The sequence below is a fragment of the Pseudotabrizicola sediminis genome (assembly GCF_004745575.1).
Lineage (GTDB): Bacteria > Pseudomonadota > Alphaproteobacteria > Rhodobacterales > Rhodobacteraceae > Pseudotabrizicola > Pseudotabrizicola sediminis.
Map to the genome: position 1 here is coordinate 338,034 of NZ_RPEM01000002.1, position 53,930 is coordinate 391,963.

Genomic DNA, 53,930 nt, shown 5'->3' on the forward strand with positions numbered 1-53,930 from the left:
GCTCTTCGGCGAGCGTCTTGCGCAGGGTCAGCATGTTCAGCCGAACCTCTTCCAGCTCGGCCTTCCAGTCGGCGCGCAGCGCATCATCTTCCAGAATCATCGTCACCAGCCGCGCGCCATGATCGGGCGGAAAGCTGTAGTTCTGCCGGTTCAGGAACGCGAGGTTCCCCTGCACCACCGCCCGGCGGGCAGGGTCTGTCAGCGCAATCAGCACCCCCGTCCGCTCGCGGTAGATGCCGAAGTTCTTGGAACAGGACGCCGCGATCAGCACTTCCGGGAACCGCGTCGCGATCATCCGGGTCGCCGCCGCATCTTCCTCCAGCCCGTCGCCAAAGCCCTGATAGGCCAGATCGATGAACGGAATGGCCCCGCGCGCCTCCAGCACCCCCGCCACCTGCGCCCACTGGTCAGCGGTAAAGTTCGCCCCGGTCGGGTTGTGGCAGCAACCGTGCAACAACACGATGTCGCCCTTGGCAACCTTCCCCAGATCCTCCAGCACCCCCGCAAAATCCACGCCACGGGTTTCCGCGTCGAAATAGCGGTACTCAGCCATCTTCATGCCAAGATACTTGATGATCGACGGATGGTTCGGCCATGTCGGGTTCGACAGCCACACCGTGGCCCCCGGCGACGCCATCTTTATCAGCTCCAGCGCCTGACGGATCGCCCCGGTGCCGCCCGGTGTGGCCACCGATGCCGCACGCTCGGCAAAACCCGCGCCCAAGATCATCCCGACCATGGCCGCGTTATACGCAGGCTCACCGGCCAGCCCGGTGTAGGATTTGGTCACCTCCACCTCCCACAGCCGCTTCTCCGCCGCCTTCACCGCCCGCATCACCGGGGTCAGGCCGGTCGCGTCCTTGTAGACGCCGACGCCAAGGTCGATCTTGGTGTCGCGCGGGTCATCGCGGTACATCGCGATCAGTTGCAGGATCTTGTCCTGCGGTTGCGGGTTCAGGGTTTCCAGCATTGGCCTATCCTTTGGCGACGGCAAGATCTTCGTACATGCCCCATTCGGACCATGATCCGTCATAGAGCGCATGGCTGCGGTGCCCGATCCGTTCCAGCGCAAGGCTCAGAATCGCGGCTGTCACCCCCGACCCGCAAGAGGTGATCGCAGGCTGTGTCAGATCCACCCCCGCAGCCTCGAACACCGCTTGCAGCTCGGCAGGGGGCTTCATCGTGCCATCCGCGTTCAGCAGCGTGGCAAAGGGCACATTCTTCGACCCCGGAATATGGCCCGACCGCAACCCCGCCCGTGGCTCCGCCACCTCGCCCCGGAACCGGGGGGCGGCGCGGGCGTCAATGATCTCGGCCTGTGCCAGCTTGGCGGCATGGGCCACCTGCGTCACATCCTTGACCAGCTGGTTCTGGCGGCTGACGGTCATGTGCCGGTCGCGCACCACGGGGGCCAAGTCTTCCACCTCGCGCCCTTCGGCCAGCCACTTCGGCAGCCCGCCATCCAGCACCGCCACATCCGTCTTGCCCATCAGCCGGAATGTCCACCAGACCCGCGCGGCCGAAAACAGCCCCGCCCCGTCATAGACCACCACCTGATGCCCGTCGCCCACACCCATGGCGCGCATCCGGCTCATGAACTTCTCCACCGGCGGGGCCATGTGGGGCAAGGATGACCGCTGGTCGCTGATCTCGTCAATGTCGAAAAACCGCGCGCCGGGAATGTGGGCGGCACCATATTCCGCCCGCGCATCGCGGCCAGAGTCGGGCATGAACCACGACGCATCCAGCACCCGCAGATCCGGGTCTTTCAGATGCGCCGCCAGCCAACCGGTCGACACCAGCGTTCTGGGGTCGTCACTGGGGGAAGGGGTCACGAGGGTTGCCATGCCGATGCTCCACACGGGTCAGCCCCGGCTTATATCGGCAGGGGCAGGCAGGGCAAGGGCGCAGGCAGCGGGGGCGTGGTTTTGGCCGATGCGCGCGTCTAGTTTGGCGGCAGATGAGAGCTGCGGCCATTGAAATGACGTGGGTTCAGACCTTCACCGTGCATCGCACGAATGTCCGCTGTGCGGACGGAGCGGACACTCAAGCCCGGACTCTCCGGGGAACGTCCTTCATTTCCCCTACGCACACACGTCATGACGTTTGCCATACGCAAGCCATACGCAGATCATACGCTCGCCATACCCGGAAACACCCGCGTTCAGCCCGGCCAAAGCCCCGCCGAACGGCGCACCTCAATCGCGGTGGTTCTGCTTCATGATGCGGGCTTTCTGGCGGTCCCAGTCGCGCTTGGCGCTGGTCTCGCGCTTGTCGGCCAGCTTCTTGCCCTTGGCCACGCCCAGCTTGATCTTCACGATGCCGCGCTCGTTGAAATACATCTTGATCGGCACGATGGTCATGCCCTCGCGCGCGGTCGAATTCCACAGTCGCGCCAATTCACGCTTTGAAACCAACAGCTTGCGGCGGCGGCGTTCATCGTGGCTGTCCCAGTGGTTCGACTGGGTATAGGGCGCGATATAGCCGTTGATCAGCCACAGCTCGCCGCCCTCAACGCTCGCATAGCTGTCGCCGATGTTCGACCCGCCCTTGCGCAGCGACTTCACCTCGGACCCTTGCAGCATGATCCCGGCTTCCAGATCGGATTCAATATGATAGTCGAACCGCGCGCGGCGATTCTCGGCAATCAGCTTGGAATTGGGATCGGATATCTTGACCATTCGTGTCACATAAGCGCGGTGCAGCCCCAAGTCCAGATGGCCGCACGCGAAGACAGATCAGGGCAGGGGCGAAGGCGGCACCGCGCCCCGCCGATTGCCCAGGATAAGCGTGTAAATTCCAGAACTTACGATCAGAGCTGAGCCGATCAGCGTTGCCAGATCGGGCCGTTCGCCAAACACCGCCATTGCCAGCACCATCGCAAACACCAGCCGCGCATAGCGGAACGGCGTGACAAAACCGATCTCGCCGGTCCGCATCGCCGAGGTCAGGGCATGATACCCCAGCACCGCAAACAGCGCCGTGCCCGCAAGCAGGCCCCAACCCTGCGCATCCGGCCATACTGCCCCTCCGGTCCAGCCCAGAATGATCACCCCTGCCAAGGCCAGCATGGCAAAGCCCGCCACTCCTAACTGCCTGTTAGACATCACTTTCGGGGCTGCCCGCGTCGCCAGATCGCGCCCGGCAAACCCCAGCATGCCGCCCACCGCCAGCAGTGACAGTGCAGAAAACCCGTCCATTCCGGGCCGGATGATGATCAGCACGCCGACAAAGCCTACCGCCACCGCCGTCCAGCGCCGCCACCCCACCCGCTCACCAAAAAAGATCGCGGCCCCGCCGACCACCACCAAAGGCGAGGCCTGCAGGATGGCCGAAGTGGTGGACAGCGGCGTCAATGCAATCGCCAGCGCATAGAACAGCCGCCCCGACACCTCGAACCCCGACCGGATCGCCAGCCCGCGCGTGCGCAGCGCCGGGTGAAACGCAGGCTCCCCCATCCGCCGCGCCATCAGCGCAAACACGCCCATCCCCACCAGCCCGACGATCAGCACCGCCTGACCCATCGGCATCACCCGGGCGCTGGCTTTCAGCAACATATCCTCGACGGCAAACCCCGCCATCGACAGGATCATGAACGCCGCGCCACGTAGATTATCGTTCTGGAACATCGTCGGTCCGCCCCGGGCTACCATTCATCTGTTCACAAATATCTTCGGGGGGAATTTGGCACCCGCGCGAAGGGGGGGGGGGCAGACAGCCCCCCTGAACCGACCAGCCCGAGGCGCAGCAGGTCAGTTCAACAGCCCCGCATGGCGCATAGCCGCCTTGATCTTGTCTTTGGTGCCATCGGTCAGTGCCACCAGCGGCAGCCGCACCTCTTCGGTGCAGCGGCCCAGCAGGGACAGGCCGTATTTGGCCCCGGCCAACCCCGGCTCGATGAAGATCGCCTCGTGCAGCGGCATCAGCCGGTCCTGGATCTGTAGGGCGGTGCGGTAATCGCCGGCCAGTGTTGCGTTCTGGAATTCGGCGCAAAGGCGCGGAGCCACGTTGGCCGTAACCGAGATGCACCCGGTGCCGCCATGGGCGTTGAAGCCCAATGCGGTGGCATCCTCGCCCGACAGCTGGATGAACTGCTTGCCACAGGTCTCGCGCTGCATCGACACCCGCTCGATCTTGCCGGTGGCGTCCTTGACCCCGATCAGGCGTGGCAGCTGGGCCAGCATACCCATGGTTTCGGGCGACATATCCACCACCGACCGGCCCGGAATGTTGTAGATGATGATCGGCAGAGTGCAGCAGTCATGCAGCGCGGTGTAATGCGCGACCAGCCCGGCCTGTGTCGGCTTGTTGTAATAGGGCGTCACCACCAGCGCGGCATCAGCACCCACGCGTTCGGCATGGCGGATCAGGCGGATGCCTTCGACCGTGTTGTTCGACCCGGCCCCGGCAATCACCGGCACGCGACCGGCGGCAAACTTGACCACCGCCTCGATCACCGCCTCATGCTCTTCATGGCTCAGTGTCGGGCTTTCGCCGGTGGTGCCCACCGGCACCAGCCCGTGCGAGCCTTCGGCGATCTGCCAGTCGACCAGCTTTTTAAGCGTATCCAGATCCAGTTCGCCGTTCTTGAACGGCGTAACCAAGGCGGGGATGGACCCTTTGATCATGGCACGCAGACTCCTGTTGCAGCGACGCGAGGCGGTCGAGTCGCTTGGGCTGAAAATCCCGCCTTGATTATCCGGGGCGCGACGGATTGCCAAGCGCAGCGTTTCGCGCGCCGGTCTGGCCCAGCGGTGACAGGATCGTGGGTTGTCGGCTCCGGCCCGATGGGGCAGAATCTGCACCATGAGCAGAAGATCAAAAAACACCATTTCAGTCTTGCTGGCCCCCATTGCGCTTGCCCTGGCGCTGACAGCGCCGGTACGCGCGGATGAAACGCAGGCGATGCAACAGGTACTGGCCCGCATTGCCGCCAAGGACTGGTCGGGGGCCACCGCCATCGCCCCGCATGCGGTTGCGCGCGATCTGGTGACGTGGAGCCAGCTGCGCGCGGGTGATGGTCTTCTGGGCGATTACGAGGCGTTTTTGCAGCGCCGCCCCGACTGGCCCGGTTTGCCCTTCCTGCACCAAAAGGGCGAAACCGCCGTGGCGCGCTCTGCCTCGCCCGAACGGGTGGTCGCCTATTTTGCCGGAAGCACGCCGAAAACCGGCGAGGGGGCCATCGCGCTGATCCGCGCGCTGCAAGCGCTTGGGCGCACCGATCTGGCCGAGGACCGCGCGATGGAGGCGTGGTCAGAGCTTGTGCTTGCGCCTGCAGAGGAGGCGGCGTTGCTCGCGCTGTCTCCGGCATCGGTCGCATTGGTGCATGAGCTGCGGATGGACCGCCTGCTGTGGCAAGAGCGCCGGGCCGAGGCACAGCGTCTGTCACCGCGACTGCCCGCCGACTGGCAGGCGCTGGCCAAGGCGCGGATGGCTCTGCAAACTGCGGAACCGGGGGTTAATGCGCTGATCAATGCGGTGCCGGCATCGCGCGCGGGCGATCCGGGGTTAGCCTTTGACCGCTTCATCTGGCGCATGAAGCGCGACCTGTATGACGAAGCGCTGCCACTCATCCTGGAACGCAGCGCCTCTGCCGCCACGCTTGGCGACCCGCAGGCTTGGGCGGCGCGACGCGCCGTCCTGACCCGCTGGCTTTTGCGCCAGAACCGGCCTTCCGAGGCGTACCGCGTCGCATCTGCCCATCACCTGACCTCTGGCAGTGGCTATGCCGATCTGGAGTTTCTGTCCGGCTTCATCGCTTTGCGCCGCCTGAACGACCCCACCCGCGCGCTTGAGCATTTCCGCAAGCTGGAAGCCGGGGTTGCGACGCCGATCTCGCTGTCGCGCGCGCTGTACTGGCAGGGCCGCTCACATGAGGCGGCGGGTTCAGGCGACGCGGCGCAGCGCGCCTACAACGGCGCCGCCCGCCACCAGACCGCCTATTATGGCCTTCTGGCCGCTGAAAGGCTTGGTCAGCCGCTGGATGCAAACCTGATCAACCCGCCGCGCCCCGCCGACTGGCGGCAGGCCGCATGGACACGGTCGTCGGTGCATCAGGCCGCCCTGCTGGCGCTGCGGGCAGGTGACCGCAATCTGGCCAAGCGCTTCTGGCTGCATCTGGCCGAAAGCCTCGATTCCACAGGGCTGGACCAGCTAGGCGACATGGCCCTTGCCCTGAACGAGCCGCATATCGCCGTGCTGGTCGGCAAACACGCGGCGGAACGCAGCGTGATCCTGCCGCGCGCCTATTATCCGATCACCGATCTGGTGCCCGATGGCCTTGCCGTCAGCCGCGCCTTTGCCCTGTCCATTGCCCGGCGTGAAAGCGAATTCGAACCCGCTGCCCGCTCGACCGCCGATGCGCGCGGACTGATGCAGCTGTTGCCCGGCACCGCAAAGATGATGGCTGCCAAGGTATCAGTGCCCTTTGATGCGGGCCGTCTGACGCGCGACCCCGGCTATAACGCCATTCTGGGCAGCGCTTACCTCAAGCAGTTGATTGACGAGTTCGGCCCCTCGATCGCGCTGGTCGCGTCCGGCTACAACGCCGGCCCCGGCCGCCCGCGCCGCTGGATCACCGAATATGGCGATCCGCGCAGCCCGGATGTTGATGTGGTGGACTGGGTGGAATCGATCCCCTTTACCGAGACGCGGACCTATGTGATGCGCGTTGTCGAAGGCGTTATCCTCTACCGTGCCAAACTGCGCGGCACGCCCGGCCCTGTCCGCGTCACCGCAGAACTCAAGGGCTGAGCCTTCCGGATTGCTGCTTGCCAAATACTCCCGCCGGAGGCGCCTTCTGCAAGTCCCACACGTCAGGCCCGCTGCCGCGACTTCACATACTGCCGCCACAGGGTGAACAGCCCCGCCGCCACCACGATGCTGGCCCCGGCCACCACATTGCTGCGCAGGTCCTCGCCAAACACGAACAGCCCGATCAGCGAGGCAAACGGCAGTTGCAGATAGGCCAGCGGCTGGATGGCCGAGGCTTCGGCCACCTCATAGGCCTTGATCAGGCACCAGTGGGATGAGGCCGCGCTCAGGCACAGCAGCGCCATCCAGCCCATGTCCGCGCCGGTCATCGGTTCCCAGTGCCAGATGCCGATGGCGGTCATAACAACCGCGCCTGTCGTCCCGGTCCAGAAAAACGAGACAAGCGCCGCATCTGTCCGCGCAACATAGCGGGTCAGCAGACCGTACAGCGCAAACATTGTGGCGGCCGCCAGCGGGATCAGCGCCTCAACCCGGAACACACCGAACCCCGGCTGCAGGATCACGACCACGCCGACAAAGCCGACGCCGATGGCCAGCCAGCGGCGCCAGCCCACCGTCTCGCCCAGAATGGGGCCGGACAATGCGGCGATCAGCAGCGGGTAGGTCGCAAACACCGCATGGCTTTCCACCAGCCCCAGCGCGACAAACCCCAGCACCATGACGCAAATCTCCAGCGCCAGCAGCACACCGCGCAGCATCTGCACCTTTGGCATCCGCGACCGCACCGCGGCCCTTATGCCCCCCGGCGCGCGCGAGACCAAGGCTATGACAAAGGCCGCAAAGAACCAGTAGCGCAGCATCACCACCATCCAGACGTTGTATGTCCCGCCCAGATGGCGCGACAGCCCGTCCTGCACCGCAAAGATTATCGTGGTCACGATCATCAACCAGATGCCCAGCCTGGTGTTCTGTGCCACGCTCATGTCTTCGCCACCCGTTCCAGCGACAGGGCATAAATCCCCGCCGCAATGATGATGCCCGCCCCCAACGCCACCAGAGGGCTGAGGGTTTCGGCGTAAACCGTCAGCCCGATCAGGGTGACAAAGACGATCTGCAGATAGGCATAGGGCTGCACCCGCGCGGCCTCGATCTGCTCATAGCATTTCAGCAGCAGCCAATGCGACAAGATCGACAGCGCGGTGTAGATCGCCAGAAGCGGCATATCGGCAGGGGACACCGGCTGCCAGTTCGGCAGGCCCGCCACGGTCATCACCCCGGCCCCGATCACACCGGGCCAGAAGAACGACGCGAATGTCGGCTCGTCCCGTGTCGTCAGCCGGGTCAGGATCGAATAGAGCGCGAACATCACCGCCGAGGCCAGCGGCAGCAGGGCCGCCGGAGTGAATACACCCAAGCCGGGTCGCAGGATCACGATCACCCCCACCATGCCTGCACCAATCGCCAGCCAGCGTTGCCAGATAATCCGCTCGCCCAAAATCAGGCCGGAAAACGCGGCGATCAGCAGTGGGCAGATCGCGAATACCGCATGGCTTTCGATCAGCCCGATCAGGGTATAGCCCCAGACGATCACACAGATCTCGCCCACCAGCAGCAGCGCGCGCGCCACATGCGCTGTCATGTGGCGTGAGGCGACAGCGGTGCGCATCCCTTCCGGCCGACGCAGCGCCAGCAGCAGGACAAAGCCCGCGAACACCCAGTAGCGGACCATCACCACCATCAGCGTGTTATATTCGGTGGCCAGATAGCGTGAGAATCCGTCCTGCGCGGCAAAGGTGGCTACAGCGGCAATCATCAGCCAGATGCCCAGGCGGGGGTTGCGGCTCATCGCACACCGGTAGTCATGTGCCGCTTGCGCCCGTGTCCGGCTTGGCGCGTTACGGTGAACCCGGCGTCGGTCAGGCTGCGGCGCACATGGCCCGCAGCGGTATAGGTGGCAAAGGTGCCACTCGTCGCAGTATGCCGCCCGACCTCTGCCATGATCTCGGATGACCACAGTTCGGGGTTTTTTGCCGGCGAAAACCCATCGAGAAACCATGCATCCGCGCAGCCCTGCCACGCGGGCAGGGTGGCACGGGCATCGCCGATGATCACCTCAACCTCCACCCCCGGCAGGGAAAACCGCCGCGCCCCACTGGCCCAATGTGCCAGAAACGGTGCCGCCACCGCCTGTGCTTCCGGGAAATGCGCCAGAGCGCGGGCGACGTCATCGGTGAACATCGGATAGGCCTCGAAACTGGTAAAGCGCAACGTACCCGCCCGCCCGGTGCCTGCCCAGGCGATCAGCACCGCCAACAGGTTCAGCCCGGTTCCAAAGCCTAGTTCGGCAATGCGGAACCCGTCGCACAGCCGGTCTGCCAGGCCATTGCCCGCCAGAAACACATGCCGGGTTTCGGCCAGCCCGTCATGCAGCGAAAAATACGGGTCATCAAAGCGGCGCGACACCGGAATCACCCCGTCGCGCCAGTCCAGACCTGCACCCTGTTCGAGTTCCGACATTTGCCCTATGCCTCAGCTTGGGCGATCCATGGTCAGAAGGCGCAGCAAATGACAAGACCCGATCTGATGGTTATGGGTGGCGGCATCTTTGGCCTGTCCATCGCGTGGGAGGCGGCACGACGCGGCGCACGGGTGCGGCTGATAGAGGTGACGCGCGTTGGCGCCGGGTCATCGGGTGGCGTGGTCGGCGCACTGGCCCCGCACGTGCCGGAAAACTGGAATGAAAAGAAAGCGTTCCAACTGGACAGCCTGCTGATGGCTGAAGACTTCTGGTCCGGCGTGACCGCAGCTTCCGGCCTGCCCGCCGGCTATGCCCGGCTGGGCCGGTTGCAACCGTTGGACAGTGCCGAGGCCTTGGACCGCGCGACCGAGCGGGGGGCCGAGGCGCAGGCCCTGTGGCAGGGCCGGGCGCAGTGGCAGGTGGTGCCCGCGACGGGGGCGGAATGGGAACCACACAGCCCGACAGGCATGCTGATCCACGATACCCTGTCCGCCCGCCTGCACCCGCGCATGGCCAGCACTGCATTGGTTGCCGCGATCCGCGCCAAGGGAGGAGAAGTCATGATTGGCGACGCCGAGACATCTGGCCCGGTGATCTGGGCCACCGGCCATGCGGGTCTGCTGGCGCTGAACGAGGATCTGGGGCGCAAGGTCGGGGCGGGGGTCAAGGGGCAGGCGCTGCTGCTGGCCCATGCTGCAAGCGATCTGCCGCAGATGCAGGTCGACGGGCTGCACATCGTGCCGCATGCGGATGGCACGGTGGCCATCGGCTCTACGTCCGAAAACCAGTGGGACGATCCGGTGTCGGTCGACGCGCACTGCGATACGCTGCTGGCCCGCGCGATTGCCGCTGTGCCCGCCTTGCGCGGCGCGCCGGTGTTGGAACGCTGGGCCGGTATCCGCCCCCGCGCCCGCAGCCGCGCGCCCATGCTGGGCGCATGGCCGGGACGGGTGGGGGAGTATGTGGCCAACGGTGGCTTCAAGATCGGCTTTGGCATGGCCCCCAAGGTCGCGCAGGTGATGGTAGATCTGGTGCTGGACGGGGTGGACAGGGTGCCGGAGGGATTTCGGGTGGAGGCTTCGCTGTAGGCGTTGGTCTTGCGGAAAGCGCCGGGGGCTCTGCCCCTGGACCCCCGGGATAATTAAAGACTGAAAATATCAGCGGGCCATCTCGTTGCGCAGAAGCTGCATCAGTTCGGTCAACCCTTTCCGGGCACGTTCGTCCTTGAGATGGCCTTTCTCATCAAAGGCCTCGCCCGAGTTAGCGATGAACACCTCGGGCCCCGGCAGCAAGCGCGGGCGAAACGGTACAAGACAATGGCGCAGGGAAAATTGCGACCGCTCGCCCCCTGCGCGGCCTGCAGCGGCCGAGAGGATGGCCACTGGCTTGTCGCGCCACGGTGCACCTTTGGTGCGGCTGACCCAGTCGAGCGCGTTTTTCAGCACGCCGGACAGGTTCTTGTTGTATTCCGGCGTGGCGATGATGACCGCATCGGCGCTGGCGATCTGATCGGCGAGGGTCAGCACCTCGGGCGGCATGCCCGCAGCCTCCAGATCGCCGTCGTAGAGCGGCAGGCGCAGGATACCTTCGGTAAAGCTGCACTCGCCAAAGGCGCGCACGGCCTCAAGCATCAATAGGCGGTTGGTGGAGGCGGCGCGAAGTGAGCCGCAGAGGCCCAGAAGGGTCGGGGTCATGGCAATCCTTGAGAAAAGACGGATAGGGCAAGAGGCGCGACGAGCGCCGTCGCGATGGCATTTAGCGCCATGCCAAGCGCCGCAAAGGCCCCGGCGGTGGGATGCACCTGCAAGGCGCGGGCGGTGCCGATGCCATGGCTGGTCAGCCCCACGGCAAAGCCGCGCGCCCTCCAGTCGCGCAACCGCAGCAGGTTCAGAAGTGGCGTGGCCACCACCGCGCCGGTGATGCCGGTCAGGATCACCAGAACGGCCGTCAGCGTCGGCGACCCGCCGATCCGCTCGGCGATGCCGATGGCCACCGGTGCGGTCGCGGATTTTGGCGCAAGCGACGCCAGCACCGTCGCGTCCACCCCCAGCGCCGCCCCGATGGCCAGTGCCGACAGCGCCGCGGTCAGCGAGCCTGCGACCAGCGCCGCCAGCACCGGCCACAGCGCGCGTCGCAGCCGGGGCAGGCTGTCATAAAGCGGTAGGGCAAGCGCCACGGTCGCCGGACCCAGCAGGAAGTGGACAAACTGCGCGCCCTCAAAATAAGTCGCATAGGGCGTGGCGGTCAGATGCAGCACAAGCGCCAATACCGCCACCGCGATCAGCACCGGGTTGACCAGCGGCGTGCGCCCCGCCAGCCGGAAACAGGCATCCCCCAGTGTGTAAGCCGCCAGTGTCGCGGTCAGCCACAACAGCGGGCCTTGTGACAGATAGCTCCAGATATCGGCGAAATCAGTCATCGTGCGATCCGGTCAGGCGGGCAACGCCTGCAAATGTCAGCGCAGCCACGGCAATGGCAAGAATGGTGGACACCACCACCGCCAGCCCGATGGCAGCCGTCTGGCCGCCCAAAGTGGCAAAATGGCCGACCACTCCGACACCGGCGGGCACGAACAGCAGTGACAGATGTGACAGGATGCCCTGCGCCGTGGGGCGCACGAGCGCGGCAAAGCGGGGCGACACCACCAGCGCCGCCAGCATCAGCACCATGCCAAGCACCGGGCCGGGCAGCGGCATAGGCAAGGCGCGGGCGAGTGTTTCGCCGACAAGCTGAAAGGTCAGGATTGCGATCAGGGCGTGAAGCATCGGCGCGGCCTTTGTCTGTTTTGGTCGAGCGTAAGACCTTTGGCGCAAAAGGAAAGGGCGGCTTTGGCCTTGGCCGTCCCCCTCGGATCAGACTGCGCGCTGGAAGGTCAGCGTGGTCACCCGGTCATGTCCGGGATGGCTGCTGCGTCCGACCTCGGCAAATCCCATGGCACGAAAGGCGGCATGGTTCTCGACCAGTTCTACCCGTGTTTGCAGTTCCAGCACCGGCAGACCCAACGCGCGTGCCCGTGCCGCCGCCGTCTCCATCAATACGCGCGCCAGACCCTTTCTCCGATGCGTGCCCGCCACCGCCAGCTTGCCCAGATACAGCGCCTGCGGCCTTATCGTAAGGACCATGCAGGCCACCGGCGGCGCGCCGATCACCCAGACCTCGCCCGTTCGGGCCTGCGCGGCAATCACCTCGGCGGTCAGCGTCAGCATGGACGAGGGCGGATCAATCCGCCCCTCCATCGCGGCGAATTCCTGCCGGATCAGGTGAAGAATGCCGGTCCAGTCATACGGATCAATCGCTCGGGTGGGGGTCATCTGGACGGGCATCTGCCTTGCGCTTCAACTGCCAGACCACAGAACGACAAACCGACCCGCCCTGCAAGGGGCCAACATCTTGGGGATAACCAGCTTCTGACCGCCAGATGCGGGGGCAGCCCTGTTGACTCTGCCCCCATGGATACCCAACCATTGCCATCTTGCGACTCAACGAGGCACAGGTGCGTTTTTCCCGGCTCCGGCTCAACGGCTTCAAAAGCTTTGTCGACCCCACGGATCTGGTGATCCATGAGGGGCTGACCGGCGTGGTCGGGCCAAACGGCTGCGGCAAGTCGAACCTGCTGGAGGCGCTGCGTTGGGTCATGGGCGAAAACCGCCCCACCGCGATGCGCGGCGGCGGGATGGAGGATGTGATCTTTGCCGGGGCTGCCACCCGTGGCGCACGGCATTTTGCCGAAGTGTCGATCGTGATCGACAATCAGGACCGGCTGGCCCCTTCGGGGTTCAACGACGCCGACACGATCGAGATCGTGCGCCGGATCACCCGCGATGCGGGCTCCGCCTACAAGGCTAATGCCAAGGATGTGCGCGCCCGCGATGTGCAGATGCTGTTCGCCGATGCCTCTACCGGATCACATTCCCCGGCGCTGGTGCGGCAAGGGCAGATATCGGAGCTGATCAACGCCAAGCCCAAATCGCGCCGCCGCATTCTGGAAGAGGCCGCCGGCATCTCGGGTCTTTATGCCCGGCGGCACGAAGCTGAATTGAAACTGTCCGGCGCCGAGCAGAACCTTTTGCGCGTCGATGACGTGCTCGAAGGACTGGCCCAACAGGTTGCCACCCTGACCCGTCAGGCCCGGCAAGCCGCCCGTTACCGCGAAATCGGCGAAGACCTGCGCCGGTCCGAAGGCATGCTTTTGTTCCGCCGCTGGCGCGAGGCCGATCTGGCCCGGGCCGAGGCCGAGGCGCAGTTGCGTGACCGTCTGGTGGCCGCAGGCAAGGCCGATGCTGTCACCCGCGCCGCCAGCAAGGCGCGCGAGGCCCGCGAAGACGCCCTGCCACCGAAGCGAGAGGAAGAGGCGGTGGCGGCGGCAATCCTGCAGCGCCTTGTCCTGCAACGCGACGCTTTGGGCGATCAGGAAGCCCGGGCAATGCAGTTGATCGACACCCTGCGCGGCCGCATCACCCAGCTTGACCGGGATATGGAGCGTGAGGCCGGGCTGAACCGGGACGCGGGCGAGACGATCAGTCGGCTTGACTGGGAGGTGGAGCAGCTTCTGCGCGCGCATGACGGCCACGACAACCGGCTGGCCGAGGCGGCGGACACCGCGCGCGACGCGGGGGCTATCCTGTCCGACCGTGAAACCCTGCTGTCACAGGCCACCGAGGATTCCGCCCGCCTCGCCGCCCGCCACCAGTCGGTGCAGCGCCTGCTGTCGGACACCCGCGCCACAGTGGGCCGGGCCGAGGCCGAAGCCGCCCGCGCGCGGGACATGGTTGACGCTGCCGCCGAAGCGCTGGAGGCCGCGACCGAGGCCTATGCCGGTGCCACCGAAGGGCAGGAAGACGCCGCCGCCCTGGCCGAAGCCGCCGAAGAGGCGCTTGAACTGGCTGAATCCGCCCGCGCCGAAGCACAGGGCCGCGAGGCCGAAGCCCGCGCCGCCCGTGGCGAGGCGGAAGGCGAGGCCAATGCCCTGCGTGCCGAAGTCGCGGCTCTGGCGCGTCTGGTGGACCGCGAATCGCAGGCAGGTCACCAGTTGTTAGACCGGCTTTCGGTGGAGCCGGGTTATGAAAAGGCGCTCGGGGCCGCCCTGTCGGATGATCTGCGCGCGCCCGAAGTTGCCGCCGATGCCCGGTCGGGCTGGGCCGTGCTGCCCGGCTATGATGATACCGCGCCCTTGCCCATGGGCGCGCAGCCCCTTGCCAGCCATGTCGGGGCGCCAGACGTGCTCGACCGCAGGCTGTCGCAGATTGGCCTTGTGGAACGTGCGAACGGGGCCACCCTGCAACCCAACCTGCAACCCGGGCAACGCCTTGTCAGCCTTGAAGGCGACCTTTGGCGCTGGGATGGCTTCCGTGCCGCCGCCGAAGATGCCCCCTCCGCCGCTGCTGCCCGTCTGCAACAACTCAACCGCCTTGTGCAGCTGAAACTGGATCTGGAGCAGGTCTCTGCCCGTGCCGAAGGCGCAAAGCGCGCGCATGAGGCGTTGCAGACCCGCCTTGCCGATCTGGCCCGCGCCGACCAGATGGCCCGCGACGCCCGCCGCGCCGCAGATGCCCGCGTGACCGAAGCCAACCGCGCCGCCAGTCGGGCCGAGGCCGAAGCCTCCATCGCGGGTGGTAAACTGGACTCTGCCCGCCTCGCTGTCGCCCGTTATGAAGATGAGGCGATGGCCGCCCGCACCCGCCTGCGCGAGGCCGAGGCGAACGCCACCGACCTGCCCGACCTTGACGCCGCTCGTGACCGGGTGGAGGCCGCCAAGGTCGCGGTCGAGGCCGCCCGTCTGGCCATGCTCACCCGTCGCTCTGCCCATGACGAGTTGCGCCGCGAAGGCGAGGCGCGCGTACGCCGCCGGCAAGAGGCGACCAAGGAAATGTCCGGCTGGCGACACCGGCTGGAGACGGCGGAAAAGCGCAGCGCCGAACTAGCCGGTCGCCGGGCGGAAGCGGAGGAAGAGTTGGCAGAGGCCAGCGCCGCCCCCGAAGAACTCGCGGCCAAACGCGAGGAACTGTCCGACGCCATCGACACTGCCGAGTCCCGTCGCCGCAAAGCCGCCGACGCCCTGACCGAGGCCGAAACCGCTTTGCGTGAAGCGCAACTGGCCGAGCGCGACGCCGACCGCCTCAATGGCGAGGCGCGTGAGGCCCGCGCCCGGGCCGAGGCCCGCAATGACGCCGCCCGCGAAACCGTCGCCTATGCCGCCGAGCGCATCGCTGAAGACGCCGACTGTACCCCGGTAGAGCTGCTCGCCTCGCTCAAGGTCGATCCTGACAAGATGCCAGACGCCGAAACCCTCGATGTCGAGGTGCAGCGCCTGAAACGTCAGCGCGAAGCGCTTGGTGCGGTGAACCTGCGCGCGGAAGAGGATATGGCCGCAGTGGCAGGCGAACACGCCACGCTGCTGAAGGAAAAGACCGACCTGGAAGAGGCGATCAAGAAGTTGCGCGCAGGCATCTCGGGCCTGAACCGCGAAGGCCGCGAGCGTCTGCTGACAGCCTTTGAACAGGTCAATCAGAACTTCGCCACGCTGTTCACCCACCTGTTCGGCGGCGGCGAGGCGCGGCTGGTTCTGGTCGAATCCGATGACCCGCTGGAGGCTGGCCTTGAAATCATGTGCCAGCCACCCGGCAAGAAACTCGCCACCCTGTCGCTGCTGTCCGGGGGCGAACAGACCCTGACCGCACTCGCGCTGATCTTCGGCGTCTTCCTCGCCAACCCCGCCCCGATCTGCGTGCTCGATGAGGTGGACGCGCCGCTGGATGACGCGAATGTCACCCGCTTCTGCGACCTTTTAGACGAGATGGCCCGCCGGACCGAAACCCGCTTCCTGATCATCACCCACCACGCTGTCACCATGGCGCGGATGGACCGGCTGTTCGGTGTCACCATGGCCGAACAGGGCGTCAGCCAGTTGGTCAGTGTTGACCTCAAGAAGGCCGAGGCACTGGTTGCATGATCACTGCGCTACGGACCGCAGGCTTTCTGGCCGTCGAGGTTGAAGGCGATGTGTTGCACGCCCGCCTTTGGGCCAGTTCGGTCGACTTCACCGCCACGCCAGAGGGCGATCAGTGGTGCCTTGCCCTGCACTGGCCGGTCCGTGCCTCTGACGCGCAACGCGCGCAGTGGAACGCCACCCACCCCGATGCCCCGATGGACATCCGCAGCGGTGAAACCCGGCTGTCGATGCTGGTCTCGTCGGATGACCCGCAAAGGCTCTCCCTCTGGGCCGCCTTGGCCGAGGAAGCGATCGCACAGATGGTTCGCTGGCGCCGCGCCCAACGCCAACCGGGCGAAGGCTACTGACCGCAAAGCCCTGTACTTGCGAATTCAGTACTCTGGGGGCGTTCGCGAGCCGGGGATTGCACTCCAAGCCCGAGGCAAAGGCCCTTTGCCTTTGCCGAGACACACGCGTGCGGCGCAGCCGCTCCGTCAGGTCACAGCGCGTCCAGCAGCGCCTGCGTTGGCCAGGCATCGGCGGGCATCCCCAGCCGCGCCTGTTCCTTCTGCACCGCTGCACGGGTGCCTGACCCCAGAATGCCGTCGATGCGGCCTACGTCATGCCCCAGCGCGGCCAGCTTTTCCTGCAGCCGCATCATCTGGCTCTCGTCCAGACCCGGCTCGGGGTTGCCCGCAGCATAGACCGGCGCGCCTTCCAGCCGTGTGGCGAAATAGGCCCCGGTAAGCACATAGGTAAAGCTCTGATTCCAGTCGAACAGCGTGTGAAAATTCGGATAGGCCAGAAAGGCCGGGCCAAGTCGTCCCTGCGGCAGGATCAGCGACCCCACCCCATCTGGAAGCGTCTCACGCCCCGCAACCCCCATCGCCTGCCACTCGGCCACCGGCAGTTGCACCCCCAGCCCCGACAGCGCCCAGTCCATCTGGCCCGGCACCGCAACCTCGGCCAGCCAAGGCTGGCCCGCCCGCCAGCCATGGTGCTGCAGCAACCGCGCGCCCGACAGCAGCGCATCGGATACCGATGTCTTCAAGGTCACATGCCCGTCGCCATCGCCATCTACCCCGCGCGCCAGAATATCGGCGGGCAGCATCTGCACCATGCCGATCTCGCCCGCCCAGGCCCCGGTGGTATCGGTCGAAAGGTCACCCTTGGCATGCAGGGCAATCGCCGCGAGGATCTGCGGCTGAAACAGCTCTGGCCGGCGGCAATCATGGCTCAGTGTCACCAGCGCATCACGGGTGTTGAAATCACCCTGCACCGCGCCGTAATCGGTCTCGAATGCCCAGAACGCCAGCAAGATGCCGCGCGGCACCCCGTATTCCGCCTCTGCCCGGTCAAAGATCGCCGCATGCTCTGCCGCAAGTGCGCGCCCCCGTTCCCGCCGCGCGGCAGAGATCAGCCGCCGGGAAAAATCGGTGAAATTCATCCGGAACACGCCCTGCGACCGGTCGGCCCGCAACACGCCCTCATCAATGCGCGCCCCTGACAGATAGCTGCGGGCCGCGTCTTCCGGCAGGCCAGCTGCCACCGCTTCGGCGGTCATCGCGGCGGTGAAATCGGACAGCGCCCCTCCACAGGGTGCGGCGATGGCGGGGCTGCTCATCAGCAGCAGGGCAAGGGCAATACGCATGGCGCAAACCCTAGATCAGCGCCACGCAAGCGACAAGCAACAGCATCAGCCCCCAGGCCCGCCACAGCGCCCGACAGGCCGCGTCGATATCGCCCGGCCCCGCATCGCGCCGCCCCTCGGGCCAGACCCAGGGAAAGTCCGACATCACCCCGTGATAGGCGCGCGGTCCCGACAGCGCGACATTCAGCACCACGGCCATCGCCGCCTCGGGCCAGCCCGCATTCGGGCTGCGGTGCAAGGGCGCGTCGCGCAAGACAGGTCGCGCCGCCAGCCGCCCGTGCGACACCCCGATCAGCACCGCCGTCAACCGTGCCGGGATCAAGTTCAAAAGATCGTCAAACCGGGCCGAGGCCCAGCCGAACTCTTCATGCCGTTCAGTGCGATGGCCGATCATGCTATCCGCCGTGTTGGTGATCTTGTAGACCAGCATCAACGGCAAGCCTCCCACCAGAAACCAGAACGCGGGCGCGATCACCCCGTCCGACAGGTTTTCCGCCGCGCTTTCAATCGCAGCCCGCGCGACGCCCGGTTCTTCCAGCGCCGCTGTATCGCGCCCGACGATCATTGCCACCGCCCGCCGCCCTGCAGGCAGCGACTGGCGCAAGCCATTGGCCACGGCGCGCACATGATCGACCAGCGATTTCTGTGCCAGCAGGATTGCCGCCGCGATCCCTTCCAACACCCCGAAATCCGGCACCAGCGCGATCAGATGCCCCAGCGCATAGGCCCCCAGCACCATCATCACCAGCGCCGCCACCCCCTTTGCACGGCGCCGCGCACCCGCATTCAGCCGCTGGTCCAGAACGCCGACCACCCGGCCCATCAGCACCGCAGGATGCGGAACCCGGTCCCAGATCGCGCGTGGCTCGCCAAAGGCGGCATCCAGCAACATGGCAAAGAACAGGATCATTGCGGCATATCCCCCTTTTGCCGGGGGAGTCCCGGACATTGGCACGGATTACACCGCCGATTCGCGCGATAACAGGGGTTGCAGGCCTGGGCGTTGTTTCAATCCGCTCCGAAATGCCGGTTCTTCAGTTCGATTTCAGGCCTCTTGGTCCACTGTCACCCGATTGACTTGATTTTAACCAATGATGGCGCAGACTGTTAAGAGTTGGTTTAAGGGGGGGGGAAGCTGTGCTGGAATTTCTGCCGCAAGACATTCGTGACGGGCTGGATGCCGCCCGCAAGCGCGAGGCAAAGCGCAAATCCCGTCTGCGGGTTCAGGTGGGCGAAGCGGTGTTCCCGGTGCTGCGCTTCTGGCACGATGGATTTGTGCTCGATGGCGACCTTGCGCCACATCTGCGCGGGCTGGTCGATCTGTACGACGGGTCCAACCACATCTTTCAATGCCTGATTGTCGCTTCCAGTCTGGAAAACGGCGATCTGGTCTGCGAATTCAAACGCTCCACCGCCGTACAGGACAAGGCCCCACTGGATTTCTGGCGCGATGAAAACGCGCCCGTGGCCTATCTGCCGCGCGCCTGACCGATGGCGGGGCAGGGGCCGATGGCCCCGGCCTCTTGTGCGTTACTGCAAATCGCCAAATGCCGACTGCAACCGTGCGACTGCCTCTTCCACCCGCGCGCGCGGGGTGGCGATGTTGAACCGCAGATAGCTTTCGCCGCCGGCGCCAAAGGTTTCGCCATGGTTGGCGCAGATCTGCGCCGCCTTTTCCACCCGCGCCTTGAACTCGGCGGGGGCCATCCCTGTGCCGGTGAAGTCCACCCAAGACAGATAGGTCGCCTCCAGCGGCATCGACTGCAGGCCGGGAATGGCATTCACGCCTTCGTCGAACAGCCGCCGGTTGCCATCCAGATAAGCCACCAGCGCATCGACCCAGACCGCCCCCTCGGGTGAATAGGCGGCTTCGGCCATGTGCATGCCAAAGGAATTGGGCGAAATCCCCAAAGCCATGATCCGCGCCGCAAACTTCGCCCGCAGGGCAGGATCGGCTATGATGACATTGCCGATGTGCGCGCCCGCGATGTTGAAGGTCTTGGTCGAGGCCGTCAGCATCACCAGCCGGTCGGCGCAATCGGGGGCGACCAGCGGCATCGCATGATGCTTGTGACCCGGCATCACCAGATCATGGTGTATCTCATCCGAGATCAGGATCAGATCATGCCGTTTGCAGAAGTCCGCCACGCCGCGCAATTCATCCGCCGTCCAGACCCGCCCACCGGGATTGTGTGGTGAACACAGGATCAGCATCCGCTCGCCCCCGGTCATCTGCGCGTCCCATGCGGCGAAATCCATCTCATAGCGCCCGGCCACCAGCGCCAATGTGCATTCCACCACTACACGGTCCGCCGCTTTTATGGTGCGGGCAAAAGCGTGATACACCGGGGTCATCAGCACCACACTGTCACCGGGCTGCGTAAAGGCGTCAACCACCAGCCCGGTCGCATTGACCAACCCATGTGTGGTGAAGATATGGTCGGGGTCCAGCGCCCAGCCGTGGCGGGTCTGCATCCACCAGCGGATCGCCTCGCGGTAGCCGGCATCATCGCCGTAATAGCCGTACACCCCATGCGCGGCCATTTTTTCGACCGCAGCCTGCACACAAGCCGGCGGGCGGAAATCCATATCCGCCACCCACATCGACAACCCCTTGTCTGCGGGCACACCATACAGGCGCTCCATCATGTCCCATTTTACCGAATGGGTGCCAAAGCGGTTGATCTGATCGTCGAAATCCATGAAATCGCCTTTTCCTGTGGGTCGCTCGTTCCGGTTATAGACGTTTTGCGGGGAAGTCATCCCGATCTGACCCCGTCATGCGGTGAATTGATCTGCAAACGCGGCATATGCCGGACCATTCTCCTTGCGGCCTCTGCCCCTTGCGCGAACTGACCCCGCACCGTAAATCATCCCCATGATCCGCCCCATCCTGATCCATCCCGATCCGCGCCTCAAGAAGCCCTGTGAGACAGTGGCAGTCTTTGACGGCGATTTGCGTAGGCTCGCTGACGACATGTTCGAGACGATGTATGACGCTCCCGGCATCGGCCTTGCCGCACCGCAGATCGGCGTGATGCAACGCGTGCTGGTGATGGATTGCATCAAGGACGGTCCGCCGCGCCCGATGGCGCTGATCAACCCGCGCGTGGTCTGGTCGTCGGAAGACCTGTCCATCTATGAGGAAGGCTGCCTGTCGATCCCTGACCAATACGCCGAAGTGCGTCGCCCGGCCGAGGTGCGGGTGGCGTGGCAGGCGCTGGACGGGTCGGAGCAGGAGGAACAGTTTGCCGGGTTGTGGTCCACCTGTGTGCAGCATGAAATCGACCATCTGAACGGCAAGCTGTTCATTGATTATCTGGGCCCGCTCAAGCGCCAGATGATCACCCGCAAGATGGAAAAGCTTAAGCGCGAACGCGCGCGGCAGGGTTGAGGATGCCGGTTCTTTCCATCCTGACATGGCCCGATCCGCGCCTTGCCACCCCATGCCTGCCGGTTGGGGAGGAAGATGTCACCCAACTCGCCATCGACATGCTTGACACCATGTATGCTGCTCCCGGTCGCGGACTTGCCGCGCCGCAGGTTGGTGTGCTCAAACGTCTGTTTGTGATGGACGTGACGTGGAAAGAAGGTACCCCCTCCCCCCGCATCATCATCAACCCGCAGATCCTGTGGCGCTCGGATGATATCGCCACCGGGTCCGAGGGTTGCCTGTCGATTCCCGGCATCGCCACCGATATCCCCCGCGCCACCCAGATTCGCATGAACTGGACCGATCAGCATGGCCGGGCGCAGGATGAGGTGCTGACTGGTTTTGCCGCGATCTGCGCGCAACACGAATATGACCACCTTGACGGCATCGTCACCTTTGACCGCCTGGCCCCCGACCTGCGTACGGCAGTGGAAGCGGCGTATCTGGACGCAAACCCCACATGACCCGCCCTTGTATCCCATGGCCCCACCCGGTGCTGCGCACCCCCGCCGCCGATGTGGCGGGCATCACCGATGATATCCGTGCGATCTGGGACGAAATGGTGCAGGTGATGGATGCCATGCCTGGCTATGGCCTCGCCGCCGTTCAGATCGGGGTGCCGCTGCGTCTGGCGGTTGTCGATTGTTCCGACGCCCGAGGGCAGGCCATCCGCATGGCCAACCCAGAAATCCTGCACGCCAGTGGGCAAATGCGCGAGCATGAAGAAGCCAGTCCCAATCTGCCCGGCGTCTCTGCGATCATCAAACGCCCCCGCGCGGTGACGGTGCGCTATCTGAACGCCGATGGCGTGATCGAGGACCGTGATTTCGTCAACCTTTGGGCCACTTCGGCGCAGCACCAGGTCGACCATCTGGCGGGCAAGATGTATTTCGATCATCTCTCGCCGCTCAAGCGCAAGATGCTGATTGCCAAGGCAGAAAAGGCACGCAAACGGCTATGAATATCATCTTCATGGGCACGCCTGAATTTTCCGTCCCGGTGCTGGAAGCCCTTGCCGCGCAGCACGAGATCGTCGCCGTCTACACCCAGCCCCCCCGCCCTGCCGGGCGCGGCAAGGCTGACCGCCCCAGCCCGGTGCACCAAAAGGCACTGGCCCTTGGCTTGCCGGTCCGCCATCCGGCGCGGCTGAAAGACCCCGCCGATCAGGCGGAGTTTGCTGCGCTGCAGGCCGATATCGCCGTCGTCGTCGCATATGGCCTGATCTTGCCGCAAGCGGTGCTGGATGCCCCCCGCCTTGGTTGTCTGAACATCCACGCCAGCCTGCTGCCGCGTTGGCGCGGGGCCGCGCCGATCCACCGTGCGATCATGGCCGGGGATGAAACGACCGGCATCTGCATCATGCAGATGGAGGCGGGGCTGGACACCGGCCCGGTGTTGCTGCGGCAGGAAACGCTGATTGATGCGACGGAAACCACCGCCGACCTTCACGACCGGCTGTCTGCCATGGGGGCTGCGCTGATCTTGCGGGCGCTGGACCAGTTGCCCGCTCTGATCCCGCAGACGCAACCCGTTGAAGGCGTAACCTACGCGGCGAAAATCGACAAAACCGAGGCGCGGATCGACTTCGCCCAACCTGCTACGATCGTCGACCGCCAGATCCGCGGCCTGTCGCCCTTCCCCGGCGCGTGGGTGCAAATCGGGGCCGAGCGGGTGAAGTTTCTGCGCTCCCGCGTCGCTGCTGGCAGCGGCGCGCCGGGGCAGGTGCTGCACGGCTTCACCATCGCCTGCGGCACCGGCGCGGTCGAGGTGACAGAGGCGCAGCGCGAAGGCAAGCGCCCGATGCCCGCCTCCGAAGTTCTCAAGGGCCTGCGCCTGCCAGAGCGTCTGGACTAGCCTTTCCGCCGCCGGCCCCCCATATTGAGTGGGACAACCGAAAGGCCGAACATGCCCATCATTGCCCTGATCATCATCGGTGCCGCCGCAGGGTTTATCGCCACGCGGATGATGAAGCTTGAAACCGATGTGCTGACCACCGTGGCCATCGGCGTCTTTGGTGCACTGATCGGCGGCTTCGCGCTGCGCTTTCTGATCACCATCACCGGCTGGATGGCAGGCTTTGTCGGTGCGGTTCTTGGCGCGCTGCTGCTGATCTGGCTGTGGAAAGCCTACACCTCCCCGCCCAAGTAACCGCGTTCACTGTCAGGTCAGCCGCTTCACCGCGTCTTTCAATTTGAATCCCTTGTCTCCGGCAGGTTGCCACAGCAATTGCCCTTGCCACGCGGCAAACAGCAGCGCCGCCGCCTCGCGCCCCTTGGCTCCGCCGCCCAAGCGCACCGCCAGCGCCTGTTCCACGCGCACCCGCCAGGAAATGGCCCGGTGCCGCAGGACCGGGTCATCCAGATGCCGGACCAGCAGCGGCAGGACCGCCGCATCACCCGTGTCGTCGCCCAAAGCCTTGACCAGCATCTGCGCCCCCTTGACCGACAGGTCCGACTGCCCCTCGGCGGTATCACTGATGCGGTCCAGCGCGTCCCAGCCATCCAGCAGCGCGGCGCGCACCATTCCCTCTTGCGAGCCATAGCGCTGCACCAGTGTAGGTGCCGCCAACCCGGTGACCCGCGCCACCGCGCCAAAACTGGCCGCCCGCTCGCCCGATTGCAGCATCAAGGCGCGGATGTGCAAAAAAATAAGACTATCGGGGATGAGTTTTGTACGTGACATCCACCCAACATAAACGGCGGTTCACTTGTCGCGCAAGTCTTGACGCGTTGGCGGCAGGGTTCGGGCCGGGCGGGGCCGGTACACCGGCAGGCGCCAACCAAACACCAGACTGCCCGCTCGCAGAGTGAACGTCACTGCTGCGCAGGCCAACAGCTCCAGCCCATCCTCGGCCCCGGCGCGCTCTGCCACAATCGCCGCCAGCGCCCCCGCAAAGGCGCACGAGACATACAATTCGCCTTGTTTCAACACCAAGGGCACTTCGTTGCACACCACGTCGCGCATCAGCCCGCCCATGCAGCCGGTGACCATCCCCATGATCAGGATCACCGGCCAGCCCATGCCGGCCCCAACCGCCGCCGCCACCCCGGCCGGCACCGCCACGGCCAAGGCGCAGGCGTCCAGCCACAGGATCGCGCGGTAGCGGCTTTCCAGAAGATGGGCAGCAAAGAACACGGTTACTGCCGCCAGCGTGGCCATCCCCAGCATCATCGGGTCGACGATCCAGAACACATCACGGTCCAGCATCACGTCGCGCAACGTGCCGCCGCCTGTTGCGGTCAGGCTGGCGATAAAGATGAAGCCCACGATATCCAGCTGCGCCCGGCTGGCCACCAAGGCCCCGGTCAGCGCAAACACCGCAACCGACGCATAATCGAGGAATGGCAGCAGCCACAGCAGCGTCATGGCTTGCCCGGCTTGAACGGGGCCATCCCGGCGCGGGCCAGCGCATCAGCGCGCTCATTCTCCGCATGTCCCGCATGACCCTTGATCCAGCGCCATTCCACCGTGTGCCGCTCTTGCGCCGCCTCCAGCCGTTGCCAAAGTTCGATGTTCTTCACCGGCTTGTTGTCGGCGGTTTTCCAGCCCCGGCGTTTCCAGCTGTGAATCCAGGTGGTGACGCCGTTCTTCACATAGGCGCTGTCGGTGACGATGATCAGATCCGACGGGCGCGACAGCGCCTCCAGCGCAGAGATCGCCGCCATCAGCTCCATCCGGTTGTTGGTGGTGTCGGCCTCGCCGCCCTGCAGTTCGCGCTGTTTCACGACCGCGTCGCCGTCGCGCGCGATCATCAAGACGCCCCAGCCACCGGGGCCGGGATTGCCGGAACACGCTCCGTCGGTATAAGCGTAAAGCTGGGGCATGGGCGCATCCTTGTGACTGTGGCCCCGGATAGGCCGGGCCGCAGGCTGGGTCAACCGGCGTTCAAGGCCCTGAACCGAAGCCCTCGGGTCAAAGCGCGATCGGCACCGCCAGGCAGGCCAGCACCACCGCCGTCAGGCCGACGCGCAACCGCAGCCACCAGTCGGGTGCGGTGCCCATCTTCCAGAAATGCCAGTCCAGCATCAGCAACCCCACAAACCCGGCAAACAGGTTTACCGCCGCGTCGCCCGGGGTCCCGTTCACCATGAAAAACGCCCACAGCGCCGGCGCGACCGACAGGATATAGCCCACCGCTGCCTCGGGTCCGGTGGCGCGCGTGGCAAAGCCCCAGAGCACGCCCGACATGAAGGACAAGATCACCGTGCCATAGGTCAGGCTGACATAGGTGCCAATGAACAGCGGCCCCATGAACCGCCCGCCCCAACCCGCCAGCCCCGGCGACAGGGCAGTGGCCGCCCCCCACACAAAAGGCAACAACCCTGCCACCCCAAGGATCAGGGCCGTTCTTGGAATAGGCTCCACCGCACCACCTGCATCACATCATTTGATCAAAGGTCATAAGGTGATCCGGGGCGGCGTCCAGCCTTCGGCTGCAAATCCGCTCTGGCGTTGCCGCAGGGTCACGGCTGGGGCATGACGCAGGGCCCGTCGCGACACCTGGGCTCGCCCCCGTCCCTCGGGCATGCCCGCAGCGGATTGGTTCAAAAACTGCCATCCGGCAGCCTGCGCCGGGTGTGCCTTTCAGGACAGGGCGCGACCTGCGGCAGCCCGGATCACGCCGGTTCGCGCAGGATGCGCGGCACCTTGAATTCGATGTTTTCCTGCGCGGTTTCAACCAGTTCCACCGTAGTCGTAAAGCGAGCGCGGAAAGCGTCAATCACCTCGTTCACCAGCACCTCGGGCGCCGAGGCCCCTGCTGTGATACCAACCGACCGGATGCCTTCCAGCGCGCGCCAGTCGATATCCGTGGCGCGCTGGATCAACTGGGCATAGGCGCAGCCCGCTGCTGATCCGACTTCGACCAGCCGTTTGGAATTGGATGAATTCGGCGCGCCGATCACCAGCAGGGCATCAATGCGCGGCGCAATCGCCTTGACCGCCATCTGCCGGTTGGTGGTGGCATAGCAGATATCTTCATGCGCCGGAGCATGGATGGCCGGAAAGCGTGCTTTCAGCGCCGCCGCGATATCCGCCGTGTCATCGACCGACAGGGTGGTCTGGGTGATGAAGGCCAGCTTTTCCGGATCGCGCACCTGCAGCCCCGCCACATCGGCCACCGTCTCGACCAGCAGTACCTCGCCATCGGGCAACTGCCCCATGGTACCCACGGTTTCGGGGTGGCCCGCATGGCCGATCATGATCATCTGCAACCCGGCCTCGTGGTGGCGCGCGGCTTCGTTGTGCACCTTGGTCACCAGCGGGCAGGTGGCATCCACCGCGATCATCTCGCGCCGCGCGGCCTCGGCCGGCACCGCCTTGGGCACACCATGGGCGGAAAACACCACCGGGCGGTCGGGTGGGCAATCATCCAGTTCCTCGACGAACACCGCGCCCTGCGCGCGCAGGGCATCGACCACGAACTTGTTGTGCACGATTTCATGCCGCACATAGACTGGCGCGCCCCATTTGATCAGCGCCAGTTCGACAATCTTGATCGCCCGGTCAACACCGGCACAAAACCCGCGCGGGGCTGCGAGGTAAAGGTGCAGTGGTGGCAGTTCGGTCATGGCGGGCCTTTGGCGTCAGGGTCACATCAGAGGTAAGGCGAACCGGCCCGCAGGTCCAGCCCCCGATGCGGCCCTTACCCCCAGATCCCCAGCCCGATCAGCGCCACCACGGCATAGCGCGCCGTCTTGGCAATCGTTACCAGCACCAGAAACCGGGGCAGGGACACCCGCAGCGCGCCGGAAAGTGCAACGATGAAATCCCCGCCCGGCGCCCAGCTGAACAGCAGCGCCCAGATCCCCCACCGCCCGAACCAGCGTTCCGCCTTTTCCCGCCGCTCCGGCGTCAAGCCCAGCCAGCGCGCCCCCCGCGCCCCGCCCAGACCCCGGCCAAGCGCATAGGTCACGCAAGACCCAAGGATATTCCCGACCGACGCCACCAGAACCAGCGCCCATAGCGGCACCGTGCCTTGTGCCATCAGCGCCAGGAACACCACCTCGGACTGAAAGGGAATCGGCGTCGCGGCCAGCAACGCCGCCACAAACAGCCCCAACAAGGACGTGCTGGTCAGCATAGAACGCGCAGCCGCGGCGGGGATGCCGCCCGCCTCATGTGAAACATCCGTGTCATCCCGCGGGATCTAGCGTGCCGGGCTTCTGAGGTCCACCCGGTCCGGTGCCGCGCCTGTCTGGCGGGTCTACTCCAGCCCTCATGCGGGTCGGGGTCCGGGCCAAGGCACGAAAACCAAAACGGGGCGCCGCAGCGCCCCGTTTTTCGTCATTTCACCATTTCGCCAGTGTCTTCCCGCTCGCCAAAGGCACGCGGTTCGCGGGGTGGGCGGCCGATCACGTCGCGCAGCTCTTCCAGCTCGATGAAATTGTCGCACTGGCGGCGCAGCTCATCCGCGATCATCGGCGGCTGGCTGCGGATGGTCGACACAACCGACACTCGCACACCCTGACGCTGCAGACTCTCGATCAGCGGCCGGAAATCCCCATCTCCGGAAAACAGAACGATATGGTCCACACGCGGCGCAAGTTCCATCGCATCGACGGCCAGTTCGATATCCATGTTCCCCTTGACCTTCCGCCGGCCCTGGCTGTCGGTATATTCCTTGGCCGGTTTGGTCACCATGGTAAAGCCGTTGTAGTGCAGCCAGTCCACCAGCGGACGGATCGGCGAATACTCGTCGTTTTCAAGCAATGCAGTGTAATAAAACGCGCGCAGCAGCTTGCCGCGCCGCATGAATTCCTGCCTCAGCAGCTTGTAGTCGATATCAAACCCCAACGCTTTGGCCGCTGCGTAAAGGTTTGATCCGTCAATGAACAGCGCAAGCCGTTCGTCCTTGTAAAACATCTAGTTGTCCCCTCGAAAATTCTGTCCCCGTCGCGCCAACAAGTGAGTGGTCGGTCGGTAAGTGTAAGTGTTAATCTGGTAATCGAAATCAGCGCTGTCTAAGGACAAGTTTTGATATCAGTCCGAAACGTCTCGCCGCAAGCTGGTCTATACGAAAGTGTAACACTATCATGCAAAACAGATTGCAAGCTCTGGTTGCGCTCGGTGCCAATTTGTCTTTTGGCGGGTTTTCACCTGACCAGATCATCACGGATGTGTTGGAGTGCCTCAACAGTTCCGTTACAAGAGTTAGGCACCAAAGCCGCCTGTTCAAGACGCCGGCCTTTCCGAAAGGCTCTGGTCCCGACTATGTGAATGCGGCGGCCGTGCTGGACGTTCCGCCGGGCCTTGGCCCACAGGCGCTTTTGCGCCACCTGCATGACATTGAGGCGCAGTTTGGCCGTCGGCGCGACAGCCGCTGGGGCACGCGCACTCTCGACATCGACCTGCTGGCATTGGCTGATCTCGTTCTGCCTGACGCCGCCACGCAAAACCATTGGCGCGCCCTGCCGCCTGCGGATCAGGCGCGTCTGACCCCGGATCAGCTGATCCTGCCGCACCCCCGCCTGCAGGACCGCGCCTTTGTGCTGGTGCCCCTGGCCGAGATCGCGCCGGATTGGGTGCATCCCCTGTTGCAGCGCAGCGTCCTGCAGATGCTTGATGCGCTTTCGCCCGAAGATCGCGCCGAAGTGCGGGTGATCGGCTGAATCCGGGGTTGTCAAGTCCCGGTATCACGCGTAAGTACACCCTTTCCATGCCCCCAAACCCTACTGGAGTCGTCCATGGCCCGCGTGACGGTTGAAGACTGCGTTGACAAGGTTCCGAACCGGTTCGAACTGGTGATGCTCGCCGCCCATCGGGCGCGCGAAATCCAGGCCGGATCGCCGATTACCGTGGATCGCGACAATGACAAGAACCCGGTTGTCGCCCTGCGCGAGATCGCCGATGAAACCCAGGCCGCAGAATCGCTGCGCGAGCGGATGATCGAAAGCCATCAGACCCAGATCGAGGTTGATGAACCGGAAGATGATCAGATGGCTCTGCTGATGTCGGGTGAAATCGACCGGCCGATGCAGGACGACATGTCCGAAGAAAAGCTGCTGCGCGCTCTGATGGAAGCACAGGGCGAGCTTTGATCGGCGAACTCTAAGGGGAGAACCCCGCATCAGGGGCGATGATGATCGACGTAGAAGACCTCATCGCCCTTGTCCGGAACTACAATCCGCGCACCAATGCCGATCTGATCCGACGCGCCTATGCTTACGGCATGGCGATGCACGAAGGTCAGATGCGCAAATCGGGTGAACCCTATTTCACCCATCCCGTCGCCGTCGCCGCCATTCTGACAGAACAGCGGCTGGATGATGCGACCATCGTGACAGCGCTGCTGCATGACACCATCGAAGACACCAAATCCACCTACACCGAGGTCGAACGCCAGTTCGGGACCGAGGTCGCCGAACTGGTCGATGGCGTCACCAAGCTGACCAACCTGCAACTGTCCAGCACCGAAACCCAGCAGGCGGAAAACTTCCGCAAGCTGTTCATGGCCATGTCAAAAGACCTGCGGGTGATTTTGGTCAAACTGGCTGATCGCTTGCACAACATGCGCACGATCAAAAGCATGAATTTGGACAAGCAGGCGCAGAAAGCCCGAGAGACGATGGAGATCTACGCCCCTCTTGCCGGGCGGATGGGCATGCAATGGATGCGTGAGGAACTGGAGGATCTGTCCTTCAAGGTGCTCAACCCCGATGCCCGCAATTCCATCATCCGACGCTTCCTGACCCTGCAGCGCGAAGCGGGCGACGTGGTCCACAAGATCACCGCCGACATCCGGTATGAACTGGAAAAGGTCGAACTGGAGGCGACGGTCTATGGCCGCGCCAAAAAACCCTATTCGATCTGGCGCAAGATGCAGGAAAAAGACCTCGCCTTCTCGCGCCTGTCCGACATTTACGGCTTTCGCATCATCTGCGCATCCGTGGCCGACTGCTACCGCATCCTTGGCGTGATCCACCAGCGCTGGCGCTCGGTGCCGGGCCGGTTCAAGGATTACATCAGCCAGCCCAAGACCAACGGCTACCGCTCGATCCACACCACGGTCTCGGGCCGCGACGGCAAGCGGGTCGAGGTGCAGATCCGTACCCGCGAAATGCACGAGGTGGCCGAGGCCGGGGTGGCGGCCCACTGGTCCTACCGCGAAGGCGTGCGCGCCCAGAACCCCTTTGCCATCGACCCCGGCAAATGGATCGCGTCAATGACCGAACGTTTTGACGAGGGTGATCACGACGAGTTCCTCGAACACGTCAAGCTGGAGATGTATTCCGATCAGGTGTTCTGCTTCACGCCCAAGGGCGATGTGGTGCAGCTGCCGCGCGGGGCGACGCCGCTGGATTACGCCTATTCGATCCACACCCGCATCGGCAATTCCTGCGTGTCGGCCAAGGTCGATGGCATCCGCGTGCCGCTGTGGACCCGGCTGAAAAACGGCCAGTCGGTGGAAATCATCACCGCCGAAGGCCAGCGCCCGCAGGCCAGCTGGATCGATATCGTGACCACGGGCCGCGCCAAGGCCGCCATCCGCAAATCTTTGCGTGAAGAGGACAAGAGCCGCTTTATCAAGCTGGGGCAGGAACTGGCCCGCGCCGCCTTTGACCATGTGGGCAAGAAGGCATCGGAAAAAGCCCTGCGCACCGCCGCAAAGATGCTCGGCCTGAACGATCAGGAAGACCTGCTGGCCCGGCTCGGCTCGGCAGAGCTTACCGCGCGCCGCGTGGTCGAAACGCTGTATCCTGAACTCGCCCGCGCTGATCTGGAAGTGGTCGATGCCACTCGCCCGGTTCTGGGCCTGTCCGATGATCAGGCCTTCCGCCGCGCGCCCTGTTGCCAGCCGGTACCGGGGGAACGCATCGTCGGCATCACCTATCGCGGCAAAGGGGTGGTGGCCCATGCCATCGACTGCCCCGCGCTGGAGGAGTTTGAGGAGCAGACAGACCGCTGGGTCGACCTCGCCTGGCACGCGGGCCGCCATGCCGCCGTACATACTGTGACAATGGAAATGACCATTGCCAATGACGCAGGCGTGCTGGGTCGCATTTGCACCTTGATCGGCGAGCAGCGCGCCAATATCTCTGACCTGAGGTTTACAGACCGCAAGCCGGACTTTTATCGTCTGATTGTCGATGTTGATCTTCGCGATGTCGAGCATCTGCATATGGTGATGACGGCGCTTGAGGCTGAAACCGATGTTGCCCAGGTTTCACGCCATCGCGATAAAACCCGCAAGCCATAGCGCAACCGCGCAGGCAGGGAAGGCAGGGAAAGGGGGCTGAACGGTGGTGTTTCGTCGCCGCAACAAACGGTCATGGCCAGAACGGCTCAAGGCGCTGGTCTATCCGCAAGGCGGATGGCTGCGCGCGGGCCAGTATGTCTGGCACCGTCTGTCGCGTCTGCCCGATCCGCCCCACCGCATTGCGCGCGGCATTTTTGCCGGGGTGTTTATTTCGTTCACCCCATTGTTCGGCCTGCACTTCTTTGCCTCGGCCCTGCTGGCCTTTTTGATGCGCGGCAACATGATCGCGGCGATTTTCGCCACTTTCTTCGGCAATCCCATCACCTTCCCGATCATCGCTGTCTCTTCGGTACAGCTGGGTCACTGGTTCCTCGGCACCGGCGTCGATGCTGTTCCGGCCCGGCTGATCCTGTCGGCCTTCGCCAATGCCGGGGGCGAGATCTGGTCGAACCTTCTGGCCACCTTTACGGGCGATCCCGCCCAATGGGGCCAGCTGCGCCACTTTTACTATGGCCTGTTCAAACCCTATCTGATCGGCGGCCTGCTGCCGGGGCTGATCGCGGCCACGATCTGCTATTATGTCAGCCTGCCAGTCATCCTCGGGTATCAGAAGATGCGCCAGAAAAAGCGGCGGGACCGGGCCGAAAAACTGCGCGAACGCGCAGCCGCTCGGCTGCGCGCCCGACAATCGGCCGATGACGGTGCCTCGGGTGGCAACTGAACCACCCCCGCCCGCGTTCACGAAACACTGTCCCCGGTGGACGATTTCTGACGTGCCAGTCACATCGAGTTCATGTATTGCGGCTTTTGTCATGCTAGGTCTGCGCCGTCTTGCGCAGCGGACCTGGTTTAAGCGAGGAACGACGTGGTTTTTAAAAGGCGCGACCCGCGCGGCTGGCTGGCTTGGCTGCGCGAGATGTTTTACCCTACTGGCGGCTTTCGTCGCGCGACCCGCTATGTCATTCATCGCATGCGCCGCCTGCCAGACCGCCCGCACCGGATTGCGCGCGGCGTGTTTGCGGGCAGCCTGATCGGTTTTCTGCCGCTGCCGGGCCTGCAGTTTCTGGGCGCCTGGGGGCTGGCCTTGCTGATGCGCGGCAATATCCTTGCCGCCCTGCTGGCCACCTTCAACTCCAACCCGATCACCACGCCATTCTTTGCGGTGGGGGCAATTTCGCTTGGCCACTGGATGCTTGGGATCGACACGCCGCTGAGCGCCGAAGCCATCGGCGATGGCTTTGCCCGCGCCGGATCAGAGCTGTGGCACAATTTCCTTGCGATCTTTGGCCCCGAAACCATGCACTGGGACGGCCTTGCGCAATTCTGGTCCGATATCTACCTGCCCTATTTCATTGGCGCGCTGGGGCCGGGCATCCTGCTCAGCCTGATCTTTTACTACATCACCATTCCGCTGGTCGAGGCCTACCAGAAAGCGCGGGCGGACAAGTTCCAGGAAAGCAGTGAAAAGCGCCTGCTGCTGCGGGAACGGCTGGCCGCTTTGGCCAAGCGCGGCGGGGATGCGGCAAAAGACCCTGTACCGGGCACAAAACAAGGGGATGACGACACCCCGCCCGCAGCCTAACCTCTGCCCCAAAGATCAGGAGGCCGCCTATGATACACGCAAGCAAACTCCGGCTCGGGGTCAACATTGACCACGTGGCCACCCTGCGCAACGCCCGTGGCTCTGCCTGGCCCGATCCGCTGCGCGCGGCCCTGCTGGCCCAAGCGGCAGGGGCCGACGGCATCACCGCCCATCTGCGCGAAGACCGCCGCCACATCCGCGATGCCGATATGGCGGCGCTCAAGGCAGGCATCACCATCCCGCTGAACTTCGAATGTGGCGCGACCGATGAGATGCAGGCGATCTGCCTTGCCACCCGGCCACATGCCGTCTGCCTCGTGCCAGAACGGCGCGAAGAGCGCACGACCGAAGGCGGGCTGGATGTCGCGGGGGATGAAACCAGGCTGTCCGCCTTCATCACGCCCCTGCGCAGCGCCGGTGCGCGGATCAGCATGTTCATCAGCCATGATCCGCGCCAGATCGAGGCCTCGGCCCGCATCGGAGCCGCCGTGGTCGAGCTGCACACCGGGCTTTACTCCGACCTGCACGCCGAGGGCCGCGAGGAAGAGGCCGGGGCCGAACTGGCTGCGCTGCATCAAGGCGCAGGGCTTGCCCATTCCCTGGGGCTCGAAGTGCATGCCGGTCACGGCCTGACCTTCGCCAATGTCGCCCCCGTCGCCGCCATCCCTCAGGTGATGGAGCTGAACATCGGCCATTTCCTGATCGGCGAGGCGGTGTTCATGGGCCTTGGGCCGGCCATCGCCGAGATGCGCCGGTTGATGGATGCGGCGCGGGGGCTGTAAGGGTGGCATCGGCGGTGGATCGCGACAAGCTGAGTATTGGGAAAAGGTGCAAACCAAGGCGGCAGCGCAAGCCTGAGACGTCGGCGCAATGATTTTGGGCATCGGCAGCGATCTGGCCAATATCGAGCGGATCGAGGCAACCCTCGCCCGTTTTGGCGACCGCTTCCGCGACCGGGTGTTCACCGAGCGTGAACAGCGCAAGGCCGCCAGCCGTCCGCATGGCGTGGCCGCCACCTATGCCAAACGGTGGGCCGCAAAAGAGGCCTGCTCCAAAGCCTTGGGCACCGGGCTGCGCATGGGCATCGCGTGGAAGGACATGGCGGTGACCAATCTGCCGACCGGCCAGCCGGTCATGCACGTCACCGGTTGGGCCGCCGACCGGCTGCGCCAGATGACCCCGCCGGGGCATGAGGCGGTGATCCATGTCACCCTGACCGATGACCACCCCTGGGCGCAGGCCTTTGTGGTGATCGAGGCCCGCCCGGTGACAGAGCCCGCACCGCCGGGCTGAACTTGACTCGGCGGGCATGCGGGCGCATGTAGCGGCCCGAAGAGCAGCAAGGTGAACACAGCATGGCCAGCAAGGCAAAAGAAGACGGCGGCATCGTCGAGACGATCAAGACGGTGGTCTATGCGCTGTTGATTGCAGGCGTCTTCCGCACCTTGTTTTTCCAGCCGTTCTGGATTCCTTCGGGCAGCATGAAGGACACGCTGCTGATCGGTGATTTCCTGTTCGTGAACAAGATGGCCTATGGCTACAGCCGCTATTCCTGCCCCTTTGCCGCCTGCCCCTTCTCTGGCCGCCTGTTCTTCAGCGAACCCGAACGCGGCGACGTGGTGGTGTTCCGCCATCCGGTCAACGGCAGCGATTTCATCAAACGCCTGATCGGCATGCCCGGCGATACCGTGCAGATGCGCGGCGGCATGGTCTATCTGAACGGGGCCGAGGTGCCGCAGGAAGATGTGGGCGTGTTCAGTGAGCTTTATGAACAGCAGGGCCCGATGGGCCAGTTGCCGCGCTGCGAGAACGGTCCGGTGGGGCAGGGCGATACCTGCACCAAATCTAAATCGCGCGAAACACTGCCCGGCGGTCGCACGCATGATGTGCTCAACATCGACACCAATGGCGCGGGCGACAACACCGATGTATTCACCGTGCCCGCCGGACATTACTTTTTCATGGGCGACAACCGCGACAACTCGCAGGACAGCCGCTTTGTGCAGGCCGTGGGTGGGGTAGGCTTTGTGCCAGCCGACCACCTGATCGGTCGCGCCGACCGGATCATGTTCTCATCTGCTGGCCGCTCGATGCTGTATTTCTGGACCTGGCGGTCTGACCGGTTCTTCAAGGCGGTGGAATGAGGCTGGCAGCGGACCTCAAGGCCTTTGAAGGCCGGATCGGGCACAGCTTCCACACGCCCGATCTTCTGGTCCGCGCGGTCACCCATGCGTCCTTGTCGTCGCAGACCCGCCCCGACAACCAGAGGCTGGAGTTTCTGGGTGACAGGGTGCTGGGCCTTGTGATGGCCGAGGCGCTGCTGGGGGCCGATGAGGCTGCGAGTGAAGGCCAGCTTGCGCCGCGCTTCAATGCCATGGTGCGCAAGGAAACCTGCGCCGACGTTGCCCGCGCCATCGGGCTGGGCGAGGTGATGAAGCTGGGCCGGTCGGAAATGCTGTCCGGGGGCCGCCGCAAAGAAGCGCTTCTGGGCGACGCGATGGAAGCGCTGATTGCTGCCGTCTATCTGGACGGCGGGTTCGATGCCGCCCGCGCCATGGTGCTGCGGCTGTGGTCCGACCGCATTGGAACTGTGGACCATGACGCCCGCGACCCCAAGACCGCCCTGCAGGAATGGGCGCAGGCCCGTGGCATGACCCCGCCTGCCTATACACAGACCGGGCGCACCGGCCCGGACCATCAACCGATATTCACCGTCGAAGTGACGCTGGACAACGGCGCGCGCGAAACCGCCTGCGCAGGCTCCAAACGCATCGCCGAACAACAGGCCGCCCGCGCTTTGCTGGCAAGGCTGGAGCAAGAGACATGACAGACATATCCACCCGAGCCGGTTTCGTCGCGCTGATCGGCGAACCCAATGCCGGCAAGTCGACCCTGCTGAACCGCATGGTCGGGGCCAAGATCTCGATCGTGACGCATAAGGTGCAGACCACCCGCACCCGCATCCGGGGCGTGGCCATTGAGGGCCCGGCGCAGATCGTGTTCGTCGACACACCCGGCATCTTCCGGCCCCGGCGGCGGCTCGACCGCAGCATGGTCAAGGCCGCATGGGGTGGTGCCTCCGATGCCGATGTGATCGTGCTGATGATCGAGGCGCATCGCGGCATGACCGAAGGCGTTTCGGCCATCATCGACCGCATGCGCGATGAGATGCCGCAGGGCCAGCCCGTGGCGCTTGCCATCAACAAGATCGACCGGGTCCAGGCCGAAGTGCTGCTGGCGCTGGCCGAAAAGCTGAACGAAGCCTTCCCCTTTGCCAAAACCTTCATGATCTCCGCCGAAAAAGGCTATGGCGTCAAAGACCTGCGCGAATGGCTTGCCGGGCAGGTGCCCGAAGGCCCGTGGTTCTATCCCGAAGACCAGATCGCCGACCTGCCGATGCGCATGATCGCGGCCGAAATGACCCGCGAAAAGCTGACCCTGCGCCTGCACGAAGAACTGCCCTACCAACTGACGGTGGAAACCGAAAAGTGGGAGGACAAGACCGACGGATCGACCCGCATCGACCAGATCGTCTATGTCATGCGCGACGGCCACAAGGGCATCGTGCTGGGCAACAAGGGCGAGACGATAAAGGCCATCGGCTCAGCCGCCCGCGCCGATATCTCGGAGTTTCCGGGCCGCACTGTCCACCTGTTCCTGCAGGTCAAGGTCCGCCCGAACTGGCTGGATGAGCCAGAGCGCTATTCGGAAATGGGTCTAGACTTCAAAGACGGCGACTGATCTTGGCTGCCGATATCCGGCTCAAGGCTGACCTCTGGGTTTCCGCCTATCTCAACCGCCTGCGCCTTGCCGACATTCCCGCCTATGTCACCCGCAAGGGTGACGCCACGGCGGGCACCGTGCTGGTCAAGGTGGCTCTGCTCGATGGCACCGCCCGCGCTTTTGAGCGCGGCTATGACATGGCCACCGGCGCGCGCATCTGGCGGCTGATGTCTGAGGGGGCCGAGCGCGATGTCGATGCCCTGCTCAGCCGCGCCGGACAGCGTGACCCTGACCTGTGGGTGATCGAGCTGGAAGACAAGACAGGCCGCACCCTGCTGGAGGAAGACGGTCTAACCTAGCCGCCGTTTTAGCGCGATCAGCGTCATCCCGACACCGGCGAAGGCCAACACCATCCCGGCAGAATTCAGCGCCACGCCGCCCCAACCCAGTCGCGCCACATCCACAAACGGATAGGGCCAAAACCCGGTCACACCACCGCGCACCAAAGCATAGATCAGATAGGCCACGGGCCAGATCAACCCGCCGGTCAGGGCCTGCCACCGCGGCACGGGCGCAAACACCAGCCACCACGCCAGCGTCAGAACCGGTACTGCCGTGTGTAGCCCCTGATCCGCCCACCACGCCAGAGCCTGCGGATCGGACAACCCCGCCAGCAGCAAGTGATAGACCAGTCCTACCATCACAATGGCAAGTACTCCGGCAAAGGCCACACCCCCCGGCACCCTCCAGCGCATCGCCACAAGTCCCGTCAGCACAGCCACCAGCAGATTGGTCAGCACGGTGAAATAACCCGCCATCAGCCAGAGCGTGGCGGTCGCAGGTCCACTGCCTGGCATCATCCGGCTGGCATCAAATTGCAGGCGCAGCGACAGCGCCGCCAACACAAAGACACTCAGGGCACCCAGACGGGCCGCGTTGGACACAGGTTTTCTCATCCCCCCAATCTGCACCGTCAGGCGCGGGCGGCAAGCCCCCTCTTGCTGCGCCCCTCCGCCCCTGCAAAGATCAGCCATGGAATGGCGCGAAGACGGCATCCTTCTCTCCATGCGGCTGCATGGCGAAGGCTCCGCAATCATCGAGGTGTTTACCAGCGGCCATGGCCGCCATTTCGGCGTGGTGCGCGGCGGAGCCTCGCGCAAGCGGGCACCAATGCTGCAACCCGGCGCGCAGCTGGATCTGACATGGCGGGCGCGGCTGGATGATCAGATCGGGGTATTTCTGGCCGAGCCCGTGCAGTCGCGCGCCGCCGTTCTGGAAAGCCCGCTGGCGCTCGCGGGCCTGACCGCGGCCTGCGGCTTGTTGCACATCAGTCTGGCCGAACGCGACCCGCATCCACAGTTGTACCGCCGCACCCAGATGCTGATGGATGCGATGGCGGGCGGGGCCGACTGGCTTGGCGATTACCTGCGCTGGGAATTGCTGCTGCTCGATGAAATCGGCTTCGGCCTTGACCTTTCGCGCTGCGCCATCACTGGCCAGCGCGACGATCTGGCTTTCGTCAGCCCGCGCACCGGCCGCGCTGTCAGCCGCGCCGCTGCCGGTGACTGGGCCCCGAAACTCCTTCCGCTGCCGCAGGCACTGATGGGGCAGGGGCCTGTCACCCGGGCCGAGGCGGCGCAGGCCCTTGCCATCACCGGTCATTTTCTGACCCGCGAACTGGCCAACGATGCCCGCTCCACCGCTTTGCCCGAATCGCGCAACCGCCTGCTGGCCCGCATCAGCCGCGCCACCCCCTGAGGCGGCGGGTCAGGGGGCCATGTGCCGTGAAGCCGCCCCACCCGTCACAAACGACCCGCAATGTCGCCCCCGACACAGACCTGCCGCCTGATCCTTGGGCAGATGGCGCGAGGACATGACATGGCCAATAAATTCATCCCCCTCCACCTGAAACACGCGCCGACCCCCCGGGTTGAGAGTTTCGCACTGCTGTCAGGCATCGAATCCGCCGTTCGCGGCATGCTGGTGTCGGCCATGCCTCTGGCGGTCTATGATGCGCTTGGCAGTGCCGAGGCGACGTCATCGGCCTATTTCGTCGCCGGCATCGTGTCGATGATCTGGGGGTTGATGGTGCCATGGGCAACCCGCCACATCCCGCGCCGCTGGATGTATACGCTGGGCTGCGGGCTCTATCTGGTCGGCATGGGGCTCGCGATCATCGGCACCGGCTGGGCGCTGCCACTGGCGCTGATGTGTCTTGCCATGGCCACGGCGACCACCTTTGTCTGCCTGAACGCCTATATCCTTGACTACATCGATCGCCAGAACCTTGGCCGCAGCCAGTCGATGCAAATGGTGTTTTCCGCCGGGCCATGGGCGGTGGGGCCATTGCTCGGGGTCTGGCTGCGCAGCGTCTGGGCACCGCTGCCGTTTCTGGTGGCGGGCGGCTGCGCGATTGCGCTTCTGGTGGCGTTCTGGGTGCTTCGTCTGGGCAATGGCAAGCAGATCAGCCGCTCCAAAGGCCCTGCCGCCAACCCGCTGGCCTATCTGTCCCGTTTCTTTGCACAACCGCGCCTGATCGCCGGCTGGCTGTTTGCGGTCATGCGGTCGTGTGGCTGGTGGGTCTATGTGGTCTACCTGCCGATCTTCTGCATCGAGGCAGGCTTGGGCGACAAGGTCGGCGGTGTGGCGCTGTCGCTGTCCAACGCGCTGCTGTTCGCTTCGCCCGTCATGCTGCGCCATGCCCGCGCGGCCTCGGTGCGCCGCACCGTGCGCTTTGCCTTCGGTGCCTGCGGCCTCTTGTTCATCGCCGCCGCTCTGTTCGCCCCGCTGCCATGGGCCACAGTCGCGGCCTGCATGGCCGCGGCAGTGTTTCTGGTGCTGTTGGATATCGTCGGCGGACTGCCCTTCCTGATGGCGGTCAAACCGTCGGAACGGACCGAGATGTCGGCGGTCTATTCCAGCTTCCGCGATGTGTCGGGCATCCTGACGCCCGGTGCTGCCTGGCTGGTGCTACTGGTGGCGCCGCTGCCGGGCATCTTCGCTGCCTCTGGTGTAGGGATGCTGGTGGCCTGGGCCATCTCGGGCCGGTTGCACCCCCGTCTGGGCAGCCAACGTGGAAGCGCCGCCTGAAAACGCACACAGCCGGGATCATCCCTATGGTCAATCGTTAAATGCCTATGGCCGCTGACAGGTCAAGGCGTTGATATAAAGCAATATCACACCCTGGCCCCCCTATGATGCATACCCCCTCAGTCCAGCAGCCGCCGGGCAATCACCTGCGCCTGAATTTCGGCGGCCCCTTCAAAGATGTTCAGGATGCGGGCATCGCACAGGATGCGGCTGATCTGGTATTCCAGCGCAAAACCGTTGCCGCCATGGATCTGCAAGGCATTGTCCGCCGCCGCCCAGGCCACCCGCGCCCCCAGCAGCTTGGCCATTCCTGCCTCCAGATCGCAACGCTTGTCATGGTCCTTTTGCCAGGCGCTGAAATAGGTCAGCTGCCGCGTCACCATGATCTCAACCGCCATCATCGCGAGCTTGCCCGCCACGCGCGGGAAGTCGATCAGCGGCTTGCCGAACTGCTTGCGGTCCTCGGCATAACTCATCCCCACATCCAGCGCGTTTTGCGCGACGCCAATGGCGCGGGCGGCAGTCTGGATGCGGGCGGACTCAAAGGTCTGCATCAGCTGCTTGAAGCCTTGGCCCTCCACTCCGCCCAGCAGGTTTTCACCCTTCACCTTGAAATCATCAAAGTTGACGGTGTATTCCTTCATGCCGCGATAGCCCAGCACCTCGATCTCGCCACCTGACAGGCCGGGGTCGGCAAACGGCGCCTCATCCGTGCCGGGGGTCTTTTCAGCCAGAAACATCGACAGCCCACGATAGTCGGTGGTCGCGTCGACAGAGCGGGCGAGCACCGTCATCACATGGGTGCGGGCGGCATGGGTGATCCAGGTCTTGTTGCCGGTGATCGTCCAATCCTCGCCGTCACGCCGCGCGCGGGTGCGCAACGCCCCAAGGTCCGACCCGGTGTTGGGTTCGGTGAACACCGCCGTCGGCAGGATTTCCCCGCTGGCCAGCTTGGGCAGCCACTGCGCCTTTTGCTCGGGCGTGCCGCCGCACAGGATCAACTCGGCCGCAATCTCGGTCCGGGTGCCAAGCGAGCCGACGCCGATGTAGCCGCGCGACAGTTCTTCCGACACCACGACCATGCTGGCCTTCGACAGGCCAAAGCCGCCGAATTCTTCGGGGATGGTCAGCCCGAACACGCCCATTTCCGCCAGCTGGTCGATGACCGACATCGGGATCAGTTCGTCCTTCAGATGCCATTCATGGGCAAAGGGCGTGACCTGTTCGGCAGCATAGCGGCGGAACTGGTCGCGGATCATCTCCAACTCGTCATCCAGCCCGGTCGCGCCAAAGGTCGCATTGGCCCGGCTGTCGCGCATCAGCGCCACCAGCGCCGCGCGGGCGGCACTTGTGTTGCCCTGCGCCATCAGGGTCTGCGCCGCCGCCCCAAAGGGCGCGGCCTCAAGCCCCAGATCCTGCAGGCGCGCGATTTCGCCCTGGCTCATCGGGATGCCGCCATGGATCTGATTCAGGTATTCGCCATAGGCGATCTGCAGGATCAGCCCCTCCATCTCGGCGAACCGCCCATCATCTTGCAGTCGCAGCGCCCAGGCCTGCATCTGCCGCAGCGCCTCGGTATAGGTCGCCAGCCAGGACAGTGCATGGGCGGCGTATTGATGCTCTTCCATCGCGGGGGCCGAAACTTTGCCCGCAACCGTCACCATGGCGCGCAGGTTTTCGCGCCCTTGCGTGAACACGGCCTCCACCTCGGGCAGGGCCTGAGCGGTCAGCCCAAGCAGGTCTGCCAGCAACGGCGAGGTCGGTTGGGTCTGTCCGTCATGGGCCATGGCGAGAGTCCTGTCCTTGAGTCTGTGGATGAGTCCGAGCTAATCACTTTGCAGGTGCAGCGCAACTTAATTTCAACATAAACTACGTCAACTGATCGAATGTGTCGCGGGCAAAGCGTCGCAGCCGCAACTAGTTCTTTCTGCGCTTGCCAAAGGGGTTTTCATTTCCGTCCCCGCGCGCGATGCAAGCGGGATGAACGACGCATTCATCCTCCATATCTCTGCAGGGCAGGGCCTTTGGCCGCTTCTGGTCGCGCTGGCCGTGACCCTGTTTGCCGGCTTTGTCAAAGGCGCCATCGGTTTTGCCATGCCGCTGATCATGATCTCGGCCTTTTCCGCGTTTCTGCCGCCCGAGGTGGCGCTGGCCGGGCTGATCCTGCCCACGCTGATCACCAACCTGAGCCAGGCCTTTCGCCAAGGCGTCGCCCCGGCGCGGGCGACTGCCTGGCAGTATCGGCGCTTTCTGATCGGCACGGTGGTCTTTATTGCCATTTCGGCGCAGGTCTTCGACCAGATCCCACGGGTGGCCTACCTGTTGCTGCTCGGCGTGCCGGTCACGGCCTTTGCCGCGCTGCAACTGGCCGGGGTGCCACTGGCTCTGCGGCTGGAGCATCGCAGCCGTGCCGAATGGGGTCTGGGGGTGATTGGCGGGCTGTACGGCGGGGTGTCGGGCATCTGGGGACCGCCACTGTTGGTGTACCTGTTGTCGATCAACGCCCCGAAGCTGGAGGCGATCCGGGCGCAGGGCGTGGTCTTCCTGATCGGCGCGGTGGCGCTGCTGGCCGCGCATCTGGGCACCGGGCTGGCCAACGCGCAGACGCTGGCGTTTTCGGCGGCGCTGGTGGTGCCTGCACAGGTCGGGATGGTGCTGGGCTACCAGTTGCAGGACCGGCTGCCACAGGCACGGTTCCGGCGCTGGACACAAGCCCTGTTGGTGGTGACCGGGCTCAATCTGGTGCTACAGGCGCTGGTGATCTGAGGCAGACGTGCTCTGCGCTGGAATATCCGGCAAGCCGCAAATGCAAAGCGCCCGCGTGGGTGACACGCGGGCGCTGAGTATGGTCAGGGTATGATCTACGTATGCTTAAGGTATGGCAAACGTAGGGCTGTCTGTGCGCAGTCAGCAGATGGCGGCGGCTTTGATATCGTCGTCGATATAGGGCACGTATTGCCCGAAGTTCTTCGAGAACATCTCAACCAGCTTGCGCGCCTGCGCATCATAGGCACCCGCATCGGCCCATGTCGTGCGCGGGTTGAGCAGCGTGGCGTCAACGCCCGAGACTGCAACCGGCACGTCAAAGCCAAAGTTCGGATCGCGGCGGAATTCAACCCCCGCCAGCGAACCATCCAGTGCCGCCGTCAGCAGGGCGCGGGTCGCCTTGATCGGCATCCGCTTGCCGGTGCCGTAAGCCCCGCCGGTCCAGCCGGTGTTGACGAGCCAGCAGGTCGCCCCCTGTTTCAGGATCTTTTCCTGCAACAGCTTGCCATAAACCTCGGGCCGGCGCGGCGTGAAGGGCGCGCCGAAACAGGTCGAGAAGGTTGGCGTGGGTTCCGTTACCCCCCGCTCGGTGCCTGCCACCTTGGAGGTGAAGCCCGACAGGAAATGATACATCGCCTGCGCCGGCGACAGCCGTGCAATGGGGGGCAGCACGCCAAAGGCGTCGCAGGTCAGCATCACCACATGTCTTGGGTGGCCGCCCAAGCCCGTATCCGACGCGTTTGAAATCGCCTCCAGCGGATAGGCGCAGCGGGTGTTGTCGGTCAGCGAGTTGTCAGAGAAGTCCAGTTCCAGCGTTTCAGGGTCGAACACCATGTTCTCGACCACAGTGCCAAAGCGCGAGGTGGTGGCGTAAATCTCTGGCTCGGCCTTGGGGTCCAGGTTGATGGTCTTGGCATAGCAGCCACCTTCAAAGTTGAAGATGCCGCGATCCGACCAGCCATGTTCGTCATCGCCGATCAGCGTGCGGTCGGGCGCGGCGGACAGCGTGGTCTTGCCGGTGCCCGACAGGCCGAAGAACACCGCCGCATCCACCGGATTGCCGATGGCATGGTTTGCCGAGCAATGCATCGGCATCACACCCGCTTCGGGCAGCAGGTAATTCAGGATGGTGAAAACCGATTTCTTGTTCTCGCCCGCATAGGCGGTATTGGCGATCAGCACGGTTTTTTCGTCAAAGTTCAGCGCGATCACGGTTTCGGTGCGGCAGCCGTGCCGGGCCGGGTCGGCCTTGAAGCTGGGGATGTTGATGATGGTCCATTCCGGGGTGAAGCCATCCAGTTCAGCTTGCGCGGGACGGCGCAGGAGGTGGCGGATGAACAGCCCGTGCCAGGCCAGTTCCGCAACCACCCGCACATCCAGCCGGTGCAGCGGATCGGCCCCGGCGTAGAGATCTTGCACGAACATGTCGCGCCCCTTCAGATGCGCCAGCATGTCGGCCTTGAGCAGGGCGTAGGCGTCTGGCGTCATCGGCGCATTGTTGTCCCACCAGATCGTGTTTTCGACAGAAGGGGTGCGGACCACGAACTTGTCCTTGGGCGACCGGCCGGTGAACTGCCCGGTCGAGCACAGGAACGCGCCACCCTTGCCCAGACGCCCTTCACCGCGCGACACCGCGGCATCGACAAGGGCAGGCTCGATCTGGTTGTAATAGACGTTGCCCAGACCTGTGATGCCTTGTGCCTCAAGGGTCTGTTTTGGGTTCGCGCGTCCGTGGTTCATCCTGCAAGCTCCCGTTGCCCGCACCGCAGCGCGGACTGATTTCGGTCAGATTCGGTATCCGGGCCAATAGGATACCGGTGGCGCCCAGGGCCATTGGTCGACACAAGTCGCGTATAACACAGCGATGACGTTTCGGAACAGGCGGCATCACCACAGTTAGCGCAACCATCCGCAGTTTAGCGCAACCATTTCCCATCTGGTCATGGAAGTGAGGCAAATTAGCCATTCCTTGGCAATTATCTTGTCAGATGGGAACCGAAACCGAGGTGATTCGCAGTTCGTTGTTGATTCCGTTAACGGTTCCACGGATCATGGTGCAAAAATAAGCGTATACGGGCAGTCACAAGGATACTCACACCATGGCAAGGATCGCCCTTGTTGACGACGACAGGAATATCCTGACGTCGGTCGCAATGACACTGGAAGCCGAAGGGTTCGAGGTTGAAACCTATAATGACGGTCAGTCGGCCTATGATGCGTTCACACGCCGCATGCCCGACATGGCCGTGCTGGACATCAAGATGCCGCGCATGGACGGGATGGATCTGTTGCAGCGCATCCGCCAGAAGACCAGCATGCCGGTCATCTTCCTGACGTCAAAGGATGATGAGATTGACGAAGTGCTCGGCCTGCGGATGGGGGCCGACGACTATGTGAAAAAGCCGTTCAGCCAGCGGCTGCTGGTCGAACGGATCCGGGCGCTGCTGCGCCGTCAGGATGCCATCGCCACCGGTGAGGTGGCGGTCACCGAAGAAACCAAGATCATGGAACGCGGCCACCTGCGGATGGACCCGTTGCGCCATTCGGTCAGCTGGAAGGGGCTCGATGTCTCCCTGACCGTGACCGAATTCATGCTGTTGCAGGCCCTTGCCCAGCGGCCCGGCTTCGTCAAGTCGCGCGATCAGCTGATGGACGTGGCCTATGATGATCAGGTCTATGTCGACGATCGCACTATCGACAGCCATATCAAGCGTCTGCGCAAGAAAATGCGCTCGGTGGACGATGAGTTTTCGGCCATCGAAACGCTGTATGGCATTGGCTATCGCTACAACGAAGCATGACCGCTATGCCCCAGGCCGGCCCCAGGGATCCACAGAACCCAAAGGGCGGTGACGTCCTTCTGAGTGAGGATTGGGTCTCGCCCGAGGCGGCCGACCCGGTTTTGCGCGAAAGCCGGGGGCGGCGCAGCCTGGTGTCGCTGAACCGTTCGCCGCTGGCGCGCAAGATCATCATCTTCAATCTGATGGCGCTATTGGTGCTGGTTGCGGGCGTATTGTTCCTCAACCCGTTCCGCGACAGCCTTGTGGTGCAGCGCGAACAGGCCTTTGTGACCGAGGCGCAACTGGTCGCCGATGTGTTCGAGGCGCGCCTGCCAGCCCAAGGCGTGGTCGATATGGGCCCGGACAGCCTTTTTGCGCAATCGATCGGGGATATCAGCCTCAGCTCTGGCACCTCGATCCTTGTGATCGAAAAGGGTGGCCGCGTGGTGGGGTCCGCCACTGGCGGAACGCGGGTTCCGGTGGACGGGGAAGATCAGTCGACCCTGATCACCGACTTTCTGAATGCGGTCTGGGAGAATGCCTCTGCGCTGGTGGCCTCTAATGGCGGGCGGGGCGCGGCCATAGAGCCCGAAAGCCTGGCACGCGCCCTGTTTGAACGGGCAATGGCCGGGCAGACGGCGGTCAACCTTGGCACCGGTGCCGAAGGCGGCGCGCTGTTTTCGGTGGTCAGCCCGGTTGAACGGGCCGGTGAGGTGCTGGCCGTCGTCGCTCTGATCAGCGCCGAGGGCGAGATTGACGCACTGGTGCGCAACGAACGCGAACAGATCCTGCAGATGTTTCTGGTGGCGCTTTTGGTGTCCATCGGGCTCAGCCTTGTGCTGGCCTCTACCATCGCCAACCCGCTGTCGGATCTGGCCGCCGCCGCCGAACTGGGCCACGACCGGGATGCGCGCAAGATGCAGCCGGGGCGCATCCGCATCCCCGATCTTGCCGGGCGCCCCGATGAAATCGGGCGGCTGTCGGTGGCCCTGCGCGGCATGGTGGCCGCCCTTTACGACCGGATTGACGCCAATGAACAATTCGCCGCCGATGTGGCACATGAAATCAAGAACCCGCTGGCCAGCCTGCGCTCTGCCGTGGCCTCGATGCATCTGGCCAAACGCGACGACCAGCGCACCCGTCTGCTGGACGTGATCGACCATGACGTGCGCCGCCTTGATCGTCTGGTCAGTGACATCTCCAATGCCTCGCGGCTCGACAGCGAGTTGGTCAAGGAAGAGGAAGAGAATTTCAACCTGACCAAGACCCTGCAAAACCTGTGCGACTATCTGGGCCAGCAGGCGAACGAAAAGGGGGTCGAACTGATCACCGATTTCCCGGCGGACCCGATCATGATTTCCGGGCTGGAGGCGCGTCTGGCGCAGGTTTTTGTCAACCTGATCTCCAACGCGGTGTCGTTCTGCGACGAAGGCGATGCCGTGCGGGTCTGGACCCGCAAGCGCGACAACCGTGTGCTGGTCGTGGTCGAAGACACCGGCCCCGGCATTCCCGAACAGGCGCTGACCAAGGTGTTCAAGCGGTTCTATTCCGAACGCCCGCAGGGCCAGTTCGGCAATAACTCCGGCCTTGGCCTGTCGATCTCCAAGCAGATCGTCGAGGCGCATGGCGGCGTGATCTGGGCCGAAAACATCCGCCCCACCAACGCCGATGCCACCTCTGACCCGCTGGGCGCACGGTTCATCGTCGGCCTGCCGGTCTGAGGTCGGAGCAGGTCGGGGTCATGACGGCACCGCTGATCCTTCACGCCACCACCGTCGCCTTTGAGGGGCGCGCCATCCTGCTGACCGGCGCATCGGGCAGCGGCAAATCTTCACTGGCGCTGCAACTGATGGCCATCGGGGCGACATTGGTGGCCGATGACCAGACCGTGCTGACCCTGGACGGCACGCAGATCATCGCCAGTTGCCCCGCGCCCATTTCCGGGCTGATCGAAGCGCGGGGTGTTGGCCTTCTCAACGTGCCGCATCTGGCGCAGGCCACCGTGGCGCTTGTGGTCGATCTGGACCATGCAGAAACCGACCGTCTGCCTGTTTATCAGCATATCACCATAATGCGACAGCGGCTTTCCCTTGTACTTGGCAGCAAATCGGCCCATTTTCCTTCTTCGCTCAAACACTATCTTCTGTATGGGCGCCAGGATTAGCAGGCTGGAAAACGTGGCAGATACCGCTCATCTTCACCCAACGGACCATGAGGTGGTTCTGGTGACTGGCCCGTCCGGGGCCGGCAGATCCACTGCGGTCAACGCGCTGGAGGATCTGGGGTATGAGGTGATCGACAACCTGCCACTGTCGCTGGTTCCCCGTCTGATCGACGGGCCGCCGACCGCGCAACCGCTCGCCCTTGGCCTTGATGTCCGCAACCGCGATTTTGCCGCCTCCAGCCTGATCGAACTGATCGACCGGTTGACCCGCGATCCCCGCGTGCAGCTGACGGTGCTTTATCTTGATTGCCAGCCCGCCGTTCTGGTGCAGCGCTACAGCGAAACCCGCCGCCGCCACCCGCTTGCCCCCAGCGACAGCCCCGAAGCCGGGATCGAGCGTGAAATTGACCTGCTCGCACCCATCCGGGCCCGCGCCGACCACCTGATCGACACCACCGATCTGACCGTGCACGGGCTTAAGGCCGAAGTTGCGCGCTGGTTTGCCCGGGGGCAGGGGCCGACCCTGTCGGTCTCGGTGCAAAGCTTCAGCTACAAACGTGGCGTGCCGCGCGGGGTCGATCTGGTGTTCGACTGCCGTTTCTTGCGCAATCCGCATTGGGAGCCGGCCCTGCGCGGCCATGATGGCCGCGATTCGCAGGTGGTGGACCACATCCGCGCCGACCCCCGCTTTGCCGAATTCACCCAAAGGGTGAGTGGGTTGATCACCTTTCTCCTTCCGGCCCATCTGGATGAGGGGCGTTCGCATGTCAGCATTGCCTTCGGCTGTACTGGCGGGCAACACAGGTCTGTTGCCGTAGCGGAAATGATGGCTGACACCCTTGCAGAGTCTGGCTGGGCAGTGTCAAAACGGCATCGGGAACTGGAACGACGGGCGGCCGCCGATCCATCGGCCACGGGCGTGCAGGCAACAAGGATGGACTGCGTTTGATCGGAATCGTGATCGTGGCACATGGCGGCCTTGCGCGCGAATATCTCGCCGCCGTCGAACATGTCGTCGGCCCGCAAATCGGCATGCGCGCCATTTCCATCGAAGATGACCATGACCGCGCCGCCAAGCAGTCTGAGATCTGCGGCGCTGCGGATGCGGTTGATCAGGGCGCAGGCGTTGTGGTGGTTACCGACATGTTCGGCGGCTCGCCTTCCAACCTGTCGCTCATGGCCTGCTGCGGCCCCGACCGCCGGATCATCTATGGCGCAAACCTGCCGATGCTGATCAAACTCGCCAAAACCCGCGACGTTCCGGTGGCAACGGCGGTGGCCGCGGCGCTGGATGCCGGGCGCAAATACATCAACAGCCTCGACCTGGGCGGAGGGGCCTGAATTTGGTGGATAAAACGCTTCATATCGTCAACGAAAAGGGCCTTCACGCCCGGGCAAGCGCCAAGTTCGTCGAAGTGGTCGAAGCGCATGACGCACAGGCGCAGGTTACCAAGGACGGCATGACCGTGTCGGGTGATTCCATCATGGGGCTTTTGATGTTGGCAGCTTCTCGCGGAACCTCTATTGAGATACGAACCACGGGGGCCGAGGCGGACCCTTTGGCCGAGGCGCTCAGCGTGCTGGTGGCCAACCGCTTCGGAGAAGAGTACTGAGCCACTGAGTGGTGCAGAAAGGCCGACGGATCGTGACCGAACATCCGCAGATAGAGACCCATATTCGCAACGGGGCCCGTCGCGGGCTGCCGGAGCGACCCTATGACATGCGCCGCCTTTCCTATGCCGGCAGTTTTTCCAACCCGGTCAAGGCCGGGGCAATCCGCGCCATCGAATGGCTGACCGCCAAAATCACCCTGCTGCGGCTGATCCGCGAGTTTGAACGCGCGGGGGCGCCTTTCGGCTCGCCGTTCTGGCCCAAGGCCTTGCGCCATATGGGTATCCGCATCGACACCCCGCCGGAAGAGGTGGCGCATATTCCGCCAACCGGCCCGGTTGTTGTGGTGTCAAACCACCCGCATGGTCTGGTCGACGGCATGATTCTTGCCGAAATCGTTAACCGGGTGCGGTCAGATTTCAAGATCCTGACCCGTTCCCTGCTGACGGGCATTCCCGAGGTCGAGGAATTCATGATCCCGGTGCCTTTCCCGCATGAAGAAAATGCGCGCGAGGCGGGGCTGGTCATGCGCAACGAGACGATGGAGCATCTCAAGCGCGGCGGCGTCATCATCCTGTTCCCCGCGGGCAAGGTCGCGATGTCCGAAGGCTTCTTCGGCCCTGCGGTCGAATCGGAATGGAATGTCTTTACCCACAAGATGATCCAGCGTTCAGGGGCCACCATTGTGCCGGTGCATTTCACCGGCCAGAACAGCCGGGTGTTTCTGATCGCCAACAAACTGTCCGATACCCTGCGTCAGGGCCTGCTGCTTTATGAAATCAAGCGCGCCCTGTTCAAACCACAGCGCCCCCATATCGGGGCCGCCATCCCGGCGTCCGAACTGGCGAAGTGGGAAGGCAACCCGCGCGGTTTTCTGGCCTGGCTGCGCCAGCATACGCTTGACCTGGGGACATAACCGCGCGCGCCGGAAGGCACGCGCGAATGTTCTCAACGTGTGGGCACCGGCGTTTCGCCGCGATAGTCATAGAACCCTCGCTGGGTCTTGCGGCCCAGCCAGCCGGCCTCGACATATTTGGTCAGCAGCGGGCAGGGCCGGTATTTCGTATCCGCCAGCCCGTCATGCAGCACGTTCATGATGGCAAGGCAGGTGTCCAGCCCGATGAAATCCGCCAGTTCCAGCGGACCCATCGGATGATTGGCCCCCAGTTTCAGCGATTCGTCGATCGACTTGACCGAGCCAACCCCCTCATACAGCGTATAAACCGCCTCGTTGATCATCGGCATCAGGATGCGGTTGACGATGAAGGCGGGGAAATCCTCAGCACTGGCAGCGGTTTTGCCCAGCTTGCGCACCACCGCATGCATCGCATCCCAGGTTTCCTGATCGGTGGCGATGCCCCGGATCAATTCCACCAGCTGCATCACCGGCACCGGGTTCATGAAATGGAAACCCATGAACTTTTCCGGCCGGTCGGTGCGGCTGGCCAGCCGGGTGATCGAAATGGACGAGGTGTTCGAGGTCAGAATCGTGTGCGGCTTGAGATGCGGCAATAGGTCTTCGAAGATCGCCTGCTTGACCGTCTCGCGCTCGGTCGCGGCTTCGATGATCAGGTCACACGGCCCGACTTCGGCCAGGACCAGCGTGGTCTTGATCCGCGACATGGCGGCCGCCTTGTCTTCGGCGCTGACTTTGCCGCGCGTGACCTGCCGTTCGATATTGCGGTCGATGAGCGCGATGGCATTGGTCAGCGCCGCTTCGTTCACATCTGTCAGGATCACATGATATCCGGCAAGGGCAAAGACATGGGCAATGCCATTGCCCATCTGCCCGGCCCCAACCACGCCCACGCTCGATATGTCCATCCCGGATGTCCTTTTTCTACTTTTGGCGCAACCATAGGCGCGGCACCCCGACGGGGCAAGGGCGCTGCGTTGCAGCGCATTTGCCTCAAATCCCGCAATTAGCGGATTGGTAACGGAAACCTGTGAATCTGCCCGCGGGTGACTAAAATTGTGGTGGGTGTAATGACATATGAAAAACCGGGCGCCGGTGCGCTCGACTATTACCCATGTCGGTATGGCGCGTCCCGGGTCACGTTCCGTGGTCCGCGCCGCGATCTGGACCGGCCCTATGTGGTCATGCTGGGCGGCACGGAGACCTATGGCAAATTCGTGCCCGAGCCGTTTCCGGCGCTGGTCGACTCGGCAACCGGCCTGCGTGTGGTCAATCTGGGCGTCGTCAATGCGGGGCTCGACCTGTACCTCAAAGACCCCGGCCTGCTCGACATCGCGGCGCGCGCCGAAGTGGCCGTGGTGCAGATCGTGGGCGCGCAAAACCTCAGCAACCGTTTCTATTCGGTGCACGCCCGTCGCAATGACCGGTTTCTGTGTGCCTCGCCGGTCCTGCGCAACCTATATGACGAGGTGGTTTTTACCGAATTCAGTTTCACCCGTCACATGCTGCACGCCCTGCAAGCGCTCTCGGCCGACCGGTTCGAGGTGGTGGCCGAAGAGCTGCGCACCGCCTGGGTCGCCCGGATGAAAACGCTGCTGGCCTCGCTGCCCTGCCCGACCCTTCTTCTGTGGATCGGCGATACCCCGCCTCCTATGCCGGGGCGGCGGTCTGATCTGGCCCAGAATCCGCTGCTTGTCGATGCTGAAATGGTCGCTGCCCTGCGCGTCCGGGCGACCTGCTATCTTGAAATCGCGCCCTCGGCTGCGGCCTTGGCGCGCGGCACGTCCGGCATGGCTTTTTCAGCGCTGGATGAACCGGCGGCACAGTCGTTGCCCGGCCCGGCCGTCCACCGCCAGATCGCTGATCAGCTGGGGCCAGAGCTTTTGCGTCTGCTGTAAACGCAAACGGGCACCCGCATGGGGTGCCCGCCGCAAATGCACAGTGTCAAAGCCTTACAGCTTTTCGGTCAGCTCCGGCACAAGGGTGAACAGGTCGCCCACCAGCCCGTAATCGGCCACCTGGAAAATCGGGGCCTCTTCATCCTTGTTGATCGCCACGATCACCTTGCTGTCCTTCATCCCGGCAAGGTGCTGGATCGCACCCGAAATCCCCACCGCGACATAGAGCTTCGGTGCCACAACCTTGCCGGTCTGCCCGACCTGCCAATCGTTCGGTGCATAGCCCGAATCGACCGCTGCGCGGCTTGCACCGACGGCAGCGCCCAACTTGTCGGCCAGCCCTTCGATCAGCTTGAAGTCCTCTTCCGAGCCTACGCCACGCCCGCCCGACACGACAATGCCTGCACTGGTCAGGTCTGGCCGGTCGCTGGACGCCACCTTGTCCTCTACCCAGGACGACAGGGCCTCCACCGGGCCGCTCACCGGCTCTACCGCGACAGAGCCACCCGATCCCACGCCGGTAAAGTTTGCGGTGCGGATGGTCATCACCTTGGTCGCGTCAGACGACTTCACGGTCTGGATGGCATTGCCGGCATAGATCGGGCGTTCAAACGTGTCGGCGTCAATCACCGCAGTGACATCCGACAGCACCATCACATCCAAGAGCGCTGCCACGCGCGGCATCACATTCTTGCAAAACGCGGTCGAAGCCCCGGCGATGTGGGAATAATCCCCGGCCAAAGACACGATCAGCGCGGCGGTCGATTCCGCCAGCCCGTGTTCATAGGCGGCGTCAGCAGCGAACAGCACCCGCGCCACGTCATCCAGCTTGGCAGCCTCGGCAGCAGCGGATTCACCGCCCTGACCCGCGACCAGAATATGCACATCGCCGAGCGACTTTACCGCCATTACGGTCTTGGCGACCGCATCGGTGGCCAGTTGCCCGTCATTCACATCGGCAAGAAGCAGAACAGCCATCAGATCACCCCCGCTTCGTCTTTGAGTTTTGCAATCAGCTCGTCCACCGAGCCAACCTTGATCCCGGCCTTGCGGCCTGCGGGTTCGACGGTTTTCACCACCGACAGGCGCGGGGCAACATCCACGCCGTAATCGGCGGGGGTCTTGGCGGCCAAGGGCTTGGCCTTGGCCTTCATGATATTGGGCAGGCTCGCATAGCGCGGCTCGTTCAGGCGCAGGTCAACCGTCACAATTGTCGGCATTTTCACGGAAATCGTCTGCAACCCGCCATCAACCTCGCGCGTCACCTGTGCCGTGTCGCCGTCAATCACCAGCTCGCTGGCGAATGTCGCCTGGCTCCAGCCCAGCAGCGCCGACAACATTTGCCCAGTGGCGTTCATGTCATTGTCGATGGCCTGCTTGCCACACAGCACCAGACCCGGCGCTTCTTCCTTGACCACCGCCGCCAGCAGCTTTGCCACGGCCAGCGGCTCGATGTCGGTCTGCACGTTGTCGGTCGCCTCGATCAGGATGGCGCGGTCCGCCCCCATGGCCAGCGCGGTGCGCAGCGTTTCCTGAGATTGCTTGACCCCGATCGACACCACGACAACCTCGGTCGCGATACCCTTTTCCTTCAGCCGGATCGCCTCTTCCACGGCAATCTCGTCGAAAGGGTTCATCGACATCTTCACATTGGCCAGATCGACACCGCTACCGTCCGCTTTGACGCGCACTTTCACGTTGTAGTCGATCACACGTTTGACGGGCACCAGCACCTTCATCGACGCAAATCTCCTATGGGTTCAAGCTCTCTGCTTGGGTAACTAACGGGTCTGACCCGCCCGTGACAGTGCAAAATCGACGCGCCCGGTCGCGGGAACGCCACGTTTCCCCCGATCAGCGGGTCAACCCCGGCACCCACAGCACATCGGCGCGGCCATCGTCATTGGCAATACGCCCGGCCACAAAGAACCAGTCCGACAGACGGTTCAGGTACTTGA

61 protein-coding genes (2 of these 61 cut by a window edge) are annotated in these 53,930 nt (G+C 64.1%); 32 read left to right on the top strand and 29 right to left on the bottom strand.

All coding sequences use genetic code 11. The features are described 5' to 3' along the window. The 5 genes from EEB11_RS04280 to dapA all read right to left on the bottom strand — a co-directional run. A protein-coding gene (locus EEB11_RS04280; protein WP_135429172.1) for an amino acid aminotransferase crosses the window boundary here: on the bottom strand, positions 1-970 show its 5' portion. 209 nt of this gene lie to the left of the window's left edge; 970 of the gene's 1,179 nt are visible here — the first part of the coding sequence; the start codon lies at positions 968-970; its stop codon lies off the left edge, out of view. A gap of 4 nt (positions 971-974) precedes the next feature. Beyond that, positions 975-1,847, bottom strand: coding sequence for a 3-mercaptopyruvate sulfurtransferase (sseA, locus tag EEB11_RS04285; protein ID WP_135429173.1), 873 nt, complete (start codon positions 1,845-1,847; stop codon positions 975-977). A gap of 351 nt (positions 1,848-2,198) precedes the next feature. After that, positions 2,199-2,681 carry an SsrA-binding protein SmpB gene (gene smpB / locus EEB11_RS04290; protein WP_135429174.1) on the bottom strand — a complete coding sequence of 161 codons (483 nt, stop codon included), beginning with the start codon at positions 2,679-2,681 and terminating at the stop codon, positions 2,199-2,201. Between the two features lie 57 nt (positions 2,682-2,738). Further along, a complete protein-coding gene (locus tag EEB11_RS04295) occupies positions 2,739-3,629 on the bottom strand; it encodes a DMT family transporter (RefSeq protein WP_135429175.1) in 891 nt (296 codons plus the stop codon). Between the two features lie 123 nt (positions 3,630-3,752). Continuing rightward, on the bottom strand, positions 3,753-4,628 hold the full coding sequence (gene dapA / locus EEB11_RS04300; protein ID WP_135429176.1) for a 4-hydroxy-tetrahydrodipicolinate synthase: 876 nt from the start codon (positions 4,626-4,628) through the stop codon (positions 3,753-3,755). A gap of 178 nt (positions 4,629-4,806) precedes the next feature. Here dapA and EEB11_RS04305 point away from each other — a divergent pair, with 178 nt between their 5' ends. Further along, complete coding sequence (locus tag EEB11_RS04305) at positions 4,807-6,753, top strand: lytic transglycosylase domain-containing protein (protein ID WP_135429177.1); 1,947 nt, start codon at positions 4,807-4,809, stop codon at positions 6,751-6,753. Between the two features lie 62 nt (positions 6,754-6,815). Here EEB11_RS04305 and EEB11_RS04310 read toward each other — a convergent pair whose 3' ends face one another. Genes EEB11_RS04310 through mnmC2 form a run of 3 tightly spaced genes read right to left on the bottom strand, consistent with a single transcriptional unit; the run spans position 6,816 to position 9,231 of the window. Next, entirely contained in the window at positions 6,816-7,697 is an 882-nt protein-coding gene (locus EEB11_RS04310) for a DMT family transporter (RefSeq protein WP_135429178.1), read from the bottom strand. Next, positions 7,694-8,560: a DMT family transporter gene (locus EEB11_RS04315; protein ID WP_135429179.1), complete on the bottom strand. Its 867-nt coding sequence runs from the start codon at positions 8,558-8,560 to the stop codon at positions 7,694-7,696. The genes EEB11_RS04310 and EEB11_RS04315 overlap by 4 nt, the downstream gene beginning before the upstream one ends. Beyond that, on the bottom strand, positions 8,557-9,231 hold the full coding sequence (gene mnmC2 / locus EEB11_RS04320) for a tRNA (5-methylaminomethyl-2-thiouridine)(34)-methyltransferase MnmC2 (RefSeq protein ID WP_135429180.1): 675 nt from the start codon (positions 9,229-9,231) through the stop codon (positions 8,557-8,559). Before mnmC2 ends, EEB11_RS04315 begins: the two co-directional genes overlap by 4 nt. Before the next feature lie 48 nt (positions 9,232-9,279). Between mnmC2 and EEB11_RS04325 the strand changes: the two genes are divergently transcribed. Beyond that, complete coding sequence (locus EEB11_RS04325; protein ID WP_135429181.1) at positions 9,280-10,320, top strand: NAD(P)/FAD-dependent oxidoreductase; 1,041 nt, start codon at positions 9,280-9,282, stop codon at positions 10,318-10,320. 69 nt (positions 10,321-10,389) lie between these two features. Here the strand turns inward: EEB11_RS04325 and EEB11_RS04330 are convergent, their stop codons facing one another. The 4 genes from EEB11_RS04330 to EEB11_RS04345 all read right to left on the bottom strand — a co-directional run bounded on the left by EEB11_RS04330 (position 10,390) and on the right by EEB11_RS04345 (position 12,543). Then, positions 10,390-10,926 (bottom strand): NADPH-dependent FMN reductase, encoded by a 537-nt coding sequence (locus tag EEB11_RS04330; RefSeq protein WP_135429182.1) that lies wholly within the window; start codon positions 10,924-10,926, stop codon positions 10,390-10,392. Beyond that, the gene (locus EEB11_RS04335) at positions 10,923-11,651 is read right to left on the bottom strand and encodes an LrgB family protein (RefSeq protein WP_135429183.1); all 729 of its coding nucleotides are present in this window, start codon (positions 11,649-11,651) and stop codon (positions 10,923-10,925) included. The genes EEB11_RS04330 and EEB11_RS04335 overlap by 4 nt, the downstream gene beginning before the upstream one ends. Next, the gene (locus EEB11_RS04340; protein WP_135429184.1) at positions 11,644-11,997 is read right to left on the bottom strand and encodes a CidA/LrgA family protein; all 354 of its coding nucleotides are present in this window, start codon (positions 11,995-11,997) and stop codon (positions 11,644-11,646) included. Before EEB11_RS04340 ends, EEB11_RS04335 begins: the two co-directional genes overlap by 8 nt. 87 nt (positions 11,998-12,084) lie before the next feature. After that, positions 12,085-12,543, bottom strand: a complete 459-nt coding sequence (locus EEB11_RS04345; protein ID WP_135429185.1) for a GNAT family N-acetyltransferase — start codon at positions 12,541-12,543, stop codon at positions 12,085-12,087. Positions 12,544-12,725: 182 nt separating this feature from the next. Here EEB11_RS04345 and smc point away from each other — a divergent pair, with 182 nt between their 5' ends. Both smc and EEB11_RS04355 read left to right on the top strand, forming a co-directional pair. Further along, complete coding sequence (gene smc / locus EEB11_RS04350) at positions 12,726-16,181, top strand: chromosome segregation protein SMC (RefSeq protein WP_135429186.1); 3,456 nt, start codon at positions 12,726-12,728, stop codon at positions 16,179-16,181. Then, entirely contained in the window at positions 16,178-16,528 is a 351-nt protein-coding gene (locus tag EEB11_RS04355; RefSeq protein ID WP_135429187.1) for a hypothetical protein, read from the top strand. The genes smc and EEB11_RS04355 overlap by 4 nt, the downstream gene beginning before the upstream one ends. 131 nt (positions 16,529-16,659) lie before the next feature. Here the strand turns inward: EEB11_RS04355 and EEB11_RS04360 are convergent, their stop codons facing one another. Next, entirely contained in the window at positions 16,660-17,811 is a 1,152-nt protein-coding gene (locus EEB11_RS04360; protein ID WP_135429188.1) for a lytic murein transglycosylase, read from the bottom strand. A gap of 10 nt (positions 17,812-17,821) precedes the next feature. Beyond that, entirely contained in the window at positions 17,822-18,721 is a 900-nt protein-coding gene (cbiB, locus tag EEB11_RS04365) for an adenosylcobinamide-phosphate synthase CbiB (protein WP_135429189.1), read from the bottom strand. A 227-nt stretch (positions 18,722-18,948) separates the two neighbouring features. Between cbiB and EEB11_RS04370 the strand changes: the two genes are divergently transcribed. Then, positions 18,949-19,299 (top strand): hypothetical protein, encoded by a 351-nt coding sequence (locus EEB11_RS04370; RefSeq protein ID WP_135429190.1) that lies wholly within the window; start codon positions 18,949-18,951, stop codon positions 19,297-19,299. 42 nt (positions 19,300-19,341) lie between these two features. On the opposite strand, the gene EEB11_RS04375 is transcribed toward EEB11_RS04370, so the two are convergent. Further along, entirely contained in the window at positions 19,342-20,514 is a 1,173-nt protein-coding gene (locus EEB11_RS04375) for a MalY/PatB family protein (RefSeq protein ID WP_135429191.1), read from the bottom strand. A 175-nt stretch (positions 20,515-20,689) separates the two neighbouring features. On the opposite strand from EEB11_RS04375, the gene def (EEB11_RS04380) reads away from it, so the two are divergent. Genes def (EEB11_RS04380) through EEB11_RS04400 form a run of 5 tightly spaced genes read left to right on the top strand, consistent with a single transcriptional unit; the run spans position 20,690 to position 23,392 of the window. Beyond that, the gene (def, locus tag EEB11_RS04380; RefSeq protein WP_135429192.1) at positions 20,690-21,205 is read left to right on the top strand and encodes a peptide deformylase; all 516 of its coding nucleotides are present in this window, start codon (positions 20,690-20,692) and stop codon (positions 21,203-21,205) included. A 2-nt stretch (positions 21,206-21,207) separates the two neighbouring features. Continuing rightward, on the top strand, positions 21,208-21,708 hold the full coding sequence (gene def, locus EEB11_RS04385; RefSeq protein ID WP_135429193.1) for a peptide deformylase: 501 nt from the start codon (positions 21,208-21,210) through the stop codon (positions 21,706-21,708). After that, positions 21,705-22,205 (top strand): peptide deformylase, encoded by a 501-nt coding sequence (gene def / locus EEB11_RS04390; protein WP_135429194.1) that lies wholly within the window; start codon positions 21,705-21,707, stop codon positions 22,203-22,205. Before def (EEB11_RS04385) ends, def (EEB11_RS04390) begins: the two co-directional genes overlap by 4 nt. Continuing rightward, positions 22,202-23,098, top strand: coding sequence for a methionyl-tRNA formyltransferase (fmt, locus tag EEB11_RS04395; protein ID WP_135429195.1), 897 nt, complete (start codon positions 22,202-22,204; stop codon positions 23,096-23,098). Before def (EEB11_RS04390) ends, fmt begins: the two co-directional genes overlap by 4 nt. Positions 23,099-23,149: 51 nt before the next feature. Continuing rightward, positions 23,150-23,392, top strand: coding sequence for a GlsB/YeaQ/YmgE family stress response membrane protein (locus EEB11_RS04400; protein ID WP_135429196.1), 243 nt, complete (start codon positions 23,150-23,152; stop codon positions 23,390-23,392). A 12-nt stretch (positions 23,393-23,404) separates the two neighbouring features. On the opposite strand, the gene EEB11_RS04405 is transcribed toward EEB11_RS04400, so the two are convergent. From EEB11_RS04405 to EEB11_RS04435, 7 genes are all read right to left on the bottom strand, one after another. Next, a complete protein-coding gene (locus tag EEB11_RS04405; protein ID WP_135429197.1) occupies positions 23,405-23,926 on the bottom strand; it encodes a transcriptional regulator in 522 nt (173 codons plus the stop codon). A 21-nt stretch (positions 23,927-23,947) separates the two neighbouring features. Continuing rightward, positions 23,948-24,610, bottom strand: coding sequence for a trimeric intracellular cation channel family protein (locus EEB11_RS04410; protein WP_135429198.1), 663 nt, complete (start codon positions 24,608-24,610; stop codon positions 23,948-23,950). Beyond that, positions 24,607-25,068 (bottom strand): ribonuclease HI, encoded by a 462-nt coding sequence (gene rnhA, locus EEB11_RS04415; protein ID WP_135429199.1) that lies wholly within the window; start codon positions 25,066-25,068, stop codon positions 24,607-24,609. Before rnhA ends, EEB11_RS04410 begins: the two co-directional genes overlap by 4 nt. A gap of 88 nt (positions 25,069-25,156) precedes the next feature. Continuing rightward, complete coding sequence (locus EEB11_RS04420) at positions 25,157-25,609, bottom strand: DUF3429 domain-containing protein (protein WP_135429200.1); 453 nt, start codon at positions 25,607-25,609, stop codon at positions 25,157-25,159. Positions 25,610-25,860: 251 nt separating this feature from the next. Continuing rightward, positions 25,861-26,814 (bottom strand): 4-hydroxy-3-methylbut-2-enyl diphosphate reductase, encoded by a 954-nt coding sequence (gene ispH / locus EEB11_RS04425; protein WP_135429201.1) that lies wholly within the window; start codon positions 26,812-26,814, stop codon positions 25,861-25,863. Positions 26,815-26,888: 74 nt separating this feature from the next. Continuing rightward, complete coding sequence (locus tag EEB11_RS04430; protein WP_135429202.1) at positions 26,889-27,326, bottom strand: YqaA family protein; 438 nt, start codon at positions 27,324-27,326, stop codon at positions 26,889-26,891. A gap of 203 nt (positions 27,327-27,529) precedes the next feature. Then, complete coding sequence (locus EEB11_RS04435) at positions 27,530-28,108, bottom strand: LabA-like NYN domain-containing protein (protein ID WP_135429203.1); 579 nt, start codon at positions 28,106-28,108, stop codon at positions 27,530-27,532. A 170-nt stretch (positions 28,109-28,278) separates the two neighbouring features. Here EEB11_RS04435 and folK point away from each other — a divergent pair, with 170 nt between their 5' ends. The 11 genes from folK to EEB11_RS04490 all read left to right on the top strand — a co-directional run bounded on the left by folK (position 28,279) and on the right by EEB11_RS04490 (position 37,106). Further along, a complete protein-coding gene (gene folK / locus EEB11_RS04440) occupies positions 28,279-28,854 on the top strand; it encodes a 2-amino-4-hydroxy-6-hydroxymethyldihydropteridine diphosphokinase (RefSeq protein ID WP_135429204.1) in 576 nt (191 codons plus the stop codon). A gap of 75 nt (positions 28,855-28,929) precedes the next feature. Continuing rightward, positions 28,930-29,283, top strand: a complete 354-nt coding sequence (rpoZ, locus tag EEB11_RS04445) for a DNA-directed RNA polymerase subunit omega (protein ID WP_135429205.1) — start codon at positions 28,930-28,932, stop codon at positions 29,281-29,283. Between the two features lie 41 nt (positions 29,284-29,324). After that, positions 29,325-31,442 (top strand): RelA/SpoT family protein, encoded by a 2,118-nt coding sequence (locus tag EEB11_RS04450; protein ID WP_135429304.1) that lies wholly within the window; start codon positions 29,325-29,327, stop codon positions 31,440-31,442. A 43-nt stretch (positions 31,443-31,485) separates the two neighbouring features. Beyond that, complete coding sequence (locus EEB11_RS04455) at positions 31,486-32,163, top strand: DUF2062 domain-containing protein (protein ID WP_135429206.1); 678 nt, start codon at positions 31,486-31,488, stop codon at positions 32,161-32,163. A 144-nt stretch (positions 32,164-32,307) separates the two neighbouring features. Then, a complete protein-coding gene (locus EEB11_RS04460) occupies positions 32,308-33,024 on the top strand; it encodes a DUF2062 domain-containing protein (protein ID WP_135429207.1) in 717 nt (238 codons plus the stop codon). 29 nt (positions 33,025-33,053) lie between these two features. Then, positions 33,054-33,806: a pyridoxine 5'-phosphate synthase gene (locus EEB11_RS04465; protein WP_135429208.1), complete on the top strand. Its 753-nt coding sequence runs from the start codon at positions 33,054-33,056 to the stop codon at positions 33,804-33,806. A gap of 88 nt (positions 33,807-33,894) precedes the next feature. Then, positions 33,895-34,317, top strand: coding sequence for a holo-ACP synthase (gene acpS / locus EEB11_RS04470; RefSeq protein WP_135429209.1), 423 nt, complete (start codon positions 33,895-33,897; stop codon positions 34,315-34,317). A 62-nt stretch (positions 34,318-34,379) separates the two neighbouring features. Then, on the top strand, positions 34,380-35,168 hold the full coding sequence (gene lepB / locus EEB11_RS04475; RefSeq protein ID WP_135429210.1) for a signal peptidase I: 789 nt from the start codon (positions 34,380-34,382) through the stop codon (positions 35,166-35,168). After that, a complete protein-coding gene (rnc, locus tag EEB11_RS04480) occupies positions 35,165-35,851 on the top strand; it encodes a ribonuclease III (RefSeq protein WP_135429211.1) in 687 nt (228 codons plus the stop codon). Before lepB ends, rnc begins: the two co-directional genes overlap by 4 nt. 5 nt (positions 35,852-35,856) lie before the next feature. Then, on the top strand, positions 35,857-36,765 hold the full coding sequence (gene era / locus EEB11_RS04485) for a GTPase Era (RefSeq protein WP_167852654.1): 909 nt from the start codon (positions 35,857-35,859) through the stop codon (positions 36,763-36,765). 2 nt (positions 36,766-36,767) lie between these two features. Further along, a complete protein-coding gene (locus EEB11_RS04490; RefSeq protein WP_245298766.1) occupies positions 36,768-37,106 on the top strand; it encodes a DUF1491 family protein in 339 nt (112 codons plus the stop codon). Here the strand turns inward: EEB11_RS04490 and EEB11_RS04495 are convergent. Then, on the bottom strand, positions 37,098-37,703 hold the full coding sequence (locus tag EEB11_RS04495; RefSeq protein WP_135429213.1) for a Pr6Pr family membrane protein: 606 nt from the start codon (positions 37,701-37,703) through the stop codon (positions 37,098-37,100). The genes EEB11_RS04490 and EEB11_RS04495 overlap by 9 nt on opposite strands. A gap of 76 nt (positions 37,704-37,779) precedes the next feature. Here EEB11_RS04495 and recO point away from each other — a divergent pair, with 76 nt between their 5' ends. Further along, the gene (recO, locus tag EEB11_RS04500) at positions 37,780-38,505 is read left to right on the top strand and encodes a DNA repair protein RecO (RefSeq protein ID WP_135429214.1); all 726 of its coding nucleotides are present in this window, start codon (positions 37,780-37,782) and stop codon (positions 38,503-38,505) included. A 60-nt stretch (positions 38,506-38,565) separates the two neighbouring features. Beyond that, on the top strand, positions 38,566-39,837 hold the full coding sequence (locus tag EEB11_RS04505) for an MFS transporter (RefSeq protein ID WP_245298767.1): 1,272 nt from the start codon (positions 38,566-38,568) through the stop codon (positions 39,835-39,837). Between the two features lie 119 nt (positions 39,838-39,956). Here the strand turns inward: EEB11_RS04505 and EEB11_RS04510 are convergent, their stop codons facing one another. Continuing rightward, positions 39,957-41,624 carry an acyl-CoA dehydrogenase family protein gene (locus tag EEB11_RS04510; RefSeq protein ID WP_135429216.1) on the bottom strand — a complete coding sequence of 556 codons (1,668 nt, stop codon included), beginning with the start codon at positions 41,622-41,624 and terminating at the stop codon, positions 39,957-39,959. 193 nt (positions 41,625-41,817) lie between these two features. On the opposite strand from EEB11_RS04510, the gene EEB11_RS04515 reads away from it, so the two are divergent. Next, complete coding sequence (locus tag EEB11_RS04515) at positions 41,818-42,603, top strand: sulfite exporter TauE/SafE family protein (protein WP_135429217.1); 786 nt, start codon at positions 41,818-41,820, stop codon at positions 42,601-42,603. A 141-nt stretch (positions 42,604-42,744) separates the two neighbouring features. Here EEB11_RS04515 and EEB11_RS04520 read toward each other — a convergent pair whose 3' ends face one another. Next, complete coding sequence (locus tag EEB11_RS04520; protein WP_135429218.1) at positions 42,745-44,343, bottom strand: phosphoenolpyruvate carboxykinase; 1,599 nt, start codon at positions 44,341-44,343, stop codon at positions 42,745-42,747. Between the two features lie 359 nt (positions 44,344-44,702). Between EEB11_RS04520 and EEB11_RS04525 the strand changes: the two genes are divergently transcribed. The 7 genes from EEB11_RS04525 to EEB11_RS04555 are packed head-to-tail and all read left to right on the top strand — an operon-like array spanning position 44,703 to position 50,074. Beyond that, positions 44,703-45,404: a response regulator transcription factor gene (locus EEB11_RS04525; RefSeq protein WP_135429219.1), complete on the top strand. Its 702-nt coding sequence runs from the start codon at positions 44,703-44,705 to the stop codon at positions 45,402-45,404. Then, positions 45,401-47,104: a sensor histidine kinase gene (locus tag EEB11_RS04530; protein WP_135429220.1), complete on the top strand. Its 1,704-nt coding sequence runs from the start codon at positions 45,401-45,403 to the stop codon at positions 47,102-47,104. Before EEB11_RS04525 ends, EEB11_RS04530 begins: the two co-directional genes overlap by 4 nt. A 20-nt stretch (positions 47,105-47,124) precedes the next feature. Beyond that, complete coding sequence (locus EEB11_RS04535) at positions 47,125-47,547, top strand: HPr kinase/phosphorylase (protein WP_135429221.1); 423 nt, start codon at positions 47,125-47,127, stop codon at positions 47,545-47,547. Continuing rightward, complete coding sequence (rapZ, locus tag EEB11_RS04540; RefSeq protein WP_135429222.1) at positions 47,531-48,496, top strand: RNase adapter RapZ; 966 nt, start codon at positions 47,531-47,533, stop codon at positions 48,494-48,496. The genes EEB11_RS04535 and rapZ overlap by 17 nt, the downstream gene beginning before the upstream one ends. Beyond that, positions 48,493-48,888, top strand: coding sequence for a PTS sugar transporter subunit IIA (locus EEB11_RS04545; protein ID WP_135429223.1), 396 nt, complete (start codon positions 48,493-48,495; stop codon positions 48,886-48,888). Before rapZ ends, EEB11_RS04545 begins: the two co-directional genes overlap by 4 nt. A gap of 2 nt (positions 48,889-48,890) precedes the next feature. Beyond that, complete coding sequence (locus tag EEB11_RS04550; RefSeq protein ID WP_135429224.1) at positions 48,891-49,160, top strand: HPr family phosphocarrier protein; 270 nt, start codon at positions 48,891-48,893, stop codon at positions 49,158-49,160. 32 nt (positions 49,161-49,192) lie between these two features. Beyond that, a complete protein-coding gene (locus EEB11_RS04555) occupies positions 49,193-50,074 on the top strand; it encodes a lysophospholipid acyltransferase family protein (RefSeq protein WP_245298770.1) in 882 nt (293 codons plus the stop codon). Between the two features lie 32 nt (positions 50,075-50,106). Here EEB11_RS04555 and EEB11_RS04560 read toward each other — a convergent pair whose 3' ends face one another. Next, the gene (locus EEB11_RS04560; RefSeq protein ID WP_135429225.1) at positions 50,107-50,982 is read right to left on the bottom strand and encodes a 3-hydroxybutyryl-CoA dehydrogenase; all 876 of its coding nucleotides are present in this window, start codon (positions 50,980-50,982) and stop codon (positions 50,107-50,109) included. Between the two features lie 162 nt (positions 50,983-51,144). Between EEB11_RS04560 and EEB11_RS04565 the strand changes: the two genes are divergently transcribed. Further along, complete coding sequence (locus EEB11_RS04565) at positions 51,145-51,972, top strand: DUF6473 family protein (RefSeq protein ID WP_135429226.1); 828 nt, start codon at positions 51,145-51,147, stop codon at positions 51,970-51,972. Positions 51,973-52,026: 54 nt separating this feature from the next. On the opposite strand, the gene EEB11_RS04570 is transcribed toward EEB11_RS04565, so the two are convergent. The 3 genes from EEB11_RS04570 to EEB11_RS04580 all read right to left on the bottom strand — a co-directional run. Then, positions 52,027-52,950 (bottom strand): electron transfer flavoprotein subunit alpha/FixB family protein, encoded by a 924-nt coding sequence (locus tag EEB11_RS04570; RefSeq protein ID WP_135429227.1) that lies wholly within the window; start codon positions 52,948-52,950, stop codon positions 52,027-52,029. Then, complete coding sequence (locus EEB11_RS04575; RefSeq protein ID WP_135429228.1) at positions 52,950-53,711, bottom strand: electron transfer flavoprotein subunit beta/FixA family protein; 762 nt, start codon at positions 53,709-53,711, stop codon at positions 52,950-52,952. Before EEB11_RS04575 ends, EEB11_RS04570 begins: the two co-directional genes overlap by 1 nt. Before the next feature lie 115 nt (positions 53,712-53,826). Continuing rightward, a protein-coding gene (locus tag EEB11_RS04580; protein ID WP_135429229.1) for a cob(I)yrinic acid a,c-diamide adenosyltransferase crosses the window boundary here: on the bottom strand, positions 53,827-53,930 show its 3' end. It continues 469 nt past the right edge of the window; only the last 104 of its 573 coding nucleotides appear in the window; its start codon lies off the right edge, out of view; its stop codon occupies positions 53,827-53,829.

What these genes read in the sequence shown, in the direction of transcription:
- sseA (WP_135429173.1), bottom strand. Translation starts at nt 1,847, where the DNA reads ATGGCAACCCTCGTGACCCCTTCCCCCAGTGACGACCCCAGAACGCTG.
- EEB11_RS04430 (WP_135429202.1), bottom strand. Translation starts at nt 27,326, where the DNA reads ATGCTGACCAGCACGTCCTTGTTGGGGCTGTTTGTGGCGGCGTTGCTG.
- EEB11_RS04310 (WP_135429178.1), bottom strand. Translation starts at nt 7,697, where the DNA reads ATGAGCGTGGCACAGAACACCAGGCTGGGCATCTGGTTGATGATCGTG.
- def (WP_135429192.1), top strand. Translation starts at nt 20,690, where the DNA reads ATGATCCGCCCCATCCTGATCCATCCCGATCCGCGCCTCAAGAAGCCC.
- def (WP_135429193.1), top strand. Translation starts at nt 21,208, where the DNA reads ATGCCGGTTCTTTCCATCCTGACATGGCCCGATCCGCGCCTTGCCACC.
- EEB11_RS04295 (WP_135429175.1), bottom strand. Translation starts at nt 3,629, where the DNA reads ATGTTCCAGAACGATAATCTACGTGGCGCGGCGTTCATGATCCTGTCG.
- EEB11_RS04315 (WP_135429179.1), bottom strand. Translation starts at nt 8,560, where the DNA reads ATGAGCCGCAACCCCCGCCTGGGCATCTGGCTGATGATTGCCGCTGTA.
- rnc (WP_135429211.1), top strand. Translation starts at nt 35,165, where the DNA reads ATGAGGCTGGCAGCGGACCTCAAGGCCTTTGAAGGCCGGATCGGGCAC.
- EEB11_RS04335 (WP_135429183.1), bottom strand. Translation starts at nt 11,651, where the DNA reads ATGACTGATTTCGCCGATATCTGGAGCTATCTGTCACAAGGCCCGCTG.
- EEB11_RS04510 (WP_135429216.1), bottom strand. Translation starts at nt 41,624, where the DNA reads ATGGCCCATGACGGACAGACCCAACCGACCTCGCCGTTGCTGGCAGAC.
- EEB11_RS04330 (WP_135429182.1), bottom strand. Translation starts at nt 10,926, where the DNA reads ATGACCCCGACCCTTCTGGGCCTCTGCGGCTCACTTCGCGCCGCCTCC.
- EEB11_RS04465 (WP_135429208.1), top strand. Translation starts at nt 33,054, where the DNA reads ATGATACACGCAAGCAAACTCCGGCTCGGGGTCAACATTGACCACGTG.
- EEB11_RS04560 (WP_135429225.1), bottom strand. Translation starts at nt 50,982, where the DNA reads ATGGACATATCGAGCGTGGGCGTGGTTGGGGCCGGGCAGATGGGCAAT.
- rnhA (WP_135429199.1), bottom strand. Translation starts at nt 25,068, where the DNA reads ATGCCCCAGCTTTACGCTTATACCGACGGAGCGTGTTCCGGCAATCCC.
- EEB11_RS04520 (WP_135429218.1), bottom strand. Translation starts at nt 44,343, where the DNA reads ATGAACCACGGACGCGCGAACCCAAAACAGACCCTTGAGGCACAAGGC.
- folK (WP_135429204.1), top strand. Translation starts at nt 28,279, where the DNA reads ATGCAAAACAGATTGCAAGCTCTGGTTGCGCTCGGTGCCAATTTGTCT.
- EEB11_RS04340 (WP_135429184.1), bottom strand. Translation starts at nt 11,997, where the DNA reads ATGCTTCACGCCCTGATCGCAATCCTGACCTTTCAGCTTGTCGGCGAA.
- EEB11_RS04305 (WP_135429177.1), top strand. Translation starts at nt 4,807, where the DNA reads ATGAGCAGAAGATCAAAAAACACCATTTCAGTCTTGCTGGCCCCCATT.
- EEB11_RS04410 (WP_135429198.1), bottom strand. Translation starts at nt 24,610, where the DNA reads ATGACGCTGCTGTGGCTGCTGCCATTCCTCGATTATGCGTCGGTTGCG.
- EEB11_RS04505 (WP_245298767.1), top strand. Translation starts at nt 38,566, where the DNA reads ATGTCGCCCCCGACACAGACCTGCCGCCTGATCCTTGGGCAGATGGCG.
- cbiB (WP_135429189.1), bottom strand. Translation starts at nt 18,721, where the DNA reads ATGATCCTGTTCTTTGCCATGTTGCTGGATGCCGCCTTTGGCGAGCCA.
- EEB11_RS04530 (WP_135429220.1), top strand. Translation starts at nt 45,401, where the DNA reads ATGACCGCTATGCCCCAGGCCGGCCCCAGGGATCCACAGAACCCAAAG.
- EEB11_RS04400 (WP_135429196.1), top strand. Translation starts at nt 23,150, where the DNA reads ATGCCCATCATTGCCCTGATCATCATCGGTGCCGCCGCAGGGTTTATC.
- EEB11_RS04565 (WP_135429226.1), top strand. Translation starts at nt 51,145, where the DNA reads ATGACATATGAAAAACCGGGCGCCGGTGCGCTCGACTATTACCCATGT.
- EEB11_RS04435 (WP_135429203.1), bottom strand. Translation starts at nt 28,108, where the DNA reads ATGTTTTACAAGGACGAACGGCTTGCGCTGTTCATTGACGGATCAAAC.
- dapA (WP_135429176.1), bottom strand. Translation starts at nt 4,628, where the DNA reads ATGATCAAAGGGTCCATCCCCGCCTTGGTTACGCCGTTCAAGAACGGC.
- fmt (WP_135429195.1), top strand. Translation starts at nt 22,202, where the DNA reads ATGAATATCATCTTCATGGGCACGCCTGAATTTTCCGTCCCGGTGCTG.
- EEB11_RS04375 (WP_135429191.1), bottom strand. Translation starts at nt 20,514, where the DNA reads ATGGATTTCGACGATCAGATCAACCGCTTTGGCACCCATTCGGTAAAA.
- EEB11_RS04325 (WP_135429181.1), top strand. Translation starts at nt 9,280, where the DNA reads ATGACAAGACCCGATCTGATGGTTATGGGTGGCGGCATCTTTGGCCTG.
- EEB11_RS04515 (WP_135429217.1), top strand. Translation starts at nt 41,818, where the DNA reads ATGAACGACGCATTCATCCTCCATATCTCTGCAGGGCAGGGCCTTTGG.
- EEB11_RS04360 (WP_135429188.1), bottom strand. Translation starts at nt 17,811, where the DNA reads ATGCGTATTGCCCTTGCCCTGCTGCTGATGAGCAGCCCCGCCATCGCC.
- EEB11_RS04405 (WP_135429197.1), bottom strand. Translation starts at nt 23,926, where the DNA reads ATGTCACGTACAAAACTCATCCCCGATAGTCTTATTTTTTTGCACATC.
- EEB11_RS04570 (WP_135429227.1), bottom strand. Translation starts at nt 52,950, where the DNA reads ATGGCTGTTCTGCTTCTTGCCGATGTGAATGACGGGCAACTGGCCACC.
- lepB (WP_135429210.1), top strand. Translation starts at nt 34,380, where the DNA reads ATGGCCAGCAAGGCAAAAGAAGACGGCGGCATCGTCGAGACGATCAAG.
- recO (WP_135429214.1), top strand. Translation starts at nt 37,780, where the DNA reads ATGGAATGGCGCGAAGACGGCATCCTTCTCTCCATGCGGCTGCATGGC.
- def (WP_135429194.1), top strand. Translation starts at nt 21,705, where the DNA reads ATGACCCGCCCTTGTATCCCATGGCCCCACCCGGTGCTGCGCACCCCC.
- smpB (WP_135429174.1), bottom strand. Translation starts at nt 2,681, where the DNA reads ATGGTCAAGATATCCGATCCCAATTCCAAGCTGATTGCCGAGAATCGC.
- ispH (WP_135429201.1), bottom strand. Translation starts at nt 26,814, where the DNA reads ATGACCGAACTGCCACCACTGCACCTTTACCTCGCAGCCCCGCGCGGG.
- acpS (WP_135429209.1), top strand. Translation starts at nt 33,895, where the DNA reads ATGATTTTGGGCATCGGCAGCGATCTGGCCAATATCGAGCGGATCGAG.
- EEB11_RS04575 (WP_135429228.1), bottom strand. Translation starts at nt 53,711, where the DNA reads ATGAAGGTGCTGGTGCCCGTCAAACGTGTGATCGACTACAACGTGAAA.
- rpoZ (WP_135429205.1), top strand. Translation starts at nt 28,930, where the DNA reads ATGGCCCGCGTGACGGTTGAAGACTGCGTTGACAAGGTTCCGAACCGG.
- EEB11_RS04355 (WP_135429187.1), top strand. Translation starts at nt 16,178, where the DNA reads ATGATCACTGCGCTACGGACCGCAGGCTTTCTGGCCGTCGAGGTTGAA.
- EEB11_RS04345 (WP_135429185.1), bottom strand. Translation starts at nt 12,543, where the DNA reads ATGACCCCCACCCGAGCGATTGATCCGTATGACTGGACCGGCATTCTT.
- EEB11_RS04495 (WP_135429213.1), bottom strand. Translation starts at nt 37,703, where the DNA reads ATGAGAAAACCTGTGTCCAACGCGGCCCGTCTGGGTGCCCTGAGTGTC.
- mnmC2 (WP_135429180.1), bottom strand. Translation starts at nt 9,231, where the DNA reads ATGTCGGAACTCGAACAGGGTGCAGGTCTGGACTGGCGCGACGGGGTG.
- EEB11_RS04525 (WP_135429219.1), top strand. Translation starts at nt 44,703, where the DNA reads ATGGCAAGGATCGCCCTTGTTGACGACGACAGGAATATCCTGACGTCG.
- EEB11_RS04535 (WP_135429221.1), top strand. Translation starts at nt 47,125, where the DNA reads ATGACGGCACCGCTGATCCTTCACGCCACCACCGTCGCCTTTGAGGGG.
- rapZ (WP_135429222.1), top strand. Translation starts at nt 47,531, where the DNA reads ATGGGCGCCAGGATTAGCAGGCTGGAAAACGTGGCAGATACCGCTCAT.
- EEB11_RS04450 (WP_135429304.1), top strand. Translation starts at nt 29,325, where the DNA reads ATGATCGACGTAGAAGACCTCATCGCCCTTGTCCGGAACTACAATCCG.